At 55.4% G+C, this 57,441-nt stretch carries 56 protein-coding genes, 1 pseudogene and 1 riboswitch (2 of these 58 running past the window's edge); of the genes and pseudogenes, 26 read left to right on the top strand and 31 right to left on the bottom strand.

Annotated elements, in window-relative coordinates:
• The 3 genes from pabB to sdaA all read left to right on the top strand — a co-directional run.
• Positions 1-1,255, top strand: partial view of an aminodeoxychorismate synthase component 1 gene (pabB, locus tag IM313_RS16430; RefSeq protein ID WP_048998671.1) — the 3' portion only. The gene continues 74 nt to the left of window position 1, outside the view; the window shows 1,255 of its 1,329 coding nt (coding positions 75-1,329); its start codon lies off the left edge, out of view; the stop codon is at positions 1,253-1,255.
• A gap of 2 nt (positions 1,256-1,257) precedes the next feature.
• Positions 1,258-1,836: a CoA pyrophosphatase gene (locus IM313_RS16425; RefSeq protein WP_028013530.1), complete on the top strand. Its 579-nt coding sequence runs from the start codon at positions 1,258-1,260 to the stop codon at positions 1,834-1,836.
• 184 nt (positions 1,837-2,020) lie between these two features.
• Positions 2,021-3,385 (top strand): L-serine ammonia-lyase, encoded by a 1,365-nt coding sequence (gene sdaA / locus IM313_RS16420; protein ID WP_028013531.1) that lies wholly within the window; start codon positions 2,021-2,023, stop codon positions 3,383-3,385.
• 238 nt (positions 3,386-3,623) lie between these two features.
• On the opposite strand, the gene yoaE is transcribed toward sdaA, so the two are convergent.
• A complete protein-coding gene (yoaE, locus tag IM313_RS16415; protein WP_028013532.1) occupies positions 3,624-5,183 on the bottom strand; it encodes a CNNM family cation transport protein YoaE in 1,560 nt (519 codons plus the stop codon).
• Positions 5,184-5,645: 462 nt separating this feature from the next.
• On the opposite strand from yoaE, the gene manX reads away from it, so the two are divergent.
• The 5 genes from manX (at position 5,646) to mntP (ending at position 9,805) form a co-directional block, all read left to right on the top strand.
• Positions 5,646-6,614, top strand: coding sequence for a PTS mannose transporter subunit IIAB (gene manX / locus IM313_RS16410; RefSeq protein ID WP_028013533.1), 969 nt, complete (start codon positions 5,646-5,648; stop codon positions 6,612-6,614).
• 47 nt (positions 6,615-6,661) lie between these two features.
• Positions 6,662-7,462, top strand: coding sequence for a PTS mannose transporter subunit IIC (gene manY / locus IM313_RS16405; protein WP_003859914.1), 801 nt, complete (start codon positions 6,662-6,664; stop codon positions 7,460-7,462).
• A 12-nt stretch (positions 7,463-7,474) separates the two neighbouring features.
• Positions 7,475-8,326, top strand: a complete 852-nt coding sequence (locus IM313_RS16400; protein ID WP_006810994.1) for a PTS mannose transporter subunit IID — start codon at positions 7,475-7,477, stop codon at positions 8,324-8,326.
• A gap of 54 nt (positions 8,327-8,380) precedes the next feature.
• Positions 8,381-8,839, top strand: coding sequence for a DUF986 family protein (locus tag IM313_RS16395; protein WP_048998664.1), 459 nt, complete (start codon positions 8,381-8,383; stop codon positions 8,837-8,839).
• 198 nt (positions 8,840-9,037) lie between these two features.
• Positions 9,038-9,228: riboswitch (yybP-ykoY riboswitch) on the top strand.
• Between the two features lie 10 nt (positions 9,229-9,238).
• On the top strand, positions 9,239-9,805 hold the full coding sequence (gene mntP / locus IM313_RS16390) for a manganese efflux pump MntP (protein ID WP_041911997.1): 567 nt from the start codon (positions 9,239-9,241) through the stop codon (positions 9,803-9,805).
• Here mntP and rlmA read toward each other — a convergent pair.
• From rlmA to mgrB, 7 genes and pseudogenes are all read right to left on the bottom strand, one after another.
• Positions 9,802-10,617: a 23S rRNA (guanine(745)-N(1))-methyltransferase gene (gene rlmA / locus IM313_RS16385; RefSeq protein ID WP_048998663.1), complete on the bottom strand. Its 816-nt coding sequence runs from the start codon at positions 10,615-10,617 to the stop codon at positions 9,802-9,804. The two genes, mntP and rlmA, sit on opposite strands and share 4 nt — an antisense overlap.
• Before the next feature lie 67 nt (positions 10,618-10,684).
• Positions 10,685-12,403 (bottom strand): peptidoglycan glycosyltransferase FtsI, encoded by a 1,719-nt coding sequence (gene ftsI / locus IM313_RS16380; protein ID WP_028013537.1) that lies wholly within the window; start codon positions 12,401-12,403, stop codon positions 10,685-10,687.
• Positions 12,404-12,620: 217 nt separating this feature from the next.
• Positions 12,621-12,830 (bottom strand): transcription antiterminator/RNA stability regulator CspE, encoded by a 210-nt coding sequence (cspE, locus tag IM313_RS16375; RefSeq protein ID WP_001062678.1) that lies wholly within the window; start codon positions 12,828-12,830, stop codon positions 12,621-12,623.
• A gap of 13 nt (positions 12,831-12,843) precedes the next feature.
• Positions 12,844-12,988 (bottom strand): annotated as a pseudogene (locus IM313_RS16370) (DUF2627 domain-containing protein).
• Between the two features lie 524 nt (positions 12,989-13,512).
• The gene (locus IM313_RS16365; protein WP_075206584.1) at positions 13,513-14,502 is read right to left on the bottom strand and encodes an MBL fold metallo-hydrolase; all 990 of its coding nucleotides are present in this window, start codon (positions 14,500-14,502) and stop codon (positions 13,513-13,515) included.
• Positions 14,503-14,525: 23 nt separating this feature from the next.
• Entirely contained in the window at positions 14,526-14,816 is a 291-nt protein-coding gene (locus tag IM313_RS16360; protein ID WP_047364849.1) for a YebO family protein, read from the bottom strand.
• Positions 14,817-14,890: 74 nt separating this feature from the next.
• Positions 14,891-15,034, bottom strand: coding sequence for a PhoP/PhoQ regulator MgrB (mgrB, locus tag IM313_RS16355; protein ID WP_006175995.1), 144 nt, complete (start codon positions 15,032-15,034; stop codon positions 14,891-14,893).
• Positions 15,035-15,193: 159 nt separating this feature from the next.
• Between mgrB and IM313_RS16350 the strand changes: the two genes are divergently transcribed.
• On the top strand, positions 15,194-15,433 hold the full coding sequence (locus tag IM313_RS16350; protein ID WP_041909477.1) for a YobH family protein: 240 nt from the start codon (positions 15,194-15,196) through the stop codon (positions 15,431-15,433).
• A 66-nt stretch (positions 15,434-15,499) separates the two neighbouring features.
• On the opposite strand, the gene kdgR is transcribed toward IM313_RS16350, so the two are convergent.
• Positions 15,500-16,291 (bottom strand): DNA-binding transcriptional regulator KdgR, encoded by a 792-nt coding sequence (kdgR, locus tag IM313_RS16345; RefSeq protein ID WP_014884288.1) that lies wholly within the window; start codon positions 16,289-16,291, stop codon positions 15,500-15,502.
• Between the two features lie 178 nt (positions 16,292-16,469).
• Here kdgR and IM313_RS16340 point away from each other — a divergent pair, with 178 nt between their 5' ends.
• Positions 16,470-17,843 (top strand): MFS transporter, encoded by a 1,374-nt coding sequence (locus IM313_RS16340; RefSeq protein ID WP_192971765.1) that lies wholly within the window; start codon positions 16,470-16,472, stop codon positions 17,841-17,843.
• Positions 17,844-17,893: 50 nt separating this feature from the next.
• On the opposite strand, the gene htpX is transcribed toward IM313_RS16340, so the two are convergent.
• The 4 genes from htpX to IM313_RS16320 all read right to left on the bottom strand — a co-directional run bounded on the left by htpX (position 17,894) and on the right by IM313_RS16320 (position 22,317).
• Complete coding sequence (htpX, locus tag IM313_RS16335; RefSeq protein ID WP_010432647.1) at positions 17,894-18,775, bottom strand: protease HtpX; 882 nt, start codon at positions 18,773-18,775, stop codon at positions 17,894-17,896.
• 193 nt (positions 18,776-18,968) lie between these two features.
• A complete protein-coding gene (prc, locus tag IM313_RS16330; protein ID WP_028013542.1) occupies positions 18,969-21,017 on the bottom strand; it encodes a carboxy terminal-processing peptidase in 2,049 nt (682 codons plus the stop codon).
• Positions 21,018-21,036: 19 nt separating this feature from the next.
• Entirely contained in the window at positions 21,037-21,723 is a 687-nt protein-coding gene (proQ, locus tag IM313_RS16325) for an RNA chaperone ProQ (RefSeq protein WP_028013543.1), read from the bottom strand.
• 96 nt (positions 21,724-21,819) lie between these two features.
• Complete coding sequence (locus IM313_RS16320; RefSeq protein WP_008500476.1) at positions 21,820-22,317, bottom strand: GAF domain-containing protein; 498 nt, start codon at positions 22,315-22,317, stop codon at positions 21,820-21,822.
• Between the two features lie 132 nt (positions 22,318-22,449).
• Between IM313_RS16320 and yebS the strand changes: the two genes are divergently transcribed.
• From yebS to IM313_RS16300, 4 genes are all read left to right on the top strand, one after another.
• On the top strand, positions 22,450-23,733 hold the full coding sequence (gene yebS / locus IM313_RS16315) for a membrane integrity lipid transport subunit YebS (RefSeq protein WP_041909475.1): 1,284 nt from the start codon (positions 22,450-22,452) through the stop codon (positions 23,731-23,733).
• Complete coding sequence (locus IM313_RS16310; RefSeq protein WP_192971764.1) at positions 23,702-26,335, top strand: PqiB family protein; 2,634 nt, start codon at positions 23,702-23,704, stop codon at positions 26,333-26,335. Before yebS ends, IM313_RS16310 begins: the two co-directional genes overlap by 32 nt.
• Positions 26,336-26,406: 71 nt before the next feature.
• The gene (gene rsmF / locus IM313_RS16305) at positions 26,407-27,855 is read left to right on the top strand and encodes a 16S rRNA (cytosine(1407)-C(5))-methyltransferase RsmF (protein WP_203435474.1); all 1,449 of its coding nucleotides are present in this window, start codon (positions 26,407-26,409) and stop codon (positions 27,853-27,855) included.
• A 105-nt stretch (positions 27,856-27,960) separates the two neighbouring features.
• Positions 27,961-28,200 (top strand): YebV family protein, encoded by a 240-nt coding sequence (locus IM313_RS16300; RefSeq protein ID WP_008500472.1) that lies wholly within the window; start codon positions 27,961-27,963, stop codon positions 28,198-28,200.
• A 34-nt stretch (positions 28,201-28,234) separates the two neighbouring features.
• Here the strand turns inward: IM313_RS16300 and pphA are convergent, their stop codons facing one another.
• Positions 28,235-28,879, bottom strand: a complete 645-nt coding sequence (pphA, locus tag IM313_RS16295) for a protein-serine/threonine phosphatase (RefSeq protein WP_192971762.1) — start codon at positions 28,877-28,879, stop codon at positions 28,235-28,237.
• A 168-nt stretch (positions 28,880-29,047) separates the two neighbouring features.
• Here pphA and IM313_RS16290 point away from each other — a divergent pair, with 168 nt between their 5' ends.
• Positions 29,048-29,989, top strand: a complete 942-nt coding sequence (locus IM313_RS16290; protein ID WP_192971761.1) for a VirK/YbjX family protein — start codon at positions 29,048-29,050, stop codon at positions 29,987-29,989.
• A 172-nt stretch (positions 29,990-30,161) separates the two neighbouring features.
• Entirely contained in the window at positions 30,162-31,037 is an 876-nt protein-coding gene (locus IM313_RS16285; protein ID WP_192971795.1) for a benzoate transporter, read from the top strand.
• 440 nt (positions 31,038-31,477) lie between these two features.
• On the opposite strand, the gene IM313_RS16280 is transcribed toward IM313_RS16285, so the two are convergent.
• The 3 genes from IM313_RS16280 to yobA are packed head-to-tail and all read right to left on the bottom strand — an operon-like array spanning position 31,478 to position 33,075.
• Positions 31,478-31,816, bottom strand: coding sequence for a YebY family protein (locus IM313_RS16280; RefSeq protein WP_192971760.1), 339 nt, complete (start codon positions 31,814-31,816; stop codon positions 31,478-31,480).
• A 16-nt stretch (positions 31,817-31,832) separates the two neighbouring features.
• Positions 31,833-32,702 (bottom strand): copper homeostasis membrane protein CopD, encoded by an 870-nt coding sequence (copD, locus tag IM313_RS16275; RefSeq protein WP_192971759.1) that lies wholly within the window; start codon positions 32,700-32,702, stop codon positions 31,833-31,835.
• 1 nt (position 32,703) lies between these two features.
• The gene (yobA, locus tag IM313_RS16270; RefSeq protein ID WP_045260311.1) at positions 32,704-33,075 is read right to left on the bottom strand and encodes a CopC domain-containing protein YobA; all 372 of its coding nucleotides are present in this window, start codon (positions 33,073-33,075) and stop codon (positions 32,704-32,706) included.
• A gap of 136 nt (positions 33,076-33,211) precedes the next feature.
• Here yobA and IM313_RS16265 point away from each other — a divergent pair, with 136 nt between their 5' ends.
• From IM313_RS16265 to exoX, 3 genes are all read left to right on the top strand, one after another.
• Positions 33,212-33,442 carry a DNA polymerase III subunit theta gene (locus IM313_RS16265; RefSeq protein ID WP_008500465.1) on the top strand — a complete coding sequence of 77 codons (231 nt, stop codon included), beginning with the start codon at positions 33,212-33,214 and terminating at the stop codon, positions 33,440-33,442.
• Positions 33,443-33,552: 110 nt separating this feature from the next.
• Positions 33,553-34,203, top strand: coding sequence for a carbon-nitrogen hydrolase family protein (locus IM313_RS16260; RefSeq protein ID WP_192971758.1), 651 nt, complete (start codon positions 33,553-33,555; stop codon positions 34,201-34,203).
• 24 nt (positions 34,204-34,227) lie between these two features.
• Complete coding sequence (exoX, locus tag IM313_RS16255; RefSeq protein ID WP_192971757.1) at positions 34,228-34,890, top strand: exodeoxyribonuclease X; 663 nt, start codon at positions 34,228-34,230, stop codon at positions 34,888-34,890.
• Here the strand turns inward: exoX and ptrB are convergent.
• Together ptrB and IM313_RS16245 are read right to left on the bottom strand one after the other, a co-directional pair.
• Complete coding sequence (gene ptrB / locus IM313_RS16250) at positions 34,887-36,947, bottom strand: oligopeptidase B (protein WP_045260313.1); 2,061 nt, start codon at positions 36,945-36,947, stop codon at positions 34,887-34,889. The genes exoX and ptrB overlap by 4 nt on opposite strands.
• 85 nt (positions 36,948-37,032) lie before the next feature.
• Entirely contained in the window at positions 37,033-37,683 is a 651-nt protein-coding gene (locus tag IM313_RS16245) for a tellurite resistance TerB family protein (protein WP_192971756.1), read from the bottom strand.
• A 170-nt stretch (positions 37,684-37,853) separates the two neighbouring features.
• Between IM313_RS16245 and purT the strand changes: the two genes are divergently transcribed.
• Positions 37,854-39,032: a formate-dependent phosphoribosylglycinamide formyltransferase gene (purT, locus tag IM313_RS16240; RefSeq protein WP_045260315.1), complete on the top strand. Its 1,179-nt coding sequence runs from the start codon at positions 37,854-37,856 to the stop codon at positions 39,030-39,032.
• A gap of 42 nt (positions 39,033-39,074) precedes the next feature.
• Here purT and kdgA read toward each other — a convergent pair whose 3' ends face one another.
• The 3 genes from kdgA to zwf all read right to left on the bottom strand — a co-directional run bounded on the left by kdgA (position 39,075) and on the right by zwf (position 43,277).
• Complete coding sequence (gene kdgA / locus IM313_RS16235) at positions 39,075-39,716, bottom strand: bifunctional 4-hydroxy-2-oxoglutarate aldolase/2-dehydro-3-deoxy-phosphogluconate aldolase (RefSeq protein ID WP_014884307.1); 642 nt, start codon at positions 39,714-39,716, stop codon at positions 39,075-39,077.
• A gap of 39 nt (positions 39,717-39,755) precedes the next feature.
• On the bottom strand, positions 39,756-41,567 hold the full coding sequence (gene edd / locus IM313_RS16230; RefSeq protein WP_041909456.1) for a phosphogluconate dehydratase: 1,812 nt from the start codon (positions 41,565-41,567) through the stop codon (positions 39,756-39,758).
• Positions 41,568-41,801: 234 nt separating this feature from the next.
• Positions 41,802-43,277, bottom strand: coding sequence for a glucose-6-phosphate dehydrogenase (gene zwf, locus IM313_RS16225; protein ID WP_028013613.1), 1,476 nt, complete (start codon positions 43,275-43,277; stop codon positions 41,802-41,804).
• Positions 43,278-43,635: 358 nt separating this feature from the next.
• Between zwf and IM313_RS16220 the strand changes: the two genes are divergently transcribed.
• Together IM313_RS16220 and pyk are read left to right on the top strand one after the other, a co-directional pair.
• A complete protein-coding gene (locus IM313_RS16220; RefSeq protein ID WP_028013615.1) occupies positions 43,636-44,505 on the top strand; it encodes a MurR/RpiR family transcriptional regulator in 870 nt (289 codons plus the stop codon).
• Positions 44,506-44,644: 139 nt separating this feature from the next.
• Complete coding sequence (gene pyk, locus IM313_RS16215; RefSeq protein ID WP_028013616.1) at positions 44,645-46,087, top strand: pyruvate kinase; 1,443 nt, start codon at positions 44,645-44,647, stop codon at positions 46,085-46,087.
• A gap of 48 nt (positions 46,088-46,135) precedes the next feature.
• On the opposite strand, the gene lpxM is transcribed toward pyk, so the two are convergent.
• The 3 genes from lpxM to znuA all read right to left on the bottom strand — a co-directional run bounded on the left by lpxM (position 46,136) and on the right by znuA (position 49,507).
• The gene (lpxM, locus tag IM313_RS16210) at positions 46,136-47,107 is read right to left on the bottom strand and encodes a lauroyl-Kdo(2)-lipid IV(A) myristoyltransferase (RefSeq protein ID WP_048998642.1); all 972 of its coding nucleotides are present in this window, start codon (positions 47,105-47,107) and stop codon (positions 46,136-46,138) included.
• Between the two features lie 120 nt (positions 47,108-47,227).
• Positions 47,228-48,547, bottom strand: coding sequence for a murein DD-endopeptidase MepM (gene mepM, locus IM313_RS16205; RefSeq protein WP_028013619.1), 1,320 nt, complete (start codon positions 48,545-48,547; stop codon positions 47,228-47,230).
• Between the two features lie 15 nt (positions 48,548-48,562).
• Positions 48,563-49,507, bottom strand: coding sequence for a zinc ABC transporter substrate-binding protein ZnuA (gene znuA, locus IM313_RS16200; protein ID WP_028013620.1), 945 nt, complete (start codon positions 49,505-49,507; stop codon positions 48,563-48,565).
• A 77-nt stretch (positions 49,508-49,584) separates the two neighbouring features.
• Here znuA and znuC point away from each other — a divergent pair, with 77 nt between their 5' ends.
• Positions 49,585-50,340 (top strand): zinc ABC transporter ATP-binding protein ZnuC, encoded by a 756-nt coding sequence (znuC, locus tag IM313_RS16195; RefSeq protein WP_028013621.1) that lies wholly within the window; start codon positions 49,585-49,587, stop codon positions 50,338-50,340.
• Positions 50,337-51,122, top strand: coding sequence for a zinc ABC transporter permease subunit ZnuB (znuB, locus tag IM313_RS16190; RefSeq protein WP_041909449.1), 786 nt, complete (start codon positions 50,337-50,339; stop codon positions 51,120-51,122). Before znuC ends, znuB begins: the two co-directional genes overlap by 4 nt.
• A 52-nt stretch (positions 51,123-51,174) precedes the next feature.
• Here the strand turns inward: znuB and ruvB are convergent, their stop codons facing one another.
• The 6 genes from ruvB to aspS form a co-directional block, all read right to left on the bottom strand.
• The gene (ruvB, locus tag IM313_RS16185) at positions 51,175-52,185 is read right to left on the bottom strand and encodes a Holliday junction branch migration DNA helicase RuvB (protein WP_028013623.1); all 1,011 of its coding nucleotides are present in this window, start codon (positions 52,183-52,185) and stop codon (positions 51,175-51,177) included.
• An 8-nt stretch (positions 52,186-52,193) separates the two neighbouring features.
• Positions 52,194-52,808: a Holliday junction branch migration protein RuvA gene (gene ruvA, locus IM313_RS16180; protein WP_028013624.1), complete on the bottom strand. Its 615-nt coding sequence runs from the start codon at positions 52,806-52,808 to the stop codon at positions 52,194-52,196.
• A gap of 80 nt (positions 52,809-52,888) precedes the next feature.
• Positions 52,889-53,410: a crossover junction endodeoxyribonuclease RuvC gene (gene ruvC, locus IM313_RS16175; RefSeq protein ID WP_003859749.1), complete on the bottom strand. Its 522-nt coding sequence runs from the start codon at positions 53,408-53,410 to the stop codon at positions 52,889-52,891.
• Between the two features lie 34 nt (positions 53,411-53,444).
• Positions 53,445-54,185, bottom strand: a complete 741-nt coding sequence (locus IM313_RS16170; RefSeq protein WP_003859747.1) for a YebC/PmpR family DNA-binding transcriptional regulator — start codon at positions 54,183-54,185, stop codon at positions 53,445-53,447.
• A gap of 27 nt (positions 54,186-54,212) precedes the next feature.
• The gene (gene nudB / locus IM313_RS16165; RefSeq protein WP_059353978.1) at positions 54,213-54,656 is read right to left on the bottom strand and encodes a dihydroneopterin triphosphate diphosphatase; all 444 of its coding nucleotides are present in this window, start codon (positions 54,654-54,656) and stop codon (positions 54,213-54,215) included.
• Between the two features lies 1 nt (position 54,657).
• Positions 54,658-56,430 (bottom strand): aspartate--tRNA ligase, encoded by a 1,773-nt coding sequence (aspS, locus tag IM313_RS16160; RefSeq protein WP_192971755.1) that lies wholly within the window; start codon positions 56,428-56,430, stop codon positions 54,658-54,660.
• A 264-nt stretch (positions 56,431-56,694) separates the two neighbouring features.
• Between aspS and IM313_RS16155 the strand changes: the two genes are divergently transcribed.
• Complete coding sequence (locus IM313_RS16155; protein ID WP_048998641.1) at positions 56,695-57,261, top strand: hydrolase; 567 nt, start codon at positions 56,695-56,697, stop codon at positions 57,259-57,261.
• On the top strand, positions 57,258-57,441 hold the 5' portion of the coding sequence (locus IM313_RS16150; RefSeq protein ID WP_048998640.1) for a DUF72 domain-containing protein. 635 nt of this gene lie beyond the right edge of the window; only the first 184 of its 819 coding nucleotides appear in the window; the start codon lies at positions 57,258-57,260; the stop codon falls past the right edge of the window. Before IM313_RS16155 ends, IM313_RS16150 begins: the two co-directional genes overlap by 4 nt.

The raw sequence follows: 57,441 nt of genomic DNA, 5'->3' as shown, positions 1-57,441 counted from the left end.
GAGCCATCTTCCTTTTGCCATGCTGCTGCACTCCGGCCATGCGGATCACCCGTACAGCCGCTTCGATATTCTGGTGGCCGATCCCCTGAAAACGCTGACGACCGACGATCTGTCGACGACGGACGATCCGCTGATGCAGCTTCAGCAGGAAATCAACGCGCTGGGCTTATCCGCTACCCCTAACCTGGACCTGCCCTTCCAGGGCGGCGCGCTGGGCCTGTTTGGCTACGATTTGGGTCGCCGCTTCGAGGTGCTGCCCGAGCATGCGCAGGCGGATATTGCCCTGCCGGACATGGCCGTGGGGCTGTATGACTGGGCGTTGATTGTGGACCACCAGAAAAAAAGGGTCTCCCTGCTGAGCCATGATGACGTGCAGGCGCGTCTGGCCTGGCTTGAGGCACAACAGCCTGCTCCAGCTGAAGCGTTCACCCTGACCTCCGGCTGGCGCTCGAACATGACCGCGCTGGAATACGCGGAAAAATTCTCCCGCGTGCAGGCCTATCTGCAAAGCGGCGACTGCTATCAGGTTAACCTTGCCCAGCGTTTCCAGGCAGCATACCAGGGGGACGAGTGGCAGGCGTTTACCCGTCTCAATGCCAGCAACAGGGCTCCGTTCAGCGCGTTTGTACGTCTGGAACAGGGGGCCATCCTCAGCCTGTCGCCGGAGCGTTTTATCCATCTGGCGGAAGGGACGATTCAGACCCGCCCGATTAAAGGCACGCTGCCGCGCCTTGCCGATCCGGACGCCGATCGCCAGCAGGCGGAGAAACTCGCCGGGTCACCGAAGGATCGCGCCGAAAACCTGATGATTGTCGACCTGATGCGTAACGATATTGGCCGGGTCGCCGAACCAGGCAGCGTGCGCGTGCCGGAGTTGTTCGTCGTCGAACCTTTCCCGGCAGTGCATCATCTGGTCAGTACCATCACCGCGCGTCTGCCCGCCTCTCGCACCGCCTGCGATCTGCTCCGGGCCGCGTTCCCGGGTGGCTCCATCACCGGTGCGCCAAAAATTCGCGCCATGGAAATCATCGACGAACTGGAACCGCACCGCCGCAACGCCTGGTGCGGCAGCATCGGCTATATCAGCCTGTGCGGCACCATGGATACCAGCATTACCATTCGCACGCTGACGGCCTGCGGCGGCAATCTGTACTGTTCTGCGGGCGGCGGCATTGTGGCGGACAGCCAGGTCGAGGCGGAATATCAGGAAACCTTTGATAAGGTGAACCGCATCCTGAAGCAACTGGAGAACTAACGGTGGAGAAAGAGAACCTGACGCTGGATGATTTTCTGTCGCGCTTTCAGCTGCTACGGCCGCAGGTCAACCGCGCCACGCTGAATCAGCGTCAGGCGGCGGTGCTGATCCCGGTGGTGCGCCGGGAACAGCCGGGCCTGCTGCTTACGCAGCGTTCGCCGCATATGCGCAAACACGCCGGTCAGGTGGCCTTTCCGGGAGGGGCGGTGGACAGCACCGATGCGTCGCTGATTGCCGCCGCGCTGCGGGAAGCGCAGGAGGAGGTGGCGATCCCGCCTGACGCGGTGGAAGTCATCGGCGTGCTGCCGCCCGTCGACAGCGTGACCGGCTTTCAGGTCACCCCGGTAGTCGGCATTATCCCCCCCAATCTTCAGTATCACGCCAGCGTCGACGAAGTCTCTGCGGTGTTTGAGATGCCGCTTGAAGAGGCGCTCCGGCTAAGCCGCTACCATCCGCTGGATATCCATCGCCGGGGGCATGACCATCGGGTCTGGTTGTCCTGGTATCAGCATTATTTTGTCTGGGGCATGACGGCGGGCATCATTCGTGAACTGGCGCTACAAATCGGCCTGAAGCCTTGACTATACTTTACATTCCAGCCTTTTTTGCAGGTTTGCGATCCGCGTCGCGCTATTAGCAAAACCCATCGTTAACCATTAGTTTAATTCATGTGAATAGTTAAGCCGAGGTTGGTGTTCCCTCTTACACTATGCGCAGTTATAACATCGTTACTGGAACCCCGGTAACCCTGTCAGGAGTGTGAAAGTGATTAGTATATTCGACATGTTCAAAGTGGGGATTGGTCCTTCTTCTTCCCACACTGTAGGGCCGATGAAGGCCGGTAAACAGTTCGTCGATGATCTGGTCGAAAAAGGATTACTAGAAAGCGTTACCCGTGTCGCCGTAGACGTTTACGGTTCACTGTCATTAACGGGTAAAGGCCACCACACCGATATCGCCATTATTATGGGTCTGGCGGGCAATATGCCGGACACTGTTGATATTGATGCCATCCCGGCATTCATCCGCGACGTGGAAGCGCGCGGTCGCCTGCTGCTGGCTAACGGTCAGCACGAAGTGGATTTTCCGCAGGATGACGGCATGCGTTTTCGCAGCGACAACCTGCCGCTGCATGAAAACGGCATGACTATCCACGCCTGGAGCGGCGAAAAAGAGATCTACAGCAAAACCTACTACTCCATCGGCGGTGGCTTCATCGTTGACGAAGAGCATTTCGGTAAAGAGAGCGCGGGCGACGTGAACGTGCCCTATCCGTTCAAATCGGCCACCGAGATGCTGGGCTACTGCAAAGAGACCGGTTTGTCGCTGTCCGGCATGGTGATGCAGAACGAGCTGGCGCTGCACAGCAAAAAAGAGATCGAAGACTATTTTGCCAACGTGTGGCAAACCATGCGCGCCTGTATCGATCGCGGGATGAACACCGAAGGCGTACTGCCAGGGCCACTGCGCGTGCCGCGTCGTGCCTCTGCCCTGCGCCGTATGCTGGTGACCACGGACAAATTCTCTAACGACCCGATGAACGTGGTTGACTGGGTGAACATGTTTGCTCTGGCGGTGAACGAAGAGAACGCCGCAGGGGGGCGCGTCGTGACTGCGCCAACCAACGGTGCGTGCGGGATCGTTCCGGCTGTGCTGGCCTACTACGATCACTTTATCGAGCCTGTGACGCCGGATATTTATATCCGTTATTTCCTCGCGGCAGGCGCTATCGGCGCGCTGTACAAGATGAACGCGTCCATTTCAGGCGCTGAAGTGGGCTGTCAGGGTGAAGTAGGCGTGGCCTGCTCCATGGCGGCGGCCGGTCTGGCAGAGCTGCTGGGCGCAAGCCCTGAACAGGTTTGCGTGGCTGCGGAAATTGGCATGGAGCATAACCTCGGTCTGACCTGTGATCCGGTCGCAGGCCAGGTGCAGGTGCCGTGCATTGAGCGTAACGCGATTGCCTCCGTCAAAGCGATTAACGCCTCACGCATGGCGATGCGCCGTACCAGCGAACCACGCGTGTCGCTGGATAAGGTTATCGAAACCATGTACGAAACCGGCAAAGACATGAACGCGAAGTACCGTGAAACGTCGCGCGGCGGTCTGGCCATTAAGGTGCAGTGCGACTAATCCTCTCTTTCGCCCATCCGCAACGGATGGGCGAATTTCTCCCTTCATTCTCGTCTCCTTCTTCTTTCCCCACTACACTTTTACGGTCGCGGCTGCTCGCGCTCGGCCTGACATCAGGCAGCGGCTAAATAGCGAACGGGTTGAGAGAGAAGCAGGCGCGGTAGTAGCCACAATGGCTGGCGGGAAAATCTTCCCCGCCAGAAGATCGTAACGGGCACATCGTACCCGTTAAGCAGACTTATTCGTCTTCGTCGTGTGCAGACTGTTCTTTAACAATGCGGACCAGATCGACGCGGTAGTCGTTAGCTTCAACGATAGTGATGTGCAATGGAGGAAGCTCGATCACATCCCCGACGCGGGGGATCTGACCGTTTACGGCGATAACCAGCCCCGCCACGGTTGCGATGTCTTCTTCATCGTTAACCACGTTTTCCAGCCCCAGCGTATGCGAGAGCGCGTGCAGGTCGGTCGCACCTTTGACCAGCCAGCCTTCGCCGTCGGCCACAATCTCAGGCGTTTCGTCTTCATCCGGGAATTCACCGGCAATCGCTTCAAGCACGTCCAGCGGCGTCACCAGCCCCTGTACCACACCAAACTCGTTGGTGACGATAACAAAGCTACCGCGCGCGCGACGCAATACGCCCAGCAGGTTGATCGGATCCAGCGTTTCCGGTACGACAATCGCTGGCGACGAAGCTGCAATGGCCTCCACGTTGACGCCCTCTTCCAGCGCCACCAGCATCTCTTTCGCCCGAACCACGCCGATGATTTCATCCAGCTCACCGCGGCATACCGGGAACAGGCTGTGCGGAGATGAGAGCAATTGCTGACGAATTTCATCCACGCTCAGGTTTGCATCGACCCAGCTAATTTCCCCGCGCGGCGTCATGATGCCGCGCAGCGAGCGGGAAGCCAGGGAGAGCACGCCGTTAATCATGTAGCGTTCTTCTTCCACAAACGCCCCTTCCGGAACCGGCACCGGGTTACGGTTTTCAGGGTCAGACTGGACGTTCACCTGACGGCGTCCGCCCATCAGGCGCAGAATGGCGTCCGCCGTACGGGCGCGCAGCGGCTGATTTGACTGCTGCTTAATAAAGTTACGGCGCGCAATCTGGTTGAACAGTTCGATCAGGATCGAGAAGCCAATCGCGGCGTACAGGTAGCCTTTCGGAATATGGAAGCCGAAACCTTCCGCCACCAGGCTCAAACCAATCATCAGCAGGAAGCTCAGACAGAGCACGACCACCGTCGGATGCTGGTTGACGAAGCGCGTCAGCGGTTTCGAGGCCAGCAGCATCACCGCCATCGCAATCACGACAGCCGCCATCATCACCGGCAGGTGGTTCACCATACCGACCGCGGTAATCACCGCATCCAGCGAGAAGACTGCATCCAGCACCACAATTTGCAGCACCACGACCCAGAAGCTGGCGTAGCCCTTACCGTGACCATCATCATGCTGCCGGTTCTCCAGCCGTTCATGCAGCTCTGTTGTCGCTTTGAACAGCAGGAATATCCCCCCGATTAGCATGATCAAATCACGGCCGGAGAAGGTGTAATCCATGACGGAGAACAGCGGTTTGGTCAGCGTGACCATCCACGAGATCACGGAGAGCAGCCCCAGTCGCATGACCAGCGCCAGCGAGAGCCCAATCAGACGCGCTTTATCACGCTGTTTTGGCGGCAGCTTATCCGCAAGGATGGCGATAAACACCAGGTTATCAATACCGAGAACGATCTCCAGTACGACCAGCGTGAGCAGTCCCACCCAGATTGACGGGTCCATTAAGAATTCCATGACAAGCTCCTGCTAAAGGAATGACAAAACGGTGCCCCACTCAACGTGGGCAAATAAGAGGCAGACAGAGTTGATACGTGGCGTGGTTCGCCGGTGAAAAAGGCGCGGAATGGCCTGGTAGATGACTGACGTCGGTGACGGTCCATATAGTGGGCTGTAGCCCTATACTCCTGAACAAGTAAACGGAGGCTAAACATATCAGAGAGACTGTGTTTTTAGCAAAGATTTACGTTCCTTTGCAAAGTTCTGTAACACAGCGGCTATACGCTACAGATAATTCTGTAACGCGTGGCTAAATTACGGATCTTCATCACATAAATTATTTTTTCACTATCTAAAATAATTCGCGGAAGTCTTAGTTTTTTGAACTCTAACCCTTATCTGAATCGATTCGGTTCGCCAATACGATTCTCAGTACGTCTGCCCGGCAGGCGTATTAATGATAATAAAAGGAGGTAGCAAGTGACCATTGCTATTGTCATAGGCACACATGGTTGGGCTGCTGAGCAGCTACTCAAAACGGCAGAGATGCTGTTGGGCGAGCAGGAAAACGTCGGCTGGATCGATTTCGTTCCCGGTGAAAATGCCGAGACGCTGATTGAGAAGTACAACGCTCAACTCGCGAAGCTGGATACCAGCAAAGGCGTGCTGTTTCTCGTCGATACATGGGGCGGCAGTCCGTTTAATGCTGCCAGCCGCATTGTCGTCGATAAAGAGCATTATGAAGTCGTCGCCGGGGTAAACATTCCCATGCTGGTGGAAACCTTTATGGCGCGCGACGATAACCCAGGCTTCGATGAGCTGGTCGCGCTGGCCGTTGAAACCGGCCGCGAAGGGGTGAAAGCCCTGAAGGCTCAGCCGGTTGAAAAACCCGCCCCTGCCCCGGCTGCGGCTGCACCGAAAGCAGCAGCACCGGCAAAACCGATGGGACCGAACGATTACATGGTTATCGGCCTGGCGCGTATTGATGACCGTCTGATTCACGGACAGGTTGCGACTCGCTGGACCAAAGAGACCAACGTACAGCGTATCATCGTGGTCAGTGACGAAGTGGCCGCCGACACTGTCCGTAAAACCCTTCTGACTCAGGTTGCACCACCGGGCGTTACCGCGCACGTGGTGGATGTCGCCAAGATGATCCGCGTTTACAACAACCCGAAATATGCGGGTGAACGCGTGATGCTCCTGTTTACTAACCCGACAGACGTCGAGCGCATTGTTGAAGGCGGCGTGAAAATCACCTCCGTGAACATCGGCGGTATGGCTTTCCGTCAGGGCAAAACGCAGGTCAACAACGCGATTTCAGTTGATGCGAAAGATATCGAGGCGTTCAACAAGCTGAATGCTCGCGGTATTGAGCTGGAAGCCCGTAAGGTTTCCACTGACCAGAAACTGAAAATGATGGATTTGATCGGTAAAGTTGGGAAATAAGCCCGCGCCGGTTTTTCACATAAAGCTTATGTTATAGGAGAAGTACAATGGAGATTACCACTCTTCAGATTGTGCTGGTGTTCATCGTCGCGTGTATTGCGGGTATGGAATCCGTACTTGATGAATTTCAGTTCCACCGCCCTCTGGTGGCCTGTACGTTGATCGGTGCCGTTCTGGGTGATATGAAAACCGGTATCATCATCGGTGGTACGCTGGAAATGATCGCCCTGGGCTGGATGAACATCGGTGCCGCCGTTGCGCCTGATGCCGCACTGGCCTCTATCATCTCAACCGTTCTGGTTATTGCCGGTCATCAGAGTATTGGTGCAGGTATTGCCCTTGCCATTCCTCTGGCCGCAGCAGGCCAGGTGCTGACCATCATCGTTCGTACCATCACCGTGGCCTTCCAGCACGCGGCGGATAAGGCGGCCGAGAACGGCAACCTCACGGCACTCTCCTGGATCCACGTGTCGTCCCTGTTCCTGCAGGCGATGCGTATCGCAATCCCGGCGGTTATCGTTGCGATCTCTGTCGGCACCAGTGAAGTTCAGGGCATGCTGAACGCGATTCCTGAAGTGGTCACCAGCGGTCTGAACATCGCGGGCGGTATGATCGTCGTGGTAGGTTACGCGATGGTCATCAACATGATGCGCGCGGGCTACCTGATGCCGTTCTTCTACCTCGGCTTCGTCACCGCAGCATTCACCAACTTCAACCTGGTTGCGCTGGGCGTGATTGGTGCCGTGATGGCGATTCTCTACATCCAGCTCAGCCCAAAATACAACCGTGTTGCGGGTGCCCCAGCGCAGGCTGCTGGTAACAACGATCTCGATAACGAACTGGACTAACAGGTGAGCGAAATGGTTGATATGACAAAAACTACCACCGAGAAAAAACTCACTCCGGGTGATATTCGTGGCGTGTTCATCCGTTCTAACCTGTTTCAGGGTTCATGGAACTTCGAACGTATGCAGGCGCTGGGCTTCTGCTTCTCTATGGTGCCGGCGATAAAACGCCTCTACCCTGAGAACAACGAAGCACGCCGTCAGGCAATTAAGCGTCACCTGGAATTCTTCAACACCCATCCTTACGTCGCGGCTCCGGTTCTGGGCGTGACGCTGGCGATGGAAGAGCAGCGTGCGAACGGCGCGGAGATTGACGATGGTGCCATCAACGGTATCAAAGTCGGTCTGATGGGTCCGCTGGCCGGCGTGGGCGACCCTATCTTCTGGGGTACTGTTCGTCCGGTCTTCGCGGCGCTGGGTGCCGGGATCGCGATGAGCGGCAGCCTGCTCGGTCCTCTGCTGTTCTTTATCCTGTTCAACGCGGTACGTCTGCTGACCCGTTACTACGGCGTGGCCTACGGCTACCGTAAGGGCGTGGACATCGTTAAGGATATGGGCGGCGGCTTCCTGCAGAAACTGACCGAGGGGGCGTCTATTCTCGGCCTGTTTGTGATGGGGGCGCTGGTTAACAAGTGGACGCACGTGAACATCCCGCTGGTGGTTTCAACCATCACCGGTCAGGATGGTCAAACCCGCGTTACCACCGTGCAGACCATCCTCGACCAGCTGATGCCTGGCCTGGTGCCGCTGCTGTTGACCTTCGCCTGTATGTGGCTGCTGCGTAAGAAAGTGAACCCGCTGTGGATCATCGTTGGCTTCTTCGTCATCGGTATCGCGGGCTACGCTGTCGGCCTGCTGGGCCTGTAAAACATTGCGTTATCGACCGGGGGCTTGCCCCCGGTCTTTTTATCTGGAGGATGAATGACTGTTACGGACATCGTACTGGTGTTGTTTATTGTTGCCCTTCTGGCTTACGCGATCTATGACGAATTCATTATGCCTCGCCGTAATGGCGAGACGCTGCTAACCCTTCCCCTCTTACGCCGTGGACGCATTGATGCATTTATCTTCGCCGGCCTGGTGGTCATTCTGATTTACAATAACGTGACCAGCCACGGTGCAATATTAACCACATGGTTATTATGTGCGCTGGCATTAATGGCGATTTACCTGTTCTGGATCCGCTCGCCAAAACTCATTTTTAAAAAACAGGGATTCTTCTTCGCCAACGTATGGATAGAATATAACCGCATTAAAGAGATGAGTTTATCCGAAGACGGCGTGTTAGTGATGCAATTAGAACAGCGCCGCCTGCTCATTCGGGTCAAAAATATTGATGACCTTGAGAAAATCTACAAATTACTCGTTAAAACTCAATAATTTAACATTATAACCTCGGCTATATATTGTAATATTCTTTCGCAAAGAATATAGCCGTTGCTATATCTTCTCTCCTCTTTGACTTATATTTATTAACGATATTTTCACGCATAAACCTAAATGAAAATCGTTATCAAAGACGCAGATAAATTAAGCTTTGCTCGTTGTTGTTTTATATTCTCAAAATATGTTAAGGTTGCGCCCGTCGTTGGGGAGTAGCCGATTTCCTGCACGCAGGAAATGTACGCGTCAACATACTCGTTGAAAAACGTGGCGCGTACGGATCGCTTTCAGCACGCTTACCGTGCAAAAGAGATCAGGCGAGACCATAGATACATCAACTGCTGTTTACTGGGGGCAGTGATGTGTCATATGGATATCCCCGGTCTGGACGCTCTTATGAACATCTCCGCTACGATCCTTCTCGCTTTTGGCATGTCCATGGATGCATTTGCCGCCTCCATCGGCAAAGGCGCCACGCTTCACAAACCTAAATTCACAGAAGCTCTGCGCACCGGTCTGATCTTTGGTGCCATCGAAACGCTGACGCCGCTCATCGGCTGGGGTTTGGGCATGCTCGCCAGCCAGTTCGTGCTGGAGTGGAACCACTGGATTGCGTTCGTCCTGCTGGTGTTTCTCGGAGGCCGAATGATGATTGAAGGTTTTCGCGGGAATGATGATGAAGATGAAGCACCGCTGCACCGCCACGGTTTCTGGCTTCTGGTGACAACCGCTATCGCAACCAGTCTTGACGCCATGGCCGTCGGGGTGGGTCTGGCATTCCTGCAGGTCAATATTATCGCCACCGCGCTGGCCATTGGCTGTGCAACGCTGATTATGTCCACGCTGGGCATGATGGTCGGGCGGTTTATCGGCCCGCTGCTGGGTAAACGCGCCGAGATCTTAGGCGGTATTGTGCTGATCGGCATTGGTGCCCAGATCCTCTGGGCACACTTCGCGCCTTAAGCGTCGCGCTGCCAGACGTGGATACTGAAATCTGTCTGGCAGACAAACGTCGTCCGAGCCGCTAACGCATCCCATACTTCCGGCTTTGCCCGCCACGCGAACGGCGTCATCTGCAGCAGGGCTACCGCTTCTTCCCCGTTCAAATTCATTTCATACGCAACTGAATGCTCCTGCTTCAGCGTAAAGCCTGTCAGCTGTTCAGAGTGTGGGGCATGCAGACGCACCTCGTCGTAAATGAGTCCCTTCAGCTCCATCAGGTGACGCGGACCCGGCGTGACGGTTATCACCCAGCCTCCGGGCTTCACCACGCGCGCCAGCTCATCTGCTTTACACGGCGCGTAGATGCGGATAATGGCATCCATACTGGCATTATCAAACGGCAGCCGGTGGCTGGATGCCACGCAAAACGTCACGCCAGCGTAACGTTTAGCCGCCGCGCGGATCGCCACTTTCGACACGTCAAGACCGAATGTCACGGCCCCCTTCTCCCGCACCACATCCGCAAACCGTGCGGTGTAGTACCCTTCCCCGCAGCCGATATCAAGCATGGCGGACGCCGAATCAGGCAATAAGTCACCCAGCATCTGCGCTACCGTCTCCCGTAGCGGCAGATAGTGCCCGGCATCGAGAAACGCCCTGCGCGCCTGCATCATCTCTGCGCTATCACCCGGATCGCGGGAGCGCTTGTGCTGCACCGGAAGAAGATTCACATACCCTTCTTTCGCCATATCAAACTGATGTCCCTGCGGACAGGCATAACTTTTATCTGAGCGCGTCAGTGACGCGTGGCAAAGGGGACAGCTGAAGGACATGGAAACTCCGGGAGATAAACCAAAGGGCGAAGTGTACCGCTATTCGCCCTGCTATAAAACGGCTGGATTACCGCATGACGATAAGGTGGTCTGAACCGGCCGGCAGGCCATCGGGTTTGATATTCTCCAGGCGCAGCACGTTGCCCATGATTTCGCTGAAGACCGGCGCGGAAACCGCCCCGCCATAGTAGGCCCCGTTTTGAGGATCGTTAATCACTACCACCAGGGCGAAACGCGGGTCGCTGGCAGGCGCAACGCCTGCGGTATAAGCGACGTATTTATCGACATATTTGCCGCTATCATCAATTTTCTTCGCCGTCCCGGTCTTAACCGCCACGCGATAATCGCGAACGGCGGCCTTAACGCCCCCGCCGCCGGGCAGCGCGACGCTTTCCATCATGTGCTCCACTTCATGCGCGATCTCCTCCGGCATGACGCGGTGGCCGATAACCGGGGGATCGATGCGGGTGATGGAGAGTGGACGCTCAAGCCCGAAGCCGCCAATCGTCGCGTAGACGTGGGCAAGCTGGAGCGGTGTGACCATCAGGCCGTAGCCAAAGGCAAAAGTCGCGCGGTCTAGCTGACTCCAGTATTTACGCTGTGGCAACAGCCCGGCGCTTTCGCCCGTTAACCCCAGCCCCGTGTTGGTGCCAAACCCAAAGTTTCGATAGGTATCAATAAGATGCTGGACAGGCATCGCCAGCGAGAGCCGGGATACGCCGGTGTCGCTCGATTTTTGCAGGATCCCGGTCATGGTCAGCTCAGGATAATAACCCACGTCGCGGATACGATGCCCGTCAAGGGTATACGGGTGGGTATCAATGACACTGTCCGGCTGGACCAGCCCCTGCTGCAGAGCCGTCATCAACACCAGCGGCTTAACGGTCGAACCGGGCTCGAACGTATCGCTGATTGCCCGGTTGCGAAAATCGTTTATCGTCGCGCCTTCACGGTTATTGGGATTGAAATCCGGATAGCTCGCCATGGCGAGTATTTCCCCGGTGGGGATATTAATGAGCACCGACGCCCCTGACTCGGCCTTATTCCAGGCGACGGCATTGTCCAGCGCGTCTTCGGTAATGGTTTGCAGCCGCTCGTCAATACTCAACTGGATGTTATGTGCCGGCGTGGGCGCCACTTCCGTCAGGTTTTCAACCACGCGCCCGTAGCGATCCTCCCGGACCTGTCGGACACCCGCTTTACCGGTCAGCTGAGTGTTGAAGCTTTTCTCCACCCCTTCAATGCCCTGCCCGTCAATATTGGTGAAGCCAATCAGGTTCGCCGCCACGTGGCCTGCCGGGTAAAAGCGGCGGGATTCATCGCGCAAATTAATGCCGGGTAAATTGAGCTTATCAATCCACTTCGCCTGAGCAGGATCGACCTGACGCGCCAGGTAGATGAAGCGTCCCTGGGGGTTGGCGTTAATCCGTGATGAAAGGGTGCTCAACGAAAGATGCAGCGCGCTCGCCAGCGCCTGCCAGCGTTCATCAAACCCAACGCCCCCTTTTGCCAGCACCGTTTTTGGATCGGCCCATACGGCCCGGACGGGCACGCTGACCGCCAGCGGTCGGCCTTCACGATCCATAATCATCCCACGCGGCGCATCAATCGCCAGCTGACGGAGGGATCGCATATCTTCCTGCTTCACCAGATTGTCAGGTTTGATGATTTGTAGCCAGGCAACGCGGCCAAGTAAAAAGGCCAGACTGCAGAAAATAGCGAAACAGAGCAGCGCGAAACGCGCCGGCGTGAAATTGCCAGCGGTTAATATCAATTTTTTCTTCACCTGAACCCCAGGGCTGTTAAACAACGCTCTGATTTAACGAGAAAAGATGCGCTTAGGGAGGCGAAACTGTGATACTAACCTCGCAGCTTTGCAACAAGTTGCTAACAAGACCGTAGATAGTAATATTTTGAAAGATAGGGAATAAAAAAGCCCCGCATGATGCGAGGCTTTATGTCTGAGAGTGAAGCGCTATGCGCCCCAGTCAGCAGCGGTTCGATCAGATAGCAGTTACGTTAACTGCAGCTGGGCCTTTCTGGCCGTCCTGAATTTCGAACTCAACGTTCTGGCCTTCGGCCAGAGTTTTGAAGCCGTTACCCTGGATTGCAGAGAAGTGTACGAACACGTCTTTGCTGCCATCAGCAGGAGTAATGAAACCAAAACCTTTAGACTCGTTGAACCACTTAACTTGACCTTTAATCTTTGCCATTTTGCAAAATTCCTTAGAGTGTTTTCTTAGCCCGCAGGCATTAACTGAGATAAAACTGAGACATTACTGCATGAGGCACTAATATAAGGTTCGGCAGAGAAGCGGTATTCAACGACAACGTGTTTACTCAGGACTTCTTTACTGAAAATGCCACACATAAACAGAACTGTACCTCGTTTGACCCAAAACGTGTTATCACACACTATGTTTAATATGGCAAGCCATTTTTAAACATGTCTCGATCCGCCGCACAAATTCGAACACTGTCTGTAAGGAATTGCACAATTATGCGCTTCTCAAACAGACGGCTATACTCCCTTACACAGACTCAACGCTGCTTGCACAACCGCTGTAATCTAAGACTTTTTTAACATAGCTCAATCATTACAATGCGTCCAGCATTCGGGAAAAGAAATCTTTGGCGTTGATTGAGTTAGAACAAATTGTGAAAACTTATGCTTAAATCATTGTAACGTGACCGTATTGTTTCAGCCAAAAAGGATGTTAATAATCCGCACCCTTCTGTATTAAAATCCATCAGGTAATTAGCAGTGTTATGCACCAAAATAATGAAATTTTTATGACTCTGCATCAAAACAAGGCAAGCAAAACGTTTCGATAAAATTAAAATTTTCCTGACGACGAATACATACACAATATACGCAACAATTTATCGCTTCGTTTATAAGGGTAAATACTCGCCAACTTTCAGTATCCTGAAAGTATTATTAACTGGTGCTACATTATCCAGCGCATCAGTTAATTCTTTTATGGGGTCATCCAGCGCTTCATCCGCCAGCTCAAACACGCCCCAGTGAACAGGGAACGCCAGCGGGCAACCTAACTGTTGCCACAGCGCAACGGCAGACTGGGGATCCATATGGTGTACGGCCATAAACCATCGTGGAGCATAGGCGCCAACGGGCAATGCTGCAGCATCAATTTTCCCCAAACGTTCCGGTATCAACAGCAGCTCAGGCGAATAGCCGGTATCACCACTAAACCAGAACCGGTGATGCCGCCCTTCAAAGACCCAGCCGCACCACAATGAGCGATTGCGGTTCCAGAGCGTGCGCATACTCCAGTGCTGCGCCGGTACGGCGGATAATGTTATCCCCTGCCAGGTATAACTCTGCCACCAGTCGAGCTCAACCACCTGTTTTGCGCCCCGGCGGCGAAACCAGCCGCCCAGGCCTAAAGGAACAAACACGCTAACGTCCGGAAAGCGTTTGAGAATGTGGCGAACAGTGAGTTCATCAAGATGATCGTAATGGTTATGCGAGATAACGACCGCGTCAAGCTGGTGCAGCTGATCGACAGAGAGTGCCGGAGGCGTTCTACGCTGCGGCCCTAAGAAAGGAAGTGGAGAAGCGCGCCTTGAAAAAACGGGATCGGTAAGAAGGAAATTGCCGTCCAGCTGCAGCAGGATGCTCGCATGTCCGAGCCACCACGCCCCATCCTGCTGCGGCTGCTGAAGATCGGCCGGTTGCCACCACCGCCGGATAAAGTCATCGTAGCCGAGCGCGGGCGGCTTCGGTAAGCCAGCGGCTTTGCGTTCTTTGCGCCAGCGGTCAAGGTCGCCAGGCTGGTGTCCTGCAGAAGTGGTATTACGAAAACCGTTTGGGGTGTGATGTTTCAGGGAGGGGTCATACCAGGGATTTTTCCAGACCACTGCCACCTCCCGGAATAATACGATTAACGCTCAGCCACCAGGCGGATAAAATCGTCTTGATCGTTGTTCTCGTCAGCGACCGCTTCTTTTTGTGCTTCTTTCTCTTCCGGCTCGTTAGCCTCGCACAGACGACGCAACAGTGCATTCTGCCGTTTTTGCTGCTCAAGCAGCGCTTCCAGCAGTTCGATCTGCTCATTGGTACGTGAACTGGCACGGTTTACGAAAAACCAAATGACCAGCCCCACCAGCAGAACAACCAAAGAGATCGTCAGGGATGCCATATTTAGCAGCCCTGAATTCAGTAACTCACCCATTTCACCACCTCAATAAAAACGTCTATTTTACCACTGGCGCGAAGGAAGGAAATCACCTGAAGAAAAAATGCGTGCTACCACGGAATAAACTTATTGATTGCGCAAACGCCGCTAAAAAACTGTACATCCTGATCGCACATCACGTTGATAGTCTGCGTCCACAATACCACGCACGCTATCAGCACGATAATCAGAATCACCCAGCGTATTTTTTTCACTCCACACTCCGTTTACAGACCTGATATGACCAGGTTATCACGGTTATCTTAAACAAGGACTAACTGTAGCGCCATCAGGCTCTTTTCAGAATCCTGCACTTGTTTCATTACGTAAACCGGTTAGGCTAGCATCATGATAACAATGATAAAGAGGTAATAATGCGCTTAATTATTCGTACAATTGTTGCACTGGCGATACTCTGGATTGGCCTTCTTTTAACGGGTTATGGCGTGCTGGTGGGAAGCACCGAAAACGCCGCAGGGTTAGGCATTCAATGTAAGTATTTAACAGCACAGGGAGTCAGCACGGCGCAGTATCTCCATTCTGATAGCGGGATCATTGGGTTAACCAACTGCCCGGTACTGCGTAAGACCTCCGTCGTGATTGATAATGGCTGAGCCACAGCGTTAACGACGAATAAAAAACGCCGCAAAGATGCGGCGTTTTTTTTATGCTAACCGGGGTTAGAACGGATAGTCGTGGTAACCCATCTGTTCAGAAATCTTACGCGCGGCGGTATGCAGAATAGCCACGTACTCGTGCAGGCGCTCTTCCGAGAAGCGAAGCGTTGGGAAAGAGATGCTCAACCCCGCGATCACGACGCCAAAACGGTCAAACACCGGAACGCCAATACAGCGCAGCCCTTCTTCCTGCTCTTCGTTATCTTCGCCGTACCCTTGCTCACGCACCTTGTCGAGCACCGTTAATAACTCATCGGTGTTAGTAATGGTGCGTTCAGTGCTGCGTTTGTACTCCACGCCATCGAGGATCTGTTTAACTTCTTCACGATCGCGCCACGCCAGCAGAACCTTACCGATTGCCGTGCTGTAAAGCGGGTTGCGACGACCAATGCGCGAATACATACGCAGGTTATACATGGAGTCAATTTTATGGATGTAAACAATACTGTCTTCATCCAGCGCGCCCAGGTGGATAGTCTCTTTGGTCAGGCGGGAGATCTCGCGCATCTGAATATCCGCGCTACGGATCAGATCCACGTTTTGCAAGGCACGGGCACCCAGTTCAAACAGTTTCAGCGTCAGAGAATATTTTTCAGATTCGCCTTCCTGTGCAACGTAACCCAGTGATTTCATGGTTTGCAAAAAGCGGTAAACGGTGCTTTTCGACATCATCACGCGCTGTGACAACTCTGTGATACCAATTTCACGCTCTTCCCCGAGCGCCTGTAAGATGCCAAACACCTTCAGCACGGAAGAAACTGAATCTGGCTGTTTATCCAAATCCGCAATTGCCATTTACCACCTCATAGAGAGTGTTTTATAAAAATCAGAACCGGTTTTTATTATAAATTCCCGTCATGTTACCTGCAATCAATCTGCGTTTACTTCGTTACAAATCTGCGACATAAAACGGTGTTAACGATGCTAAAATAGTTACCCTGAGAATAATTTCACTCTGAGCTATTTATCCCCGATGGAAAAGAACCTTTCCGATGGCCTGCCTTTGCCCCAGCGGTATGGCGCTATCGCTACGATTATTATTGGTATCTCAATGGCCGTTCTTGACGGCGCGATTGCGAACGTTGCCCTTCCCACCATTGCCACCGATCTGCATGCTTCCCCGGCCAGTTCGATATGGATTGTTAACGCCTATCAGATTGCGATTGTGGTTTCCCTGCTCTCCTTTTCTTTTCTGGGCGATATGTTCGGCTACCGTCGGGTATATCAGTGCGGGCTGGTGGTATTTACCTTTACATCACTGCTGTGCGCCCTTTCGGACTCTCTGCATACGCTGACGCTGGCGCGCATCGCGCAAGGTTTTGGCGGCGCGGCGCTGATGAGCGTCAATACGGCGCTAATCCGCTTAATCTATCCGCACCGCCATCTGGGCCGCGGCATGGGGATAAATTCGTTTATTGTCGCGGTCTCTTCTGCCGCCGGGCCAACGATTGCAGCGGCCATTCTTTCTGTCGCCTCGTGGCAGTGGCTGTTCGCCATAAACGTGCCGCTGGGTATCGTAGCCATCTTCTTTGCCCTGCGATTTCTCCCTGCTAACGGCCCGAAAAACACCATGCCGCGCTTTGACGTAGCAAGCGCGGTGATGAATGCGCTCACCTTTGGTCTGCTGATTACCGCCCTGAGCGGTTTTGCGCAGGGTCAATCCCTGATGCTAACCGCCGTGGAGCTTGTTGCCCTGCTGGTGACGGGCTTCTTCTTTGTTCGCCGCCAGCTTGCCCTGCCGGTGCCCTTACTGCCGGTCGATCTGCTGCGTATTCCCCTCTTTTCGCTTTCCATCTGCACCTCCGTCTGCTCATTCTGCGCCCAGATGCTGGCTCTGGTTTCTCTGCCCTTCTTCCTGCAAAGCGTGATAGGACGTTCCGAAGTGGAGACCGGGCTGCTGTTAACCCCCTGGCCGCTGGCGACGATGGTGATGGCCCCCCTGGCAGGTTATTTAATAGAACGTGTACATGCCGGTTTGTTGGGCGCGGTGGGGCTGGCCGTGATGGCAACAGGTCTTTTCGCGCTGGCGCTGCTTCCATCATCGCCAGGGGATCTGGACATCATCTGGCGCATGATTCTGTGCGGAGCCGGGTTTGGCCTGTTTCAGTCCCCCAACAACCACACCATTATTACCTCTGCGCCGCGCCACCGCAGCGGAGGTGCCAGCGGCATGCTGGGGACCGCGCGTCTGCTGGGGCAAAGCACCGGTGCGGCGCTGGTTGCCCTGATGTTTAACCTTGCCGGGCAAAACGGCAACCACGTTGCGCTTATCACCGCAGGTGCGCTTGCCACCCTTGCAGCCATCGTCAGCGGGTTGCGCGTGACCCAACCCGGCGCTCAGGCATAAAAAAAGCCGGGCGGAGTCTTCTCCTGCCCGGCTTATTTAAGCGCTTAGCGTTACTTCAGGTATTCTCCACTGCGCAGCGCTTCAATACGTTTATCCAGCGGTGGGTGAGACATAAACAGCTCGCTCAGCGACTTTGATTTGCCGTTGATGCAGAAGGCCATCATGCTGTTCGCTTCCTGCGGCTCGTAGCTGGTTTTCAGACGCTGCAGGGCGGCAATCATCTTTTCACGCCCTACCAGCTTCGCTGAACCGGCATCCGCATGGAACTCACGGTGACGGGAGAACCACATGGTGATAATGCTGGCCAGAATACCGAACACCAGTTCCAGCACCATCGATACGGCGAAGTAGATCAGCGGATTACCGTTGCTCTCTTCACCTTCATCACGGTTGCCGCCCATGAAGCCAGCCGCAATCTGCGCCAGGATACGGGAGATGAAGATAACGAAGGTGTTCACCACACCCTGAATCAGGGTCATGGTCACCATGTCACCGTTGGCGATATGGCTGATTTCGTGCGCGATAACCGCTTCGGCTTCATCACGGCTCATGTTCTGCAACAACCCGGTGCTCACGGCAACCAGCGACGCATCACGACGGGCACCCGTAGCAAACGCGTTAATATCCGGGGCATGGTAAATAGCAACCTGCGGCATCGCAATGCCTGCCTGCTTAGACTGCTGTGCCACCGTATTCATCAGCCACTGTTCCATGTCGTTACGCGGCTGTTCAATCACTTCACCGCCTACGGATTTCAGCGCCATCCACTTTGACATCAGCAGGGAAATGAAAGAGCCACCAAAACCAAACAGCAGCGCCATAATCAACAGACCCTGAACGCTGCTCGACTGAATTCCCGTCAGGCTTAGCACTAGCCCGAAAACCACCATCACCGCCAGGTTGGTGAGCAGGAAGAGCGCGATTCGCATCATAATTTTCTTTTAACCTCAGTTTAACAAAACGCACTATGCGATTACCCACATCGTATGGGTATTACGGCTATTTTCAAGCATCCGGTGGGCGTAAGTCACCAGAAAGACACAACTTTACACAATTGGAAATCAGCCTGACGGAAGGATGCAGAACAAAAAGAAACAGGCACAATTTCTTGTGCCTGTTGGGAGATTATTTTGCCGGAGCGGGCTGTACGGCAGGCTTCTCTTTTTCCAGATTCGCCAGGTCGAGCGCGATATGCACCGTCTCGTCCAGGTACGGATCCGGCTCCTGGTAATCTTTTGGCAGATCGTCCAGTTTCTTGAGCAGAGGCTTACCTTCTCGCTTGAAGCGATCGTTGATACGCGCCAGACGCGTTGCGTCGTCCTCGTTGTTCTCTTTTTCACGCTGAGCGTAGTTCAGAGAAACAATATTCCGCTTATCTTTCAGGGCATTGAAACGCGCAATGTCCTTCATGATGTACTGGAATTCCGGATCTTTCGCGATGCGTTCATTATGCGCTTTCAGCAGCTCAGGGCCAAACTGCGTCATATCACCCGCCTTCACGAATGTCGCAGCATTGATGCTGTCCCACGGCAACGCGTTATCTTCAAACTTCTCGCCGGTTTCGGTCTCTTCCGTGCCGGTCGGCATCATGATATCCGGCGTTACGCCTTTACGCTGCGTACTGCCGCCGTTAACGCGGTAGAACTTCTGAATGGTGTACTGAACGGAGCCCAGCGCAGGCCATTCCGGACGCAGCATCTGATCGTAAATACGGTTCAGCGAGCGATACTGCTGAACAGTACCTTTGCCGAAGGTGGGCTCACCCACGATTAGCGCGCGGCCATAGTCCTGCATTGCAGCGGCAAAGATTTCAGATGCGGACGCGCTGAAGCGGTCAACCAGGACCACCAGCGGGCCTTTGTAATAGACCACACCGTCGTTATCAGCATCTTCACGAACTTTACCGTTGTTATCGCGCACCTGTACAACCGGGCCAGACGGGATAAACAGGCCTGAGAGCGACACCGCTTCGGTCAGCGCACCGCCACCGTTCGTGCGCAGGTCGATAATGACGCTGCTCACGTTCTGCTTCTCAAGTTTCTGCAGCTGAACTTTTACATCGTCGGTCAGCCCCACGTAGAAGCCAGGGATATCCAGGACACCCACCTTCTCTTTACCCACGGTTTTCACCGACATTTTCACCGCGCGGTCTTCCAGACGGATACGCTCGCGGGTCAGGGTCACGATACGGGTTTTGGTGCCTTTACCGGCAGGCAGAATTTCCAGACGAACTTTGCTGCCTTTCGGACCTTTGATCAGCGCAACCACATCGTCCAGACGCCAGCCAATGACATCAACCATGCTCTGACCGGTTTGTCCTACCCCCACAATGCGATCGCCTACGCTTATCGCTTTGCTTTTGGATGCCGGGCCGCCCGCGACCATGGAGTTGATCACCGTGTAGTCATCATCCATTTGCAGTACCGCGCCAATACCTTCCAGAGACAGGCTCATCTCAGTATTGAACTGTTCGGTATTGCGTGGAGAGAGATAGTTGGTGTGCGGATCGATTTCGTGCGCAAAGGCGGTCATCGCCAGTGAGAAAACATCTTCACTGTTGGTCTGCGCCAGACGGCGAATGGCAAATTTGTAACGACGCGTCAGCGTGTCGCGGATCTCTTTTTCATCTTTGCCGGTCAGCTTGAGGCTCAGCTCGTCGTATTTGACCTTTCCATCCCACAGCGCGTTCAGCTCGGCTTCGTCTTTCGGCCAGGGCGCTTTGCTGCGATCGAGATTAAAGGTATCGTTGCCGGTGAAGTCCATTGGACGTTCCAGCACTTTCAGCGCGTACTGATAGCGTTCAAAGCGGCGCTTCTGCGACAGGTTGTAGAGATCGTAGAACAGATCCAGCTTGCCTGACCGCAGCTCATCACCCACCTCGGATTTGCGCTTAGCGAACTGCTCGACATCGCTGGCGAGCAAAACGTTATGGCTGTAATCCAGCAAGTTCAGATAGCGGTCAAAGATTTTGGCCGAAAAGGCCTGATCGAGATCGAACTGACGATAGTGCGAGCGGGTAAAGCGAGAGGTTACACGCTCGCTTACCGTCGCGTGCTGCGTCTCTTCCTTGAGTACCGGAATTTGATCAACACGCGTGATATCGTCCACTGCGAAAGCGTGACCTGTTATGGCAAACAGGCCCGCCAGCGCGGTGAGCTTAAAAAAAGTGTTCATGCCAGGCTTGGCCTCCGTTTCAGAACAACAAGTGTTCTGCGCGTACAATCATTGACATACCAGAAGTCAGCTGTACACGAACGCCATCTTTGGTGATTTCCAGTACGGTGGCGTCCATTGCGTTGTTGCCCGCTTTTACTTTCAGAGCCTGACCCACGCTCAGGGCGTTAATGTCAGAAACCGGAGTATGGCGCTGCTCTTCACGAGGCGCACGAGGGGCTTTCGCTGCTGGTTTGTCTGCACGCGGTTTGCGATCGTTATTGTCGTGACGACGCGGCGCAGGACGTGGTTTACGCTCACGACGAGGCGCTTCTTCCTGGCCGTTTGCCGCTGCGGCTTCGCGTTTTTTCGCCTGCTGTTCTGCACGTTGTGCCTGAACGCGTGCTTTGGCTTCTTCCAGCTGCTTGCGCGCGTGTTCTACGTGCTGCTCGTCCAGCTCGCCGCAAGGGTTGCCGTCGAGATCCACGCGGGTCGCGCCCGGTTTGATACCGTACAGGTAACGCCAGCTCGAAGTATAAAGACGTAAGGCAGAACGCAGCTGAGTTTTGCTGAGGTTCATTTCCCCTTCAACACGCGCTACCAGATCCTGAAAAATACCGACTTTCAGGGGACGTGCTTCACCTTCCGCGCTGAAGCACTGAGGGAAACGCTCGGCCAGAAATGCGATAACTTCTTTACTGCTATTCAACTTAGGTTGATTTTCCATGAAATTTCCTGATTACAACGGACGTTGCCAACAAGCGCAGGCATGAACAGGCGTCATTATAATGACGCTATCAGTAAATGCTACGTTATCCGTTGATTATCCTGCGACGCTCGCAAAGAATTTTTGATAATCGGTTGCAGCGAGGACGTTTTCCAGATTCGCCACCAGCTCGCGCAGCCCCTGTTCGTCCTCGGTTGTAAAGCGACTGAAGACCGTACTGTCGATATCCAGAACGCCAATAATCTGATTTTTTACCACCAGCGGCAGAACGATCTCTGAATTGCTGGCAGCATCACAGGCGATATGCCCGTCAAAGGCATGAACATCTTCCACGCGCTGAACCTGATTCTCGGCCACCGCGGTACCGCATACGCCGCGCCCTACCGGAATACGCACGCAGGCCAGTTTGCCCTGAAACGGACCCAGCACCAGCGTTTCACCTTCCAGGAGATAAAAGCCAGCCCAGTTCACATCGGATAGCCGTTCGAACAGCAATGCGCTAGTATTTGCCAGAGTGGCTAAGAAGCTGGTTTCACCTGCCATCAATGCCTTAAAATCGCGGTTCAGATCCGCGTAGAATTCTGTTTTGTTCATTATTCAATCACTTAGTTGTCTTACAAAATTACCGCATAGCCTATTAAAATAAGCAATAAATGCGCTCATGCTCAAGATGAATCCGTTCATGAGTTAATATAACGTTCAACAATACTTATTTGCGCGCAGCTGATGGCCTTAAAAACAACCAAAATTACGCCGACAAAAAAGATAACTGTCCATACGGTAAGCGACGCTTTGCCTCGTGCACATTATCAGCGTTGCCCCCAGTGCGATACGCTTTTTATGTTGCCGAAGATGAAATCGCACCAAAGCGCCTTTTGTCCCCGCTGCGACGCTAAAATTCGTGACGGCCGCGACTGGTCGTTAACCCGCCTTGCCGCTATGGCCGTTACCATGCTGCTGCTGATGCCTTTCGCCTGGACCGAACCGCTTCTGAAGCTTTACCTGCTTGGTGTGCGCATTGACGCTAACGTGCTGCAGGGTATCTGGCAGATGACGAGCCAGGGCGATCCTCTCACCGCCGCCATGGTACTGTTCTGCGTTGTCGGCGCGCCGCTGGTGCTGGTTGCAGCCATTGCCTACCTGTGGTTTGGTAACATCCTGGGAATGAACCTGCGTCCGGTATTGCTGATGCTGGAAAAGCTTAAAGAGTGGGTCATGCTGGATATCTATCTGGTGGGCGTGGGCGTGGCATCAATCAAGGTGCAGGACTATGCCTTTCTGCAGCCGGGCGTCGGGCTTTTTGCCTTTATCTGCCTGGTATTGCTCAGCATCCTGACACTGATCCACCTGAACGTTGAGCAGCTTTGGGAGCGTTTTTACCCGCAGCGCCCTGCCACCCGCCCGGATGAAAACCTCCGCGTCTGTCTGGGATGCCATTACACCGGGTTGCCCGACAAGCGTGGACGCTGCCCGCGCTGCCACATACCGTTGAGGTTACGACGCAACAACAGCCTGCAAAAATGCTGGGCGGCGCTGATTGCCTCCCTGGTGTTTCTGTTCCCGGCCAATATGCTGCCGATATCCATTATTTACGTGAACGGTGGCCGTCAGGAAGATACTATCCTCTCCGGTATTATCTCCCTTGCACACAGTAACGTTGGGGTGGCGGCCATCGTCTTTATTGCCAGTATCCTGGTTCCCTTTACCAAAGTGGTGGTGATGTTTACCCTGCTCGTCAGCATTCACTTTAAGTGTGAACAAGGTTTACGTACCCGTATTCTGCTTCTGCGATTCGTCACCTGGATTGGCCGCTGGTCAATGCTGGATCTGTTTGTGATTTCGCTGATGATGTCGCTGATCAATCGCGACCAGCTTCTTGCTTTTACTATGGGACCCGCGGCTTTTTATTTCGGCTCTGCGGTGATATTGACTATTCTTGCTGTGGAATGGCTGGATAGCCGCTTACTTTGGGATGCACATGAGTCAGGAAACCCCCGCTTCGCCGACTGAAGCGAGAATTAAAACTAAACGCCGCATTTCGCCATTCTGGTTGCTGCCCGTCATCGCCCTGATGATTGCAGGCTGGCTTATCTGGACGAGCTATGAAGATCGCGGCAGTACCGTCACCATTGATTTTCAGACCGCCGACGGCATCGTCGCCGGACGAACCCCCGTTCGTTTTCAGGGGGTAGAAGTCGGTACGGTTCAGGACATCTCCCTTGGAAAAGGGCTTAACAAGATTCAGGTGCGGGTCAGTATTAAATCTGACATGCAGGATGCTCTTCGCAGCGAAACGCAGTTCTGGCTGGTGACGCCGAAAGCCTCCCTGGCCGGCGTGTCCGGGCTGGATGCGCTGGTTGGCGGCAACTACATCGGCATGATGCCGGGCAAAGGTGAACCGCAGGATCACTTTGTCGCGCTGGATACGCAGCCGAAATACCGCCTCAATAACGGCGATCTGATGATCCATCTTCAGGCACCGGATTTGGGCTCGCTGAACAGCGGCTCGCTGGTCTACTTCCGCAAGATTCCGGTTGGCCGCGTGTACGATTACAGCATCAACCCGAATAAACAGGGCGTCACCATTGATGTGCTGATCGAGCGTCGTTTCACCAATCTGGTGAAAAAAGGCAGCCGCTTCTGGAACGTTTCCGGCGTCGATGCCGACCTCAGCCTGAGCGGTGCAAAAGTAAAGCTTGAGAGTCTGGCCGCCCTGGTTAACGGTGCCATTGCCTTTGACTCCCCGGAAAACTCAAGCCCTGCCACGGCCGATGACACGTTCGGTTTATACCCGGATCTGGCGCACAGCCAGCGTGGCGTGATCGTTAAGCTCGTTCTGCCTGATGCCAAAGGGCTGAAAGCGGGGTCAACGCCGCTGATGTACCAGGGACTGCAGGTCGGCCAGCTCACCAAAATGACGCTCAACCCTGGCGGTTCGTTCACGGGCGAAATGACGGTCGATCCGAGCGTGGTCGATCTCCTGCGCGAGAAAACGCGCATCGAGATGCGCAGCCCTAAACTCTCTCTGAACGATGCCAGCCTCAGCACGCTGCTGACCGGAAATACCTTTGAACTGATCCCCGGTGAAGGTCAGCCCAGCAATAGCTTCGTCATTGCCCCGGCGGATAAAGCGCTGCTGCAAAAACCGGGCGTCGTGACGGTTACGCTCAATGCGCCTGAAAGTTACGGCATTGAGGCCGGTCAGCCGCTGATTCTGCACGGCGTACAGGTGGGTCAGGTGCTGGAGCGAACGCTCTCCGAAAATGGCGTGAGCTTCTCGGTAGCTATCGATCCGCAATACAGCAACCTCGTCCATGGCGACAGTAAGTTCGTGGTGAACAGCCGCGTCGACGTGAAGGTGGGTCTGGACGGCGTGGAGTTCCTCGGCGCCAGCGCCAGCGAATGGGTTAACGGCGGTATTCGCATTTTGCCGGGCAATAAAGGCGCCGTTCGAGACAGCTACCCGCTGTACGCCAACCTGGACAAAGCGATTGAAAACAGCCTGAGCGATATGCCAACCACGACCCTGACCTTAAGCGCCGAGACGCTGCCTGACGTTCAGGCGGGCTCCGTGGTGCTCTACCGCAAGTTTGAGGTTGGGGAGGTGATCGCCGTTCGCCCGCGTGCGGACGCGTTTGATATCGAACTGCATATCAAGCCCGAGTACCGCAAGCTGCTGACCCCAAACAGCGTCTTCTGGGCCGAGGGCGGCGCGAAGGTGCAGCTTAACGGCAACGGCCTGACCGTGCAGGCCTCCCCGCTCTCGCGCGCGCTGCGCGGGGCGATCAGCTTCGATAACCTCAGCGGCGCGGGCGCGAACCTGCGTAAAGGCGATAAGCGCATTCTCTTCCCATCCGAAACCGCCGCGCGTGCCGTGGGTGGGCAGATTACCCTGCATGCGTTCGATGCCGGCAAGCTGGCGGAGGGCATGCCAATTCGCTACCTGGGCATTGATATCGGGCAGATCCAGAAGCTGACGCTCATCACCTCGCGCAACGAGGTGCAGGCCACCGCCGTGCTTTATCCGGAATATGTGCAGACCTTCGCCCGCTCGGGTTCCCGCTTCTCGGTGGTAACCCCGCAGATTTCGGCCGCGGGCGTTGAGCATCTCGACACCATTCTGCAGCCTTACATCAACGTCGAACCCGGTCAGGGCAAAGCCCGTCGTGATTTCGAGCTGCAGGAAGCTACCATTACCGACTCGCGCTACCTTGGCGGCCTGAGCATTGTGGTGGAAGTGCCGGAAGCGGGCTCGCTTGGCATCGGTACGCCGGTGCTGTTCCGCGGCATTGAGGTGGGTACGGTAACGGGCCTCACGCTCGGCACGCTCTCCGACCGCGTGATGGTGGCGCTACGCATCAGCGAGCGTTACCAGCATCTGGTGCGTAATAACTCGGTGTTCTGGCTGGCATCCGGCTATTCGCTGGACTTCGGCCTGACGGGTGGCGTGGTGAAAACCGGTACCTTCAACCAGTTCATCCGCGGCGGTATTGCGTTTGCCACCCCGCCGGGAACGCCGCTGGCGCCGAAAGCGCAGCCGGGTAAACACTTCCTGCTGCTGGAAAGCGAACCGAAAGAGTGGCGCGAATGGGGAACGGCCCTGCCGCGTTAATCTGACAGGCTCCGGTGTCAACGCACCGGAGCCTTTATGTTACACTGCGCACCTGAACTTTTCCCTGTGGTGTGCTCGTGGCTCAAAACTCCGTATTTCTTCCCGATCAATTCCTGGCGCAGATGCGCGAGGCGCTTCCCTCTCATCTGTCGCTGGACGATTTTATCGCCGCCTGTCAGCGTCCGTTACGCCGCAGCATTCGCGTCAACACCCTGAAAATCAGCGTCGAGGATTTTCTGGCCCTGGTTTCTCCGTACGGCTGGCAGCTTACGCCGGTTCCGTGGTGTGAAGAGGGATTCTGGATCGACCGCGATGACGAAGACGCGGTGCCGCTGGGAAGTACCGCAGAACATCTGAGCGGTCTGTTTTATATTCAGGAAGCGAGCTCGATGCTACCGGTTGCCGCCCTGTTCGCCGACGGCAACGCGCCTGAACGCGTGATGGATGTCGCCGCCGCGCCCGGTTCGAAAACCACGCAGATTGCCGCGCGCATGGGCAACCGCGGAGCAATCCTCGCCAACGAATTTTCCGCCAGCCGCGTGAAGGTGTTGCATGCCAATATCAGCCGCTGCGGTATTCATAATGTCGCTCTTACGCACTTCGACGGTCGCGTCTTTGGTGCCGCCCTGCCGGAAATGTTTGATGCCATCCTGCTGGACGCCCCCTGCTCCGGTGAAGGGGTAGTGCGTAAAGATCCCGATGCGTTAAAGAACTGGTCCGTGGAGAGCAATCTTGAGATCGCCGCCACGCAGCGGGAGCTGATCGACAGCGCGTTCCACGCCCTGCGCCCCGGCGGCACGCTGGTCTATTCAACGTGCACCTTGAACCGGGATGAAAACGAAGACGTCTGCCTGTGGCTGAAAGCGCAATACCCGGATGCGGTCGAGTTCCTGCCGCTCAACGATCTGTTTTCCTCGGCACAGGAGGCGGTCACGCCGGAAGGTTTCCTCCACGTGTTCCCGCAGATTTACGACTGCGAAGGGTTCTTTGTGGCGCGCCTGCGTAAAACGCAGGCGATTACTCCCCTGCCCGCCCCCAAATTCAAGGTCGGCAATTTCCCGTTTGCCCCCCTCAAAGGGCGCGATGCAGCACAGCTTGTCGCCGCCGCCGAAAAGGTTGGCCTGGTCTTGGATCAGAGCCTGCAACTCTGGGTGCGTGATAAAGAGGTATGGTTGTTCCCGGCAGAGATCGCACCGCTCATCGGAAAGGTCCGTTTTTCCCGAATCGGGATCCGCCTTGCGGAGGTGCATAATAAGGGCTATCGCTGGCAGCACGAGGCGGTCATCGCGCTTGCCGGACACGAGAATACGTTCGCCCTGACGCACCAGGAAGCTGAAGAGTGGTACCGTGGCCGCGATGTTTATCCTGACAGCTCGCCTTCCGCAGATGAAGTGGTAGTGACCTATCAGGGATTCCCGCTGGGGCTGGCCAAAAAGGTCGGTTCAAGGCTTAAAAACAGCTATCCACGCGAACTGGTCCGGGATGGCCGACTGTTTACCGGTAACGATCGCACCGCCTGAAAAAAGCGCATTTTTTTACTGGCGATTTTGCTCTCCTTGTCTACGATCAAAAATGGATGCCCATACTGGTCATACCAGATTTTGACAACCGACCCGGAGAGCACTATGACGAAAACCAGCGTGCGTATTGGCGCTTTTGAGATCGACGACGCAGAACTGCGCGGCGAAGCACAAGGCGATCGAACGTTAAGTATTCCCTGCAAATCCGACCCGGATTTGTGCATGCAGCTCGATGCATGGGATGCAGACACCAGCGTCCCGGCAATACTTGATGGCGAACACTCTGTCCTTTACCGTGAGCATTACGATAGTAAAACCGATGCCTGGGTCATGCGTCTTGCCTGACCTAAAGAGAACCCGCCCGAAGGCGGGTTATTTATTACTGCAGCTGCGCCAGCGTAAAGTAACCGTCAAAAACGGCCCCCGTATCAATGTAGTGCAGATTGTCAAAATCATACCTTCTGTCGACGGGCGTATGTCCGAACCAGAAGTGATCCGCCCCGCTAATTCCCTGCCCTTTGCCCACCATAAACCCCATCAGGCGGTCGCGATCCCATAACACGCGCTGGGCGCTTACCGGTTTTTCCCAGCGGTATTCCTCCGCCGGGTAATCAGCATGAGCAATAACGTTCACCCCGTTCGCGCAGGTAATTTCGATAATATGCGGTAACGCACGGCATGCGTTAAGTAACGAGCGCGCCCGCTGCTGCTCTTCATGCTCAAGCCGCGAAAACCACATTCCGCCATTCATTGTCCAGAGCGCAAAATCATTATTATCCAGGCTATCTATTGCCATTTGCTCATGATTGCCCCGCACTGCTCGAAACCATTTCTCATTGATGAGCTGCAATGATTTCACGCTGTCCGGACCACGATCGATCAGATCGCCAACGGAAATAAGTAAATCCTCATGAGGATTGAAATGACGGCGTTTCAGTTCCTCCATGAGCCTCTGGTAACAGCCGTGTATGTCGCTGACAACCCATACGTGACGCCACTCTCCACCTTCTATTCGCTGATACATAAGGCCTCCCTTTAACAGTATAGCCGCCGTCAAAAGCGCAAGAAGATCAGCGCAGCCCTTACAAAGTAAAACAAACGGTAAACCAAAGAGAAATAAAGATCCGCGCGCTCTTAATCCCTTTTTACTGGCTCCTTAGAATAAGGGGAGATAAAAACGAGAGGTCTTCACGTGTCTAATACACAGCTACATAACGATGTTTTCTATCCGCATCGCACGAATATTATTTCCGAGCTGGTGAACGGCAAACGCGTCCCGGGGCCAATCTGGCGGAAACGCGACTACCGACTGAAGTTCCTTTTACGTTCCCTGCTCTTTTGGTCTTCCACCCACCGTATGCTGGAAGCCCTCTCTGGCCGTGACGATTTCGACAAACTGCTGACATCGCAAATTACGTTGCCCAGCAAGACCCATCGGCAGTACCTGATGCGCGGTCTGACGGCAAACGATCGCGCCGACGCTATCGTTAACCATTACTACTGGATCGATCACCTGAAGGAGAGCCGTCTTGCCCAGGCTATGACCGGCGCGCAGGAACAACCTATCGCGCAGTTCCATGTCAAAGACGGCGTGACCTACACGGTTAATGCGTCCTCAGCTGGCAAAGCCGAGCGTGAAGGTGAGAGTACGCTCTGGCTGCGCGACAACGAGGATACGCTTCTTGCCAGCCTGACCTTTAGCGTCGCCCGCAGCAATGGCCAGCCCGTTGTGGTCATTGGCGGACTTCAGGGCCCCCGTCGCTGCGTGTCACGAGATGCCATTAAACTGGCAACTCGCGCCTGCCATGGCCTGTTTCCCAAGCGCGTGCTGATGGAGGTACTTTTCCAGCTGGCAGCGCAGTCATCTGTTCGGGCCATTTTTGCCGTCAGCGATGAGGGACACGTTTTCCGCGCGCTGCGCTATCGCCTCAGCAAAGGCCGTCATTTCCACGCCAGCTATGACGAATTCTGGGATTCTTTGGGTGGAAAAAAACTTTCCGCCTTCTGCTGGCAGCTGCCGCTGCAGATGGAGCGCAAATCCCTCAACGAGATAGCCAGTAAAAAACGCGCTGAATACCGTCGTCGCTTTGAACTGCTTGATGAAATTGAGGCGTCCGTTAAGTCCCATTTCTAATCGCGACAAGCGTTTTCGCTCTCAGCACAGAGAATGCACTCGGTTTGAGAAAGGAATGATAAAGCAGAGCACTCTTGCATATGCCAGGGGTGCTCAGTTAGCATTGCGCGAAATGAAAATAGCGAATGCGTTGGAAAAGCGCAGTGTAGACGCAAATTTAAGGACTTTGATGATGATTTACGACTGCTTCTTGTATTACGATGAAGATATGCTTCTTGATATCAGGCTAAATACGCTAGCGGACGTTATTGATCGGTTCGTTATCGTTGAGTCAACGCATACCTTTACCGGCAAAAAGCGGCAGCTTCACTTTGACATAAATAAATACGGTCCTTTTAAAGATAAAATTATTTATGTTGTGCATGATGAAACACCTCTCATGAAAGCCTCTGACGGCGGCGATCGGCATCAGGACGGTCTGGTGGTGGATGCATGGGCGAATGAAGCCGCGCAGAGAAATGCCATCATGCAGGGCCTCAAAAGTGCTAAAGATGATGATTTGATTTTAATTTCCGATGTGGACGAGATTTTTTCACCACAGGTTATCGGCTCTATCAACGCGAATAAACTCTGCACAACGCTTTATCAGAACTTTTATAATTATCAGTTTAATCTGCAGGTTTTTAATACAGATAACACCCCAAGAAAATGTAAACTGCCGAGAGCCACAAAATATAAAAACCTCGTTCATTTTTTTGGCGGCGAGCCTGAGTCTTTCAGAAATCTTAAACGCACCAGAAGCGTCAAAAACTGGTCCTGGCTTAAATGGAACTGGTTCAAACTTAACAATCGCATCATTGAAAATAGTGGCTGGCATTTCTCATGGGTTATGACCCCTGAACGCATATCAGAAAAAATGTCCACCATCTCCCACACGGAATACGATCTGCCTGAGTTCAACAACCCGGAACATATCATGAAGGTGATAAAAAACGCCGAAGATATCTGGGGACGAGACAGGAAGTTAATCAGGCAAGAGCTGTCGGCAGACAGTTTCCCCGAGTATATCGTTAACAACAAAGATAAATTCAGGGAATTCATTATTTAACTATCAGGCCGGGCCTTTACTTCACCGACGAAGATTCCACAGCGATCGCCAGGACACAATTTTTTAACAAAGATGCCAAAAAACCCTGGACGTACGCGGTCCTGAGTATGTTATGGTTTAGTCAGGATAGGGAACTGTCCAGCCATTCTCGGGGTTTTCGGTTCATAACCGAAGAAACCTTTGAGAAACATAGAGATAAAAAGAGACCGAATACGATTCCTGTATTCGGTCCAGGGAAATGGCTCTTGGGAGAGAGCCGTGCGCTAAAAGTTGGCATTAATGCAGGCTAAGTCGCCTTGCCTTTTAAGAATAGATGACGACGCCAGGTTTTCCAGTCCACAGCAAAAGTGGCCTGAAAAAAAGCGTCAGAGCATCATTAAAAGTGAAAAACCGCAGTGCTTTGGCGAGCATCTGCGGTTTTTTTATTGGAAACCTGAACGTCAGCAGAGCTTGTCAGCGCGCTCGATAAACGGTGCCAGGCTCATCTTCTGCCCCGGGTTGGCCGGGTCATCAATCTGAATCACGCTGACTGGCTGACCACTGCTCTTGCCGCTGGCGACCTGCTGCTCAGCGGTATCGTTGAGCGGGTACTGGACCAGCGTGCTCGGGTTGATCGCATACAGCGCATGGCCCGGACGGCAGGTCAGCATCACCTCTTCGCGATTAAAGGCCCATTTGTCTTTGCCCACTTCAAAGCGGCTTACGGTGATTACCTGCGGTGCCGCCAGAGCGCTTCCCGCGCAGACCAGCAATAAGAGAGAAAGTACTGTCTTTTTCATTTAATAGTTAACCTTGTCAGAAGGGTTCCCAGGTAGCAAACAGACTGACCGTTGCCAGAACCAGCGCGCCCAGCACCACCTCTGCCTGTGTCATCCTGATAAACATCTGTTGTGCGCGCCCGGAATCCGGACGGAACCGTGGCACCAGAAAATACCGATTTGCCAGCGCAATTGCCACCATCAACGCCACGAGAGCACATTTGAACAACAAAAACTGCACGTAGCCAGCCTGCCAGGGAATATGGATGCCCAGAATCAACAGCGCATTCACTACGCCGGTAAGCAGCACGCCTGCGACGGCATAATGCCCCACGCGCGAGAAACGCATCATGGTATAGATGGCCGCGTTCTGCCAGCGTCCTTTCGCCAGACGCATGCAAAACAGCAGCGGCAGCAACCCACCTACCCAGGTTGCGGCACACAGCAGGTGAACAGCATGATTGAGTCGCTGTATCGTTCCCATCGGGCCGTCGCTCATCGCCGCGTGCCCTACCCCTGCCAGCAGGATAAGCTGGCCCATGGCGAGCAGCAGCAGGCGCGAGCCTTTCAGCGGCGCGAGCCACGCGACGACAACGGTGATGGCAGCGAGGATAATTTGCCACAACCAGACGCCACCAAACTGCGTTCCCAGCACGCTGTACCAGATTTGCGGGTTAAACACATCGCCCCAGCCGTTGCCCATTAAGCCGCCCTGAAGCATAAACATCAGGATCGCAGCGGCCAGGCTGACGATGGATGCCACTCTCTGCTGGAGCTGGAAACGCCGGGCCATCAGGCGGTGCAGCCCGGAAGGCGCAAACCAGACGCTGTAAAGCGCGTTGCCAAAAACGAGCATTAGCGCCGCAAAATGGATAAAGCGCAATCCTACGTATAACAGTCCCAGCATGCTATTTCACGCTGAAGCGATAGCTGCCTTTGGTTTTATGGCCGTCGACGGAAACCACGTGCCAGTCCACCCGGTAAGCCCCCGGCGCCAGCGTCTGTTCCAGCGGAACGGTCAGCTGTGCTTTGTTCTTTTCGTCTCGCGTGGCGGTACCGGTTTTGATCACCTGCTTTTGCGCATCCGTCACCACGACGCCGCTAAATCCGGGCTCGATACCTTCGGAGAAATTCAGCGTCAGCACCTGCGGTGACGCCACCTGGCTGTCCGCTGCCGGGCTCTGCTGCTCAAGATGCGCATGCGCCAACACGGAGGGTGAGATTACCGTTGAGGCCAAAAAAACCAGTGCGCATACCGCGCGGGAAGCGGATAAACCCATCACAATCATTCCTTTTTGTTATGTCTGTATGCTAAAGAATAACGCTGTATAATAAACGAGTCGAGGATCATCCCGCTCTGCTTGTCATCGTCGCGCAATCGCGGTAACGTTGCCGCCGCAAAATAAGGAGAAGGTAATGAAGATCAATCTGGCCGCCCTTCCTCAGGACGAGATGGATAAAGTGAATGTCGATCTCGCTGCCGCTGGCGTCGCCTTTAAAGAGCGTTACAACATGCCCGTCGTGGCAGAAGTGGTGGAGCGAGAACAGCCCGCCCATCTTCGTGACTGGTTTCGCGAAAGGTTAATTGCCCACCGTCTCGCCTCGGTCAACCTCTCCCGCTTGCCGTACGAGCCGAAAGTTAAATAAGCTTAACGACTCGTTACACTTCCTTACGCGGAATCTGGCAGGATAAGAAAACCCTGATTAAATTAGGTGTACTCTTTAATCCCTGCGACTCTGTGTATAAGGAAGTCACGATGTCACATTGGAATATTGCGGCAGCCCAGTATGGCGGGCAGCATCACAGCGTAGATGACCATATTGCGCACCATCTCCACTTTATTGCCGAAGCAGCACTGCATCAGTGCGATTTGCTGGTTTTCCCGGAACTCTCATTAACCGGCCCGGGCGCGACGGCATTACCGCTTCCGCCCGAAGACGATCGACTACAGCCGTTGCTTGACGCCGCGCATTTTTACCGCATTACCCTCATTGCAGGGCTTCCCGTTGAACGAAACGGTCAGCGCCAGAAAGGCCTTGCGCTGTTTATCCCCTCTCGCGATCGTATTCTGCGTTACCCTCAGGGGAGCGGCGCCAGCCTGGTGCCGGGTGATAAACAACTCACGATTATAGATGGGCAAAGCGATTCACCGAATCTTGATCCGCAGGCAACACTCTTCACTAGCTGCCAGTCGGTGAGGGATTACCGCTGGCGACAGTCCATCAATACCCTGCAGCGCTTTGCGCACAGGTATGCCATCGCGGTATTAATGGCAAATGCCGGCGCGGGCAGCGCGTTATGGGATGAAAAAGGCCAGCTGATCGTTCGGGCAGATAAGGGTGAGCTCCTGTTGACCGGCACGCGCAACGGACAGGGTTGGCAAGGCGATATCATTCCTTTAGGCTAAGCGTTTTAAGCTCAGGAGATTTTCATGCTGCGCGTCATTGATACCGAAACTTGCGATCTTCAGGGCGGAATTGTGGAAGTGGCCTCGGTCGACGTGGTTGATGGAAAAATCGTCAACCCGATGAGCCATCTGGTGCGTCCCGATCGTCCTATTAGCCCACAGGCCATGGCTATCCATCGCATTACAGAATCAATGGTGGCGGATAAACCCTGGATAGAAGACGTTATCCCGCACTACTACGGCAGCCCATGGTACGTTGCCCACAACGCCAGCTTTGACCGTCGGGTACTCCCCGAAATGCCCGGGGAGTGGATTTGTACCATGAAGCTGGCGCGTCGCCTCTGGCCAGGGATCAAGTACAGCAATATGGCGCTGTATAAATCCCGCAAGCTCAGCGTCAGAACCCCTGAAGGGCTGCACCATCACCGCGCCCTGTATGACTGCTATATCACCGCTGCGCTGCTCATAGATATTATGAACACATCGGGCTGGACGCCGAATGATATGGCAACGATCACCGGACGCCCTGCGCTGCTGACGACGTTCACCTTCGGCAAATACCGCGGGAGAGCGGTATCGGATATTGCAGATAAAGATCCGGGCTATCTGCGCTGGCTGTATAACAACCTCGACAAAATGAGCCCGGAGCTGCGCTTAACCCTGAAACACTATCTGGGTGAAGCTTAACGCTGCACACGGCCTGGCAACGTATCCTGCGCCAGGCCTATCAAAAAGGCATACTCCAGGGCCACCCCTTCGTAGGATTTGAATCGACCCGATTTCCCCCCGTGCCCGGAGTCCATATCAGTACAGAGCAGCAGCAGGTTGTCATCGGTTTTCAGCTCCCGCAGCTTTGCTACCCATTTTGCCGGTTCCCAGTATTGCACCTGTGAATCGTGCAAACCGGTCGTCACCAGCATGTGCGGGTACGCTTTCGCTTCTACGTTGTCATACGGGCTGTACTCTTTCATATAGCGATAATAGGTTTCATCCTGCGGGTTGCCCCACTCCTCAAACTCTCCGGTTGTCAAAGGGATGGACTCATCGAGCATAGTGGTAACCACATCGACAAACGGGACCTGCGCAACAATGCCCTTAAAGCGATCGGGACGCTGATTGATGACCGCCCCCATCAGCATCCCCCCCGCGCTGCCGCCCATGCCGAAGCAAAGCTGAGGATCGCCATAGCCTTGCTCAATCAGCGCATCGCAGACGTCGAGATAGTCGTTGAAGGTGTTTTTCTTTTTCAGGAATTTCCCGTCTTCATACCAGTGCTGCCCCAGCTCGCCGCCGCCGCGAATATGGGCAATGGCGAAAACAAAGCCGCGGTCGAGCAGGCTTAATCTACTGCTGCTGAAGTCGGCATCCATGCTGGAGCCATAGGAGCCGTAGCCGTAGACCAGGATCGGATTTTTACCCTTCTGGAAATGCGCCTTGTGATAAACGAGCGAAACCGGCACCTCCACGCCATCGCGCGCGGTGACCCACAGGTGTTCGCTGCGGTAATTGTCGGAATCAAAGCCCTTCACTTCGGTTTGCTTAAGCACCTGGCGCTGTCCGGTATCCATATCCAGCTCAAAGAGCGTATCCGGCGTAGTCATCGACGAGTAGCCGTAGCGCAGCCGGGACGATTCAGGTTCCGGGTTAAAGCCGATCCACGTGACGTAGGCCGGATCGTCGAACGCAATCCCTATCACCTCACGCGTTTTACGGTTGATCTGCCGGATACTGGTCAGCCCCCGCTGGCGCTCCTCCACCACCAGCCAGTCGGTAAACAGCGTGAACCCTTCCAGCATCACCTGATCCCGCGCGGGAATGAGCACCTCCCACTTGCGCTCGTCGCGCACCTTGGTTTTGTACAGACCAAAGTTCTTGCCTTCACGATTCGAACGCAGATAAAAGCTGTGCTGGAAGTGATCCAGGCTGTACTCGTGGTCCTTGCGGCGCGGCAGGAAACAGAGCGGCTGGGCGTCAGGCAGTTCGGCATCCAGGAGCAGCACTTCCGAGGTGGTGGCGCTGGCGAGGAAGATAATCACATAGTGGCGCGAGGAGGTTTTATGCAGGCTGACATAAAACGTTTCGTCTTTCTCTTCATAGACCAGCTCGTCATCGGCTGAGTCCGTGCCTACGGTATGGCGCCACACCTGATAAGGCAGCAGCGTGGAGGCGTGCTTTTTAACGTAGTAGACCGTCTCGGAATCGTTCGCCCAGACAAAATCCGGGGAGACGTTTTCCAGCATTTCCGGATACCAGTTGCCGGTTTCCAGATTGCGAAAACGCAGGCCGTACTGGCGCCGGGAGAGATAATCCTCCGCCAGCGCCATGATGGTGTTGTCCGGGGAGATGGACATACCGCCCAGGGTATAAAACTCGCTGTGGGCGGCACGCTGGTTCGCATCCAGCAGAATGTCCCATTCATCCCACTCGGCGCTTAATACCGACTGTCGTTGATAGATGGGATACTCGTTGCCCGGCTCATAGATATGGCGATAGCGATAGCCGTTTTTGGTCCAGGGCGCGGAGATGTCGCGCTGGGGAATACGCTGCACCATTTCGTTCAGCAGCTGGTCCTGCAGCGCCTGCTGGCTGGCCATGACCCTGCGGCCATAGTCGTTTTCCTCGTGCAGGTAGTCGAGCACCTCTGGCCGGGAACGCGAATCGTCCCGCAGCCAGTAGTAGTTGTCTATGCGCGTATCGCCATGCGTGACGATCGCATAAGGAGTACGTCGGGCTTTCGGTGGCATGTCATCATTCTTTTAAGTTTTACACCCTATAAGGTTGGCAAAACCCGCGCATGATGCAAGCGAAACATGACCACGGGGGCGCGAGTTAGCCCTGTAGCGCCTGTTTTTGTTCCCCGATATCTTTTTCTATCCCCTCGCGCACGTCCTGAGGGATCTTCAGCGCGTCGCCGAGGGCGTTAAGGTAGCCACGCTCCATAAAGTGATCGATATCTATGGCGGCACAGCTGAGAAAATAGAGTTCCAGCGCCTCTTCCTCATTTTTCACGCTCAGTGCCAGACGCTGCGGATCGAGCGGCTGTTCAATGGCCTGCGCCACCAGCGTTCTGCCCTGTTCTTCAACACCCGCCTCGCGCAGCTGCTGTTCGATAGCCGCTCTTTCATTATCATCAATATGCCCGTCGCTTTTGGCGGCAAACACCAGCGCCAGGATGAGCCGCTCCGTGCGCAGATCCAGCGGAGAAGTATGCTCCCCATAGTGAGGTTCATCGCGGTGCGCCGCTCGCACCCTGTCCTTATATTTGTTCCACAGCACGGTGCCGGCGATAGCGCCGCCCCCGGCCAGCAGCGCGCCGGTACCGTACTTCGCCAGCAGCTTGCGTGAGGATTTATTGGCAACCAGCAGCCCTGCCAGCCCACCGAGCGCCCCCGGTACCAGAAGTTTGCTCAGCCCCTGCTCGCCGGAACCAGACGTTTTCTGCCCTAACATGGATTGCAGTTGATTTAACCAGCCTGACATGGTTTCCCTCGCTTAACGGTTAACATGTTCTCCAGCGTAAGCGAGCAGGCGTCAGGAAATGTCCATCAAGCCTAAAGAAGCGCAAATTTCTGGTCTGCCCTTTTGCCGTGCGCAAGACAGACGCAAACGTTTTCGTTTATACTGCGCGCATCTTTTTCAGGGGGAATGTTATGACTCGTTTAGGAACCGCGCTGCGACCTGCGGCGACGCGCGTAATGCTGTTGGGATCGGGCGAACTGGGTAAAGAAGTCGCCATTGAGTGTCAGCGTTTAGGGGTGGAGGTGATTGCCGTAGACCGCTACGCCGACGCGCCCGCCATGCACGTCGCCCATCGTTCTTATGTGATTAACATGCTGGACGGTGATGCCCTGCGCACGCTCATTGCACGGGAGAAACCGGATTTTGTCGTGCCGGAAATTGAAGCTATCGCAACCGATACGCTGATCGCCCTTGAGCAGGAAGGCCAGCGCGTGGTGCCCTGCGCGAAAGCCGCAAAGCTGACCATGAACCGTGAAGGCATTCGCCGCCTGGCGGCGGAGGAGCTGGGGCTGCCTACTTCAAGCTACCGTTTTGCGGGTGACAAAGCCGCATTCCTGCAGGCCGTTGAAGAGATTGGCTACCCGTGCATCATTAAGCCGGTGATGAGCTCTTCCGGAAAAGGTCAGAGCTTTATTCGCGACAGCAGCGCGCTGGACAGCGCGTGGGATTATGCGCAACAGGGTGGCCGTGCCGGTGCCGGTCGCGTGATCGTCGAAGGCGTGGTGAAGTTTGATTTCGAAATCACTCTGCTCACCGTCAGTGCCGTGGACGGCGTCCATTTCTGCGACCCGATTGGCCACCGCCAGGAAGATGGCGATTATCGTGAATCCTGGCAGCCGCAGCAGATGAGCGACCTGGCGCTGGAGCGTGCCCGGGAGATTGCCCGTAAGACCGTTCTGGCCCTGGGCGGTTATGGCCTGTTCGGCGTGGAGCTGTTCGTCTGCGGAGACGAAGTGATCTTCAGCGAAGTCTCCCCTCGCCCGCACGACACCGGTATGGTCACGCTCATTTCGCAGGATCTATCGGAGTTCGCCCTGCACGTGCGCGCCTTCCTCGGCCTGCCGGTTGGCGGCATCCGCCAGTACTGCCCGGCGGCGTCTGCGGTGATCCTTCCGCAGTTGACCAGCCAGAATGTGACGTTTGATAACGTCGAAGGCGCGGTGGGCGCAGGCCTGCAGGTCCGTCTGTTCGGCAAGCCGGAGATCGACGGTACGCGTCGTCTGGGCGTGGCGTTAGCCACCGGGGATAACGTTGGCGAGGCCGTAGCAAGAGCAAAAGCAGCGGCTGCGAACGTTCAGGTAGCAGGATAAAAAAAACGGGCCGAAAGGCCCGTTTTTCATGCTGCATATGGCTTACTGCTTCGCGCCTTCAACCGCTTCACGAGCCAGTTTCGTGATGCGATCCCAGTCACCCGCTTCCAGCGCATCCGCCGGAACCAGCCATGAGCCGCCGATGCACAGCACGCTTTTCAGCGCCAGGTAGTCGCGGTAGTTAGCCGGGGAGATACCGCCCGTCGGGCAGAAGCGTACCTGAGAGAAGGGACCCGCAATTGCCTGCAGCGCTTTGGTGCCGCCATTCGCTTCCGCCGGGAAGAATTTGAACTCTTTCAGACCGTAGTCCATGCCCAGCATCAGTTCAGAAACGGTGCTGATGCCCGGGATCAAGGGAATGGTGCCTTCGGTCGCGGCCTTCAGCAGCGGCTCGGTCAGGCCCGGGCTGATGGCAAACTGTGCGCCGGCTTCGGTCACTTCCGCCAGCTGCTGCGCGTTGAGAACGGTACCCGCACCGATGATGGCGTCCGGCACTTCTTTAGCGATGGCACGGATGGCATCCATCGCGCAGGCGGTACGCAGGGTCACTTCCAGAACGCGAACGCCCCCCGCAACCAGCGCTTTCGCCATTGGCACAGCGTGCTCCAGCTTGTTTACCACGATAACCGGCACGACAGGGCCAGTGGTCAGGATTGCTTCTGCACTTGTTTTCCAGTTTTTCATCAGAGTTCTCTCTCGCCAGATCGTTAAAATCAAGTCGTCTTAAAACGTAATACAGGTTGCGCCCTGCTCCGCACCGGAGAGCTTCTCACGCAGCGCGCTGAACATTTCGCGTCCGGTCCCCACGCGCGATGCGCTCAGGTCAGGAATATGGGGCTGACGTGCCGCCAGCTCCGCGTCATCCACCAGCAGGGTTAACTCGCCAGTCTGGCCGTTCACGCGGATCATGTCGCCGTCGCGCACTTTCGCCAGCAAGCCGCCGTCGTAGGCTTCAGGCGTGACGTGGATGGCGGAAGGCACTTTGCCGGATGCGCCTGACAGGCGGCCATCGGTCACTAACGCAATTTTGAAACGGCGGTCCAATAATACACCAAGTGGTGGCATAAGTTTATGTAATTCTGGCATGCCGTTCGCTTTTGGCCCCTGATGACGCACGACCACCACGCAGTCTTTATCCAGCAGACCGGCGTCGAAGGCAGGCAACACGTCGTGCTGGCTTTCAAACACTACCGCCGGGGCCTCGATAACCTGGTTCTCTTCCGGCACGGCAGAGGTTTTCATCACCGCGCGGCCAAGGTTGCCGCTCAGCACTTTGGTACCGCCGTGGTGGGAGAACGGTTTGTCGATAGTGGCAATCACCTGCGGATCAAGAGACGCGGTTGCCCCGTCGCGCCAGTCCAGCTCGCCGTTGTTCAGCCACGGCTCCTGGGTGTAGCGCTGCAGACCAAATCCGGCTACGGTGTTCACGTCTTCATGCAGCAGACCGCCTTTCAGCAACTCGCGCATCAGCAGCGGCACGCCGCCCGCAGCCTGGAAGTGGTTGATGTCCGCCGGCCCGTTCGGGTACAGACGCGCCATCAGCGGTACCACGGAGGAGATGTCGGAGAAGTCATCCCAGTTAATCAGGATACCCGCCGCGCGCGCCATGGCCACCAGGTGCATGGTGTGGTTAGTTGAACCGCCGGTTGCCAGCAGGGCGACGATACCGTTGACGATCACTTTTTCGTCGACCATTTTGCCCATCGGCATCCATTCATTGCCGTTTCCTGTCAGGCGCGTCACCTGACGGGCCGCGGCCTCGGTCAGCGCCTGGCGCAGCGGCGCGTCCGGCTGGATGAAGGACGAGCCCGGAAGCTGCATCCCCATAAACTCCACCACCATCTGGTTGGTGTTGGCCGTGCCGTAGAACGTACAGGTGCCCGGCGCATGGTAGGACGCGGCTTCGGCTTCCAGCAGCGCCTGACGATCGGCTTTGCCTTCCGCATACAGCTGGCGGATACGCACTTTTTCTTTATTCGGCAGACCGCTGGCCATCGGGCCGGACGGCACGAAAATCGCAGGCAGATGACCAAACGACAGCGCCGCCATCACCAGGCCCGGGACGATTTTGTCGCACACGCCGAGATACAGCGCGCCATCAAACATGTTGTGTGACAGGCCCACCGCCGCAGACATCGCAATCACTTCGCGGCTCAGCAGCGACAGCTCCATACCATCCTGCCCCTGCGTCACGCCGTCGCACATGGCCGGGACGCCCCCTGCCACCTGCCCGACCGCGTTCACGCTGTGCAGCGCTTTACGAATGATGTTGGGATAGACCTCATACGGCTGATGCGCGGAGAGCATATCGTTATAGGACGTGATAATAGCGATATTGTTACGCAACATGCTTTTCAGTGAGGCTTTGTCATCAGGCTGGCAGGCAGCGAAGCCGTGGGCCAGGTTACCGCAGGCCAGCTGGGAGCGGTGAACGGTGTTGCTTTTCGCCTGTTCAATGCGGGCGAGGTAGGCCGAACGGGTCTCTTTCGAGCGCTCGATAATGCGTTGTGTTACGCGTAACAATACAGGATTCATAAAAGCTCCTTTAATTTATCTGTCCGGGCTCGGGAGTTTACAAAGTCGCTGGCGGTTGTTAACAACGCTGAAACGCTTGCTGTCCGGAGCTCAGGGGCAAAATCACTTCCGGCAGTGTAATAAAAAAAGCCCCGCGGGTGAATCCACGCGGAGCTTAAAAGTATAAAAATTGTGCCACTAGCTGTGTTAGATCATGTTACCGGTAAAATAACACTTTCGGGCTAGCGGAATATCCTACTCAAACTCGTTCCAGGAGCGGCCATCGCGGGTGATCATCGCCACCGACGCCACAGGCCCCCAGGTACCCGCCTGATACGGTTTTGGCGCATCCTGATCGGCAGCCCAGGCTTCGGTGATGGAATCAACCCATTTCCACGCCTCTTCCACTTCGTCGCGACGCACGAACAGCGCCTGGATACCGCGCATGGTTTCCAGCAGCAGACGCTCGTAAGCATCCGCAAGGTGCGTCTGGTTGAAGGTTTCGGAGTAGCTCAGATCCAGCTTGGTGGTCTGCAGGTTGTGCTTATGATCCAGGCCCGGCACTTTGTTGAGGATCTGGATATCCACCCCTTCGTCCGGCTGCAGACGGATGGTCAGCTTGTTCTGCGGCAGCTCCTGCCAGGACTCTTTGAACAGGTTCAGTTCCGGGTTCTTAAAGTAGACGACTACTTCGGAGCACTTCGTCGGCAGACGCTTACCGGTACGCAGGTAGAACGGCACGCCCGCCCAGCGCCAGTCGTCGATATCCACGCGGATGGCCACAAACGTCTCGGTATTGCTGGATTTGTTCGCGCCCTCTTCTTCCAGGTAGCCTGGCACTTTTTTACCTTGCGCAAACCCGGCGGTGTACTGGCCGCGAACGGTTTTCTCGCGCACGTTGGAGCGGTCGATGCGGCGCAGCGACTTCAGCACTTTCACTTTGGCATCGCGGATGCTGTCAGCCGTCAGGTCAGACGGTGGAGACATGGCAATCATGCACAGAATTTGCAGCAGGTGGTTCTGGATCATGTCGCGCATCTGGCCGGCCTGGTCAAAGTAACCCCAGCGACCTTCAATCCCCACCTCTTCCGCCACGGTAATTTCCACGTGGTCAATGGTACGGTTGTCCCAGTTGTTCACAAACAGGGAGTTAGCGAAACGCAGCGCCAGCAGGTTCAGTACCGTCTCTTTACCGAGATAGTGGTCGATACGGTAGACCTGGCACTCTTCAAAGAACTCGCCCACCTGGTCGTTGATTTCACGGGAGGTAGCCAGCGACGTCCCCAGCGGCTTTTCCATCACCACGCGCGCCGGCTTGGCGTTCAGTTTGGCTTCGCCCAAACCTTTGCAGATGGCACCAAAGGTGCTTGGCGGCATGGCGAAATAGTTAATGGTGACACGGTTTTTCTGATCCAGCATGGCACCCAGGCGGGAAAACGCGCTGACGTCATTAACGTCCAGGTTGCAGAAATCGAGACGACCGCTGAGGGTATCCCACAAACTTTCATCAATTTTTTCCTTCATGAAAGTTTCGAGCGCCTCGCGGACAACTTTGGTATAAGCGTCCTTGTCCCAGTCGGCGCGCCCAACACCCAGGATACGCGTATCCGGATGAATTTGGCCCGCTTTCTCCAGTTGATACAGGGAAGGCAGCAATTTTCGGCGTGCAAGATCGCCTTTCGCGCCGAAAATGACCAGGTCACATGCCTGGGCTGTTTGCGTTACCGCCATGTCATTCTCCTCAGTTGGATCACCTGGTGCTTCTGCCAGGTATCGTTGTAATTTTATTACAATGCACTGTACTGCTTTTACGTCATTCCCGAAACCATTAGCGCTTATCGTCTCGTGCGATACGGCGATTTTTCGCCATTCAGCCGATTATGGCGACGTAATGACGCAACAGCCGTCGATAATTTGCGCAACAGGGTCATAGCAAAACCCGACATCGATCAAGTAATGAAAAAAAACAACAACATTATCTCGTCGACTGTTACCCTTTAGGGAAGCCACAGGGGTAATATCGGCTAATCGAATCAAGATTTCATCAATGAGTGAAATCGTTTCCACCCCCATGAGCGCCTTGTTAACAATGAACATGCTTGAAAAAATCCAGTATCAACTGGAACACCTTAGCAAATCCGAGCGAAAAGTGGCTGAAGTCATTCTGGCCGCGCCCGCTCAGGCGATTCATTCAAGCATCGCCGCTCTGGCTCAGGAAGCGGGCGTCAGTGAACCGACGGTCAACCGCTTCTGCCGCAGCCTGGAAACGCGCGGCTTTCCTGATTTTAAACTGCATCTGGCACAAAGTCTGGCAAACGGCACCCCCTATGTTAATCGTAATGTGGATGAAGACGACAGCGTAGATGCCTATACGGCAAAAATATTTGAGTCGGCCATGGCCACGCTCGATCACGTTCGTCAAAGTCTGGATATGAGTTCAGTAAACCGCGCGGTGGATTTACTCACCCAGGCCAAACGCATTGCATTCTTCGGTCTTGGCTCGTCAGCCGCCGTGGCGCACGACGCCATGAATAAATTCTTCCGCTTTAACGTGCCGGTTATTTATTCCGATGACATTGTGCTGCAACGCATGAGCTGTATGAATTGCAGTGAGGATGACGTCGTGGTACTGATTTCGCACACTGGCCGCACCAAAAGCCAGGTTGAGCTGGCGCAGCTGGCCCGTGAAAACGATGCCATGGTAATCGCCCTCACCACCGCCGGCACGCCGCTGGCGCGGGAGGCGACTCTCGCCATTACCCTGGACGTGCCTGAGGATACCGACATGTATATGCCAATGGTGTCCCGTCTGGCGCAACTCACGGTAATCGACGTGCTGGCGACCGGATTTACCTTACGCCGGGGCGCAAAATTCCGAGATAACTTGAAGCGAGTCAAGGAAGCGCTGAAGGAATCGCGTTTTGATAAAGAATTGCTTATAAAGAGCGATGTTCCCTGAAAGTAGATAACGAAGACGTAACCCATAATTAGATGTAACGATTTTCGGCATTCGGCCCCCTCTTTGCTGCCTTGCGGTAGATGAAGGCCGATTCAATGTTCACGCAACACCAAAGTTGTTTCAGTCAACGGAGTATTACATGTCCAGAAGGCTTCGCAGAACCAAGATCGTCACCACCTTAGGCCCGGCCACCGATCGCGATAATAACCTCGAAAAGATTATCGCCGCTGGCGCCAACGTGGTGCGTATGAACTTCTCTCACGGTACGCCAGAAGACCATAAATTGCGTGCCGATAAAGTGCGTGAGATCGCCGCTAAGCTGGGCCGCCACGTCGCTATCCTCGGCGACCTGCAGGGTCCAAAAATTCGTGTATCAACCTTCAAAGAAGGTAAAGTTTTCCTCAATATCGGCGACAAATTCCTGCTGGATGCCAACCTCGGTAAAGGCGAAGGCGATAAAGAGAAAGTCGGGATCGACTATAAAGGCCTGCCGGCTGATGTGGTACCTGGCGATATCCTGCTGCTCGACGACGGTCGCGTCCAGCTGAAGGTGCTGGAAGTTCAGGGGATGAAAGTGTTCACTGAAGTCACCGTCGGCGGCCCGCTCTCCAACAATAAAGGCATCAACAAACTGGGCGGCGGCCTCTCTGCGGAAGCCCTGACCGACAAAGACAAAGCGGATATCGTAACGGCGGCCCAGATCGGCGTTGACTACCTGGCGGTCTCCTTCCCACGCTGTGGCGAAGATCTGAACTATGCGCGCCGTCTGGCCCGTGACGCAGGCTGTGATGCCAAAATCGTCGCTAAGGTTGAACGCGCGGAAGCCGTGTGCGATCAGGATGCGATGGACGATGTGATCCTCGCCTCTGACGTGGTGATGGTTGCCCGTGGCGATCTGGGCGTGGAAATCGGCGACCCTGAACTGGTCGGTATCCAGAAAGCGCTGATTCGTCGCGCACGTCAGCTGAATCGCGCGGTGATCACCGCCACCCAGATGATGGAATCCATGATCACTAACCCAATGCCAACCCGTGCGGAAGTCATGGACGTCGCTAACGCCGTGCTGGACGGTACCGATGCGGTGATGCTGTCAGCGGAAACTGCGGCGGGCCAGTATCCGGCAGAAACCGTGGCCGCAATGGCGCGCGTCTGCCTGGGCGCGGAGAAGATCCCAAGCATTAACGTCTCCAAGCACCGCCTGGATATCCAGTTCGACAATGTGGAAGAAGCGATTGCGATGTCCGCCATGTATGCAGCCAACCATCTGAAAGGCGTTACGGCGATCATCACCATGACCGAATCTGGCCGCACCGCGCTGATGACCTCTCGCATCAGCTCCGGCCTGCCGATTTTCGCCATGTCACGCCACGAGCGTACGCTGAACCTGACGGCGCTGTACCGCGGTGTTACCCCGGTACACTTCGACAGCACCAATGACGGCGTAGCCGCGGCGCACGATGCCGTAAACCTGCTGCGCGATAAAGGTTACCTGGTGTCTGGTGATATCGTCATCGTGACGCAGGGTGACGTGATGAGCACCATCGGCTCAACCAATACCACGCGCGTACTGACCGTAGAGTAAGATCCGATCCCCTCTCCCCTAAGGGGAGAGGGGCAAGGTGAAGGTTTTCTATTTCCTCGGGTAAAGCTCTTTACGCTTATAGGGCTCCGTCTCTCCCGGCTTCCGCGTTTTCAGCAGCTTCAGTATCCACGTGTACTGTTCGGTATGCGGCCCCACCAGCAGCTCCACCTCTTCGTTCATGCGGCGCGCGATGGTGCGATCGTCCGCGGTCAGCAGGTCGTCCATCGGCGGATGGACTTCAATGCTCAGACGATGCGTTTTACCGTCGTAAACCGGAAAGAGCGGGATCACGCGGGCGCGACAGACCTTCATCAGGCGCCCAATCGCGGGGAGCGTGGCTTTGTAGGTCGCAAAGAAGTCGACAAACTCGCTGTGCTCGGGTCCGTGGTCCTGGTCCGGCAGATAGTAGCCCCAGTACCCCTGACGTACCGACTGAATAAACGGCTTGATGCCGTCGTTACGCGCATGCAAACGTCCGCCAAAACGACGACGTACCGTATTCCAGACAAAATCGTAGATTTTATTGCCCTGGTTATGGAACATCGCCGCCATTTTCTGCCCCTGGGAAGCCATCAGCATTGCCGGGATATCTACACCCCAGCCGTGCGGCACGAGAAAAATGACCTTCTCATCATTGCGACGCATTTCGTCGATGATTTCCAGACCCTTCCAGTCAACGCGACCGATGATTTTCTCCGGCCCTTTCAGCGCCAGCTCCGCCATCATCGCCATGGCCTGCGGTGCGGTGGTATACATCGCGTCGATGATGGCCTCGCGCTCGGCATCGCTTTTTTCAGGAAAACAGTAATAGAGGTTGATCTGCGCACGACGACGCGCGCTTTTACCTAAGCGCCCGGCCAGACGGCCAATTTTTCCCAGTACGGGATCGCGCAGCGCGGCAGGCAGCATAGCGATGCCCGCAAAGGTGTAAACCCCCAGCCAGGCGCCCCAGTTGCGCGGGTGTCGAAAGGATTTTTCAAACTCAGGAATGTATTCAATATTATTTTTTTTTGTTTCCATGCTGGTTCCAGGGTCTGGTGACGCAAAAAATTATTCAGATAGTGTAGCGAGGCAGTCGCCCACGCACAAAAGAAAAAGCCGGCGCATGCTGACACCGGCTTTTTTCACAAAACAGAGAGCTTAGTTTAAGCTCAGCTGCGGTATCACCTCTCTCGCCTGCGCCAGGTAATCGGAACGATCTTTACCTGTCAGGCCTTCGGTGCGCGGCAGTTTGGCCGTCAGCGGGTTCACGGCCTGCTGGTTGATCCACACTTCATAATGCAGGTGCGGGCCAGTAGAGCGTCCGGTGTTGCCGGAGAGCGCGATACGGTCGCCGCGTTTCACTTTCTGCCCCGGTTTGACTAGCAGCTTGCGCAGGTGCATATAGCGGGTGGTATAGGTACGACCGTGACGGATAGCGACGTAATAACCCGCAGCACCGCTGCGTTTTGCCATCACCACTTCGCCATCGCCAACGGACAGCACCGGCGTGCCCTGCGGCATCGCGAAGTCTACCCCGCGGTGAGGCGCAACGCGCCCGGTAACCGGGTTCAGACGACGCGGGTTAAAGTTAGAGGAGACACGGAACTGTTTCGCCGTCGGGAAACGCAGGAAGCCTTTCGCAAGGCCTGTACCGCTGCGGTCATAGAACTTGCCGTCTTCAGCGCGAATGGCGTAGTAATCTTTTCCCTCGGAGCGCAGACGCACCCCCAGCAGCTGGCTCTGCTCGCGCTTGCCGTCCAGCATTTCGCGGGACATCAGGACGGAAAACTCATCGCCTTTCTTCAGCTTACGGAAATCCATCTGCCACTGCATGGCTTTGATCACCGCGCTGATTTCACCGCTGGTCAGGCCCGCATCACGGGCGCTGGAAACAAAGCTTCCGCCCACGGTACCTTTCATCACGCTGTTAACCCAGTCGCCTTTCTGCATTTCACTGGTCATTTTGAAACCGTTTGCAGTGCGGTCATAGGTGCGGGTTTCGCGGCGGGACATTTCCCAGGTCAAACGCTGAAGATCGCCATCCGCCGTTAATGTCCAGGAGAGCTGTTGCCCGATTTTCAGGTTACGCAGGTCTTTATCCGCAGCGGCCAGCTGGCTGATATTGCCCATGTCGATACCGTACTGGTTGAGCACGCTGCTCAGCGTGTCACCGGTAGAGACAACGTATTCGTGGATCCCCGCTTCGTTCTCGGTTTTATCGTCCAGTTCATCCTGAGGGATAGCTTCATCTTCCTGAGCGGCCTGGTCGATAGGCTCGCTGGCTTCAGGCAGCAAAGAGCGGATCTCGCTCTTTTCAAGCTCGATGGTTTTAATGATAGGGGCAGAACTCGGGTGGTAAACATAGGGTCGCCAGACGGCGACCGCTAAGGTGAGAACTGTAAGCGACCCCAGCATAACGCGGTGGGGTCGAGGCAGATTGTTAAATGCCAGGGCGACAGAGCGGGCTATCTGTTGCACGTATTCACTTCCTCGTTAATCTCCTTTCAGGCAGCTCGCATACTGGTTCGCCAGTTGGCTGAGGAACTGCGAATAGCTCGCTTTGCTCAACTGGATATTCGTACCTAGCGGGTCAAGGGTTCCCATGCGCACGGATGTTCCCCTGGCCACGGCTTCTACGACCGCTGGCCTGAACTGTGGCTCAGCAAAAACGCATGTCGCTTTCTGCTCAACCAGCTGTGTTCTGATTTCATGTAAACGCTGCGCACCAGGTTGAATTTCAGGGTTGACGGTAAAGTGCCCAAGCGGGGTCAGGCCGTAGTGTTTTTCGTAGTAGCCGTAGGCGTCATGAAAAACGAAATACCCTTTTCCTTTCAACGGTGCGAGCTCATTACCTACCTGCTTATCGGTTGCGGCTAATTGTGCCTCAAAATCCTTCAGGTTGGCGTCTAGTTTGGCTCGACTTTGCGGCATAAGTTCCACTAATTTGTCATGGATTGCAACCGCTGAAAGCCGCGCTATCTCTGGGGATAGCCAGAGATGCATGTTGTACTCGCCGTGATGGTGATCTCCATCACCTTTTTCACCCTCTGCAGCGTGATGGTCATGTTCGTCACCGTCATCATCCGCCCCTTTCATGAGCAACGGTTTCACGCCGGAAAGCCCGGCAATCGCGACCTGTTTTTCATCAGCAATCTGTTTGGCGGATTTCTGCATGAATGCTTCCATCTCCGGACCAATCCAGACAACTAAGTCTGCGTTTTGTAAGCGTTTTACATCAGACGGGCGCAGAGAATAGTCATGCTCTGAGGCCCCGTCAGGGAGCAGAACCTGGGTTTCCGTTACCCCATCGGCAATGGCCGACGCGATGAATCCAAGCGGTTTAAGCGAAGCAACAACGGCAGCGTTAACATCTTGTGCGGTTGTTCCCCAAAGGGCAGCGGATAATGCTGCGAAAAGAAGCGTATTTTTATGTAACATAATGCGACTAATCATCGTAGTGAATGCGTGGAATGTGATATTATAACATTCGTTGACTTCTTCAAGCTTAAATTGACATGACGACTCTGGTTTCTCTCGACAATATTTCGGTCTCCTTTGGCCAGCGCCGCGTCCTCTCTGACGTATCGCTGGATCTCAAGCCTGGAAAAATTCTGACGCTGCTCGGCCCCAATGGCGCAGGTAAATCCACTCTGGTGCGCGTGGTGCTGGGTCTGGTTACACCGGATGAAGGTGTAATCACGCGCGAGGAAAAATTGCGGATCGGCTATGTGCCGCAAAAATTACATCTGGACGCCACCCTGCCGCTGACGGTAAATCGTTTTCTGCGTCTGCGTCCGGGCACGCGAAAAGCCGATATTCTCCCGGCGCTGAAGCGCGTGCAGGCGGGCCACCTTATCGACGCGCCGTTGCAAAAGCTGTCCGGCGGTGAGACGCAGCGCGTTTTGCTGGCCCGTGCGCTGCTGAGCAGCCCGCAGCTGCTGGTGCTGGATGAACCAACCCAGGGCGTGGACGTCAATGGTCAGGTCGCGCTTTATGATTTGATCGACCAGCTGCGCCGCGAACTGAACTGCGCCGTGCTGATGGTCTCCCATGACCTGCATCTGGTGATGGCGAAAACCGACGAAGTGCTGTGTCTCAACCATCACATTTGCTGTTCCGGCACGCCTGAAGTGGTCTCAATGCACCCGGAATTTATCTCCATGTTCGGCCCTCGCGGCGCTGAACAGCTTGGCATTTATCGCCATCATCATAATCACCGCCATGATTTGCAGGGACGAATCGTTCTGCGTCGGGGAAATGGACACTCATGATTGAACTGTTACTGCCCGGCTGGCTGGCCGGGGTTATGCTTGCCTGCGCCGCAGGCCCACTCGGCTCGTTTGTGGTCTGGCGCAGAATGTCTTACTTCGGTGATACCCTGGCGCATGCGTCGCTGCTGGGCGTTGCCTTTGGTTTGCTGCTGGATGTGAATCCCTTTTACGCGGTAATTGTGGTCACGCTGCTGCTGGCAGCCGGTCTGGTCTGGCTGGAGAAGCGCCCTCACCTCGCGATTGATACGCTGCTTGGCATCATGGCGCACAGCGCGCTGTCGCTGGGTCTGGTCGTTGTTAGCCTGATGTCAAATATCCGCGTTGACCTGATGGCCTACCTGTTTGGCGATCTGCTGGCCGTAACGCCTGACGATCTCATCGCGATCGCCATTGGCGTGGTGGTGGTACTGGGTATTCTGCTGTGGCAGTGGCGGAATTTACTGGCAATGACCGTCAGCCCGGATCTGGCGTTTGTCGACGGCGTGAAGCTGCAGCGCGTGAAGCTGCTGCTGATGCTGGTGACGGCGTTAACGATTGGCGTGGCGATGAAGTTTGTCGGCGCGCTGATTATTACATCGCTGCTGATCATCCCTGCCGCCACGGCGCGTCGGTTTGCACGTACGCCAGAGCAGATGGCCGGTATCGCGGTGGTTATCGGGATGATCGCCGTCACGGGCGGGTTAACCTTTTCGGCGTTTTATGACACGCCGGCCGGACCGTCGGTGGTCTTGAGTGCGGCGGTGTTGTTTGTTTTCAGTATGATGAAAAAGACCGCGCAGTAGTGAGCATGTCCCCGGTGGCGCTTCGCTTACCGGGGCTACAATTTATCGCTACTTACGGCATCGCGGGCGGCGTAATACCGAAATGATTCCACGCCCGCACCGTCGCCATACGACCACGTGGGGTACGCTGTAAGAAGCCCTGCTGGATCAGATACGGCTCCAGCACATCTTCGATCGTCTCACGCTCTTCGCCAATTGCCGCCGCCAGGTTATCCAGCCCGACCGGGCCACCGAAGAACTTGTCCAGCACCGCCAGCAGCAGTTTGCGGTCCATATAGTCAAAGCCTTCAGCATCGACGTTCAGCATATCCAGCGCCTGAGCGGCGATCTCGGCGGAAATCGAACCATCGTGCTTCACTTCAGCAAAGTCACGCACGCGGCGCAGCAGGCGGTTGGCAATACGCGGCGTACCGCGGGAACGCTTCGCCACTTCATATGCCCCCTCTTCGCTCATATCCAGCCCCATGTAGCGCGCGCTGCGCCCCACGATATGCTGAAGATCGGGTACCTGATAAAACTCCAGACGCTGAACGATGCCAAAGCGGTCGCGCAGCGGAGAGGTCAACGACCCGGCGCGGGTCGTGGCGCCAATCAGGGTAAACGGCGGCAGATCGATTTTGATGGAGCGCGCGGCCGGGCCTTCGCCGATCATGATATCCAGCTGGTAATCTTCCATCGCCGGATAGAGCACTTCCTCCACCACCGGTGACAGGCGGTGGATCTCATCGATAAACAGCACATCATGCGGTTCAAGGTTGGTCAGCATCGCCGCCAGATCGCCCGCTTTCTCCAGCACCGGGCCGGAGGTGGTACGCAGGTTGACGCCCATTTCATTGGCGACGATATTAGCCAGGGTAGTTTTCCCTAACCCCGGCGGGCCAAAAATCAGCAGGTGATCGAGCGCATCGCCGCGCAGCTTTGCCGCCTGGATGAAAATCTCCATCTGGGAACGTACCTGCGGCTGGCCGATGTACTCATCAAGCAGCTTCGGGCGGATCGCACGATCCACCACGTCTTCTGCCTGAAGGGTGCCTGCCGATACCAGGCGGTCTGCTTCAATCATCCTTTACCTCACAATGCAGCGCGCAGCGCTTCACGAATCAGAGTTTCACTGCTGGCGTCCGGTTTGGCAATTTTGCTCACCATCCGGCTGGCCTCCTGAGGTTTATAGCCCAGCGCCACCAGCGCGGCAACCGCTTCCTGCTCGGCGTCATCATCAGAGGCAGGCGCACCCGGAGCAGTCAGAACCAAATCGGCAGCCGGAGTGAACAGATCGCCGTGCAGACCTTTAAAGCGGTCTTTCATCTCAACTATCAGACGCTCTGCGGTTTTCTTACCAATGCCCGGAAGCTTAACCAGCGCCGCGGGATCTTCGCGCTCAACGGCATTCACAAACTGCGGAGCGGACATGCCGGACAAAATCGCCAGCGCCAGCTTAGGCCCCACACCGTTGGTTTTAATCAGCTCGCGAAACAGGGTGCGTTCCTGCTTGTTGTTAAAGCCGTACAGCAGCTGAGCGTCTTCACGCACCACAAACTGGGTAAAGACAATCGCCTCTTTGCCCGCGTCCGGCAGCTCGTAGAAGCAGGTCATCGGCATATGGACTTCATAGCCCACGCCACCCACTTCCAGCAGCACTAACGGGGGTTGTTTTTCAATGATGATGCCTCTGAGTCTGCCTATCACGTGACGCTCCTGCGTTCTGGGAGAAATTAACTGCCGACATAATAAAAAAAGGCTGGATGTTTATCCAGCCTGATTTCTGATTATCGTAACCTGCCTCGCGCCAGATTGAGCCGCGACTCGCTCATTTGCATCGCGTTCTGGCTGACGTGGCAGTGGGTAATTGCAATCGCCAGCGCATCGGCGGCGTCGGCCTGCGGGTTCGCGGGAAGCTTCAGCAGGGTGCGCACCATGTGCTGCACCTGGCTCTTCTCCGCGCTACCGATGCCCACCACCGTCTGCTTAACCTGGCGCGCGGCGTATTCGAATACCGGCAAATCCTGGTTCACCGCAGCCACGATGGCCACCCCACGCGCCTGACCGAGCTTCAGCGCCGAATCCGCGTTCTTCGCCATAAAGACCTGCTCAATGGCGAAATAGTCTGGCTGAAACTGGGTGATGATCTCCGATACGCCCGCATAAATAAGCTTGAGGCGCGACGGCAGATCGTCCACTTTGGTGCGAATGCATCCACTGCCGAGGTAGGTTAGCTGGCGTCCCACCTGACGGATAACGCCATACCCGGTGACGCGCGAGCCGGGGTCAATCCCGAGGATAATCGACATCACGCGTCTCCCGTAAACGGTTTACAGGCTCTCATCAGAGAGTCGCTGCAACCTCATCAGAGATTTCACCGTTGTGGTACACTTCCTGCACGTCGTCGCAGTCTTCGAGCATGTCGATCAGACGCAGCAGTTTCGGTGCGGTTTCTGCATCCATATCCGCTTTGGTGGACGGGATCATGGAGACTTCAGCGTTGTCCGCTTTCAGGCCCGCCGCTTCCAGCGCATCGCGCACGGCACCCATCTCTTCCCACGCGGTGTAGACGTCAATGGCACCATCATCGTAGGTCACCACGTCTTCCGCACCCGCTTCTAACGCCGCTTCCATGATCGCATCTTCGTCTCCTTTCTCGAAAGAGATGACGCCTTTTTTGCTGAACAGGTAAGCTACGGAGCCGTCAGTGCCCAGGTTGCCACCGGTTTTGGTGAACGCGTGGCGCACTTCCGCAACGGTACGGTTACGGTTGTCAGACAGGCATTCAACCATCACCGCAGTACCGCCAGGGCCGTAACCTTCATAAATGATGGTTTCCATGTTCGCGTCTTCATCACCGCCCACGCCGCGTGCGATAGCACGGTTCAGGGTGTCACGCGTCATGTTGTTAGACAGCGCTTTATCTACCGCCGCGCGCAGGCGTGGGTTAGAAGCCGGGTCGCCGCCGCCCAGACGCGCTGCTGTCACCAGCTCGCGAATGATTTTGGTAAAGATCTTACCGCGCTTGGCATCCTGTGCCGCTTTACGGTGTTTGGTGTTGGCCCACTTACTATGACCTGCCATAAAAAGTTCTCCAAAAATCGCGCCTTCTCAGGCCGCGTTAATTACAAATTCTTCAATCGCCTGCCGGTTGCTCCACGACTTGGTCAGTGCGGCGGCATCCGCCGCGTTCACCCAGCGGTAGTTCAGGTGTTCGGTAAACACGATCTCCCGCTCATGGGGGAGCGCGAGACAGAACCACGACTCCGTGTTGCGCTCAATGCCCGGCGCATAGCGATGACGTAAATGGCTAAAAATTTCAAACTCCACCGTGCGCTGACAGTCCTTCAGGGTCAGTTGCTCATGAGCAACGTCAATGGTGACCTCTTCCTTTACTTCACGCGCGGCGGCCTGCGGCGCGGTCTCCCCCTCTTCCAGGCTGCCGGTAACCGACTGCCAGAAATCAGGATCGTCGCGCCGCTGCAACATCAGCACCCGCTTCGTGTCTTCTGCATAAATGACCACCAGGACAGAAACGGGAAGCTTATATGCCATATCAGTTTTTCTCTTCCTTCTTCACCACTTCAATGCCCAGTTCGGCCAGCGCTGCCGGGTTGGCAAAGCTTGGCGCTTCGGTCATCAGACACGCTGCGGCAGTGGTTTTCGGGAAGGCGATAACGTCACGAATGTTATCGGTGCCGGTCAGCAGCATGGTCAGACGGTCGAGACCGAAGGCCAGACCCGCGTGCGGAGGCGTGCCGTACTTCAGGGCGTCCAGCAGGAAGCCAAACTTCTCGCGCTGCTCCTGCTCGTTAATACCCAGAATGCCGAACACGGTCTGCTGCATTTCACCGCTGTGAATACGCACGGAACCGCCGCCCACTTCATAGCCGTTGATAACCATGTCATAAGCGTTTGCCACTGCCTCTTCCGGCGCCGCTTTCAGCTCTGCCGCCGTCATCTCTTTTGGCGAGGTGAACGGGTGGTGCATCGCGGTCAGGCCGCCTTCACCGTCGTCTTCAAACATCGGGAAGTCGATAACCCACAGCGGCGCCCATTTGCTTTCGTCGGTCAGGTTCAGGTCTTTGCCGAGCTTCAGACGCAGCGCGCCCATCGCATCCGCAACGACTTTCTTGTTGTCTGCGCCGAAGAAGATCATGTCGCCGTCCTGCGCACCGGTGCGCTCAAGGATCGCTTCCACGATGTCCGCGTTCAGGAATTTCGCCACCGGGCTGGTGATCCCTTCCAGACCTTTCGCACGCTCGGTCACTTTAATATAGGCCAGACCTTTCGCGCCGTAGATCTTAATAAAGTTGCCGTAGTCATCAATCTGCTTACGGCTCAGCGCCGCGCCGCCCGGTACGCGCAGGGCAGCCACGCGGCCTTTCGGATCGTTAGCCGGTCCCGCGAATACCGCGAACTCAACGGATTTCACCAGGTCAGCCACGTCCACCAGCTCCATCGGGTTACGCAGGTCTGGTTTGTCGGAGCCGTAGCGACGTTCCGCTTCGGCGAAGGTCATGATCGGGAAATCGCCCAGCTCAATGCCCTTCACGTCGTTCCACAGGCTACGCACCAGCGCTTCCATCACTTCACGCACCTGTTCGGCGGTCATGAAGGAGGTTTCCACATCGATCTGGGTAAATTCTGGCTGACGGTCAGCGCGCAGGTCTTCGTCGCGGAAGCACTTAACGATTTGATAATAGCGGTCGAAGCCGGACATCATCAGCAGCTGTTTGAACAGCTGCGGTGACTGCGGCAGCGCGTAGAATTTGCCTTTATGAACGCGGGATGGCACCAGGTAATCGCGCGCGCCTTCCGGCGTGGCTTTGGTCAGCATCGGGGTTTCAATATCGAGGAAACCGTGGTCATCCATAAAGCGACGCACCAGGCTGGTGATTTTCGCACGGGTTTTCAGGCGCTGAGCCATTTCCGGACGACGCAGATCCAGGTACCGGTATTTCAGACGCGCTTCTTCAGTGTTGACGTGGTTGGAGTCCAGCGGCAGCGCTTCGGCACGGTTGATGATAACCAGATCGGAGGCCAGCACTTCGATAGCGCCCGTCGCCATGTCTGCGTTAACGTTTTTCTCGTCACGCGCACGCACGGTGCCGGTGACCTGAATGCAGAACTCATTACGCAGCTCAGAGGCCAGCTTCAGCGCATCTGCGCGATCCGGGTCGAAGAACACCTGAACGATACCTTCACGGTCGCGCATATCGATGAAGATAAGGCTACCAAGATCACGACGACGGTTGACCCAACCACACAGGGTGACCTGCTGTCCGACGTGGGACTGACGCAGCTGCCCGCAATATTCTGTACGCATGAGATATCCCTTAATTAGCCGCAGGCTAAATGTCGCCTGGTATGCAGGCTACTATGTCGCAGCTTTCTGTATGTCACAACTGGATGAAAAAAGGCGGCTATTATACTGGAAATTCCGCCGGACGATAAGAGCGAACCACCGCCAGACGGTCGTTTGCTGCACTCTTATTGCGCATTCTCACAAAAATTAACAAAATTATCCGACCAATAACAGGTCATCACGTCGTAAGGTGTTACGGAAGTGATTAATTTACCTGGAGTGACGATGTTAACACTTGATGCCCGCAAAACCGCGCTTGTTGTGATTGATTTACAGGAAGGGATCCTGCCCTTCGCCGGTGGCCCACACGCAGCGGACGAAGTCGTCAGCCGCGCCGCTCGCCTGGCCGAGAAGTGCCGCGCCAGCGGTGCCACTGTGGTCATGGTGCGCGTCGGCTGGTCCGCTGATTTCGCCGAGGCGTTAAAACAGCCCGTTGATGCCCAGGCGCCCGCGCATGCCCTGCCGGAAAACTGGTGGACGTACCCGGTGTCGCTGGGCAAACGCGACAGCGATATCGAAGTAACTAAACGCCAGTGGGGCGCGTTCTACGGGACCGACCTTGAGCTGCAGCTTCGCCGCCGCGGTATCGACACCATTATTCTGTGCGGCATATCCACCAACATCGGCGTGGAATCGACAGCCCGTAACGCCTGGGAGCTGGGCTTTAATCTGGTGATTGCTGAAGATGCCTGCAGCGCGGCTTCCGCGGAGCAGCATCAGGGCAGCATGACCCATATCTTCCCGCGCATCGGACGCGTGCGCAGCACGGATGAGATTTTAAGCGCGCTATGATGTACGTGGGCCTGCCCCAGTGGTCGCACCCGAAATGGGTGCGCCTGGGCATTACCAGCCTTGAAGAGTATGCCCGACACTTTAACTGCGTCGAGGGTAACACCACGCTGTATGCGCTGCCCAAAGCCGAAATAGTCGAACGCTGGCGGGAGCAAACAACGGACGATTTCCGTTTCTGCT

Source organism: Enterobacter cloacae complex sp. P2B, from assembly GCF_014895985.1.
Lineage (GTDB): Bacteria > Pseudomonadota > Gammaproteobacteria > Enterobacterales > Enterobacteriaceae > Enterobacter > Enterobacter bugandensis.
This window is presented reverse-complemented; position numbering and strand designations above follow the sequence as displayed.

Coding starts and splice junctions, on each gene's coding strand:
- kdgA (WP_014884307.1), bottom strand. CDS start 39,716: ATGAAAAACTGGAAAACAAGTGCAGAAGCAATCCTGACCACTGGCCCT.
- zwf (WP_028013613.1), bottom strand. CDS start 43,277: ATGGCGGTAACGCAAACAGCCCAGGCATGTGACCTGGTCATTTTCGGC.
- mntP (WP_041911997.1), top strand. CDS start 9,239: ATGAACATCTCCGCTACGATCCTTCTCGCTTTTGGCATGTCCATGGAT.
- prc (WP_028013542.1), bottom strand. CDS start 21,017: ATGAACACTTTTTTTAAGCTCACCGCGCTGGCGGGCCTGTTTGCCATA.
- ruvB (WP_028013623.1), bottom strand. CDS start 52,185: ATGATTGAAGCAGACCGCCTGGTATCGGCAGGCACCCTTCAGGCAGAA.
- copD (WP_192971759.1), bottom strand. CDS start 32,702: ATGCTGGGACTGTTATACGTAGGATTGCGCTTTATCCATTTTGCGGCG.
- ptrB (WP_045260313.1), bottom strand. CDS start 36,947: ATGCCACCGAAAGCCCGACGTACTCCTTATGCGATCGTCACGCATGGC.
- IM313_RS16170 (WP_003859747.1), bottom strand. CDS start 54,185: ATGGCAGGTCATAGTAAGTGGGCCAACACCAAACACCGTAAAGCGGCA.
- cspE (WP_001062678.1), bottom strand. CDS start 12,830: ATGGCAAAGATTAAAGGTCAAGTTAAGTGGTTCAACGAGTCTAAAGGT.
- znuB (WP_041909449.1), top strand. CDS start 50,337: ATGATTGAACTGTTACTGCCCGGCTGGCTGGCCGGGGTTATGCTTGCC.
- IM313_RS16350 (WP_041909477.1), top strand. CDS start 15,194: ATGCGCTTAATTATTCGTACAATTGTTGCACTGGCGATACTCTGGATT.
- IM313_RS16280 (WP_192971760.1), bottom strand. CDS start 31,816: ATGAAAAAGACAGTACTTTCTCTCTTATTGCTGGTCTGCGCGGGAAGC.
- proQ (WP_028013543.1), bottom strand. CDS start 21,723: ATGGAAAATCAACCTAAGTTGAATAGCAGTAAAGAAGTTATCGCATTT.
- znuA (WP_028013620.1), bottom strand. CDS start 49,507: ATGTTACATAAAAATACGCTTCTTTTCGCAGCATTATCCGCTGCCCTT.
- htpX (WP_010432647.1), bottom strand. CDS start 18,775: ATGATGCGAATCGCGCTCTTCCTGCTCACCAACCTGGCGGTGATGGTG.
- IM313_RS16260 (WP_192971758.1), top strand. CDS start 33,553: ATGTCACATTGGAATATTGCGGCAGCCCAGTATGGCGGGCAGCATCAC.
- aspS (WP_192971755.1), bottom strand. CDS start 56,430: ATGCGTACAGAATATTGCGGGCAGCTGCGTCAGTCCCACGTCGGACAG.
- yoaE (WP_028013532.1), bottom strand. CDS start 5,183: ATGGAATTCTTAATGGACCCGTCAATCTGGGTGGGACTGCTCACGCTG.
- edd (WP_041909456.1), bottom strand. CDS start 41,567: ATGAATCCTGTATTGTTACGCGTAACACAACGCATTATCGAGCGCTCG.
- kdgR (WP_014884288.1), bottom strand. CDS start 16,291: ATGGCAATTGCGGATTTGGATAAACAGCCAGATTCAGTTTCTTCCGTG.
- IM313_RS16245 (WP_192971756.1), bottom strand. CDS start 37,683: ATGTCAGGCTGGTTAAATCAACTGCAATCCATGTTAGGGCAGAAAACG.
- ruvC (WP_003859749.1), bottom strand. CDS start 53,410: ATGTCGATTATCCTCGGGATTGACCCCGGCTCGCGCGTCACCGGGTAT.
- znuC (WP_028013621.1), top strand. CDS start 49,585: ATGACGACTCTGGTTTCTCTCGACAATATTTCGGTCTCCTTTGGCCAG.
- IM313_RS16400 (WP_006810994.1), top strand. CDS start 7,475: ATGGTTGATATGACAAAAACTACCACCGAGAAAAAACTCACTCCGGGT.
- IM313_RS16320 (WP_008500476.1), bottom strand. CDS start 22,317: ATGAACAAAACAGAATTCTACGCGGATCTGAACCGCGATTTTAAGGCA.
- yobA (WP_045260311.1), bottom strand. CDS start 33,075: ATGGGTTTATCCGCTTCCCGCGCGGTATGCGCACTGGTTTTTTTGGCC.
- IM313_RS16360 (WP_047364849.1), bottom strand. CDS start 14,816: ATGGGTGAGTTACTGAATTCAGGGCTGCTAAATATGGCATCCCTGACG.
- IM313_RS16155 (WP_048998641.1), top strand. CDS start 56,695: ATGTTAACACTTGATGCCCGCAAAACCGCGCTTGTTGTGATTGATTTA.
- lpxM (WP_048998642.1), bottom strand. CDS start 47,107: ATGGAAACAAAAAAAAATAATATTGAATACATTCCTGAGTTTGAAAAA.
- yebS (WP_041909475.1), top strand. CDS start 22,450: ATGGCCTTAAAAACAACCAAAATTACGCCGACAAAAAAGATAACTGTC.
- pyk (WP_028013616.1), top strand. CDS start 44,645: ATGTCCAGAAGGCTTCGCAGAACCAAGATCGTCACCACCTTAGGCCCG.
- IM313_RS16340 (WP_192971765.1), top strand. CDS start 16,470: ATGGAAAAGAACCTTTCCGATGGCCTGCCTTTGCCCCAGCGGTATGGC.
- purT (WP_045260315.1), top strand. CDS start 37,854: ATGACTCGTTTAGGAACCGCGCTGCGACCTGCGGCGACGCGCGTAATG.
- rlmA (WP_048998663.1), bottom strand. CDS start 10,617: ATGTCCTTCAGCTGTCCCCTTTGCCACGCGTCACTGACGCGCTCAGAT.
- IM313_RS16265 (WP_008500465.1), top strand. CDS start 33,212: ATGAAGATCAATCTGGCCGCCCTTCCTCAGGACGAGATGGATAAAGTG.
- IM313_RS16395 (WP_048998664.1), top strand. CDS start 8,381: ATGACTGTTACGGACATCGTACTGGTGTTGTTTATTGTTGCCCTTCTG.
- IM313_RS16300 (WP_008500472.1), top strand. CDS start 27,961: ATGACGAAAACCAGCGTGCGTATTGGCGCTTTTGAGATCGACGACGCA.
- manY (WP_003859914.1), top strand. CDS start 6,662: ATGGAGATTACCACTCTTCAGATTGTGCTGGTGTTCATCGTCGCGTGT.
- pphA (WP_192971762.1), bottom strand. CDS start 28,879: ATGTATCAGCGAATAGAAGGTGGAGAGTGGCGTCACGTATGGGTTGTC.
- IM313_RS16285 (WP_192971795.1), top strand. CDS start 30,162: ATGATTTACGACTGCTTCTTGTATTACGATGAAGATATGCTTCTTGAT.
- IM313_RS16220 (WP_028013615.1), top strand. CDS start 43,636: ATGAACATGCTTGAAAAAATCCAGTATCAACTGGAACACCTTAGCAAA.
- nudB (WP_059353978.1), bottom strand. CDS start 54,656: ATGGCATATAAGCTTCCCGTTTCTGTCCTGGTGGTCATTTATGCAGAA.
- exoX (WP_192971757.1), top strand. CDS start 34,228: ATGCTGCGCGTCATTGATACCGAAACTTGCGATCTTCAGGGCGGAATT.
- IM313_RS16310 (WP_192971764.1), top strand. CDS start 23,702: ATGAGTCAGGAAACCCCCGCTTCGCCGACTGAAGCGAGAATTAAAACT.